This is a genomic window from Mesorhizobium sp. Root157, from assembly GCF_001427385.1.
Taxonomy (GTDB): Bacteria; Pseudomonadota; Alphaproteobacteria; order Rhizobiales; family Rhizobiaceae; genus Mesorhizobium.
In genome coordinates, this window is the sequence record NZ_LMGJ01000010.1 from 1 (window position 1) to 41,757 (window position 41,757).

Annotated in this window: 39 protein-coding genes and 2 pseudogenes; 21 read left to right on the forward strand and 20 right to left on the reverse strand. The window is 59.7% G+C overall.

What is annotated here, in order from left to right; translation table 11 throughout:
* On the reverse strand, nt 1-2,565 hold a 2,565-nt coding region (locus ASD64_RS07655; protein ID WP_056103227.1), incomplete at its 3' end, for a Tn3 family transposase.
* Between the two features lie 163 nt (nt 2,566-2,728).
* Here ASD64_RS07655 and ASD64_RS07660 point away from each other — a divergent pair.
* Nucleotides 2,729-3,310, forward strand: coding sequence for a recombinase family protein (locus ASD64_RS07660; RefSeq protein WP_056103231.1), 582 nt, complete (start codon nt 2,729-2,731; stop codon nt 3,308-3,310).
* A gap of 35 nt (nt 3,311-3,345) precedes the next feature.
* On the opposite strand, the gene ASD64_RS07665 is transcribed toward ASD64_RS07660, so the two are convergent.
* Nucleotides 3,346-5,748, reverse strand: a complete 2,403-nt coding sequence (locus ASD64_RS07665; protein WP_200957813.1) for a Tn3 family transposase — start codon at nt 5,746-5,748, stop codon at nt 3,346-3,348.
* Nucleotides 5,749-5,756: 8 nt separating this feature from the next.
* Nucleotides 5,757-6,365, reverse strand: a complete 609-nt coding sequence (locus ASD64_RS07670) for a recombinase family protein (protein ID WP_056103234.1) — start codon at nt 6,363-6,365, stop codon at nt 5,757-5,759.
* Nucleotides 6,366-6,515: 150 nt separating this feature from the next.
* Between ASD64_RS07670 and ASD64_RS07675 the strand changes: the two genes are divergently transcribed.
* Entirely contained in the window at nt 6,516-6,914 is a 399-nt protein-coding gene (locus ASD64_RS07675; RefSeq protein WP_056103237.1) for a hypothetical protein, read from the forward strand.
* Between the two features lie 55 nt (nt 6,915-6,969).
* On the opposite strand, the pseudogene ASD64_RS20545 reads toward ASD64_RS07675, so the two are convergent.
* The 3 genes and pseudogenes from ASD64_RS20545 to traA form a co-directional block, all read right to left on the reverse strand.
* A pseudogene (locus tag ASD64_RS20545) lies at nt 6,970-7,517 on the reverse strand (AAA family ATPase).
* A 16-nt stretch (nt 7,518-7,533) separates the two neighbouring features.
* Nucleotides 7,534-8,295, reverse strand: coding sequence for a DUF6118 family protein (locus ASD64_RS21255; protein WP_056103246.1), 762 nt, complete (start codon nt 8,293-8,295; stop codon nt 7,534-7,536).
* 11 nt (nt 8,296-8,306) lie between these two features.
* Nucleotides 8,307-11,972 carry a Ti-type conjugative transfer relaxase TraA gene (gene traA / locus ASD64_RS07695; protein WP_056103248.1) on the reverse strand — a complete coding sequence of 1,222 codons (3,666 nt, stop codon included), beginning with the start codon at nt 11,970-11,972 and terminating at the stop codon, nt 8,307-8,309.
* A gap of 270 nt (nt 11,973-12,242) precedes the next feature.
* Here traA and ASD64_RS07700 point away from each other — a divergent pair, with 270 nt between their 5' ends.
* The 3 genes from ASD64_RS07700 to ASD64_RS07710 are packed head-to-tail and all read left to right on the forward strand — an operon-like array spanning nt 12,243 to nt 14,592.
* Nucleotides 12,243-12,545 (forward strand): hypothetical protein, encoded by a 303-nt coding sequence (locus tag ASD64_RS07700; protein ID WP_056103253.1) that lies wholly within the window; start codon nt 12,243-12,245, stop codon nt 12,543-12,545.
* Nucleotides 12,542-14,191 (forward strand): type IV secretory system conjugative DNA transfer family protein, encoded by a 1,650-nt coding sequence (locus ASD64_RS07705; RefSeq protein ID WP_056103256.1) that lies wholly within the window; start codon nt 12,542-12,544, stop codon nt 14,189-14,191. The genes ASD64_RS07700 and ASD64_RS07705 overlap by 4 nt, the downstream gene beginning before the upstream one ends.
* Nucleotides 14,192-14,202: 11 nt before the next feature.
* The gene (locus tag ASD64_RS07710; RefSeq protein ID WP_056103324.1) at nt 14,203-14,592 is read left to right on the forward strand and encodes a hypothetical protein; all 390 of its coding nucleotides are present in this window, start codon (nt 14,203-14,205) and stop codon (nt 14,590-14,592) included.
* Between the two features lie 138 nt (nt 14,593-14,730).
* On the opposite strand, the gene ASD64_RS07715 is transcribed toward ASD64_RS07710, so the two are convergent.
* From ASD64_RS07715 to ASD64_RS07755, 9 genes are all read right to left on the reverse strand, one after another.
* Nucleotides 14,731-14,874, reverse strand: a complete 144-nt coding sequence (locus tag ASD64_RS07715) for a hypothetical protein (protein WP_156460062.1) — start codon at nt 14,872-14,874, stop codon at nt 14,731-14,733.
* Nucleotides 14,875-14,890: 16 nt separating this feature from the next.
* Complete coding sequence (locus ASD64_RS07720; RefSeq protein ID WP_080723359.1) at nt 14,891-15,211, reverse strand: type II toxin-antitoxin system RelE/ParE family toxin; 321 nt, start codon at nt 15,209-15,211, stop codon at nt 14,891-14,893.
* Nucleotides 15,208-15,483 carry a type II toxin-antitoxin system ParD family antitoxin gene (locus tag ASD64_RS07725; protein WP_035228560.1) on the reverse strand — a complete coding sequence of 92 codons (276 nt, stop codon included), beginning with the start codon at nt 15,481-15,483 and terminating at the stop codon, nt 15,208-15,210. The genes ASD64_RS07720 and ASD64_RS07725 overlap by 4 nt, the downstream gene beginning before the upstream one ends.
* Nucleotides 15,484-15,612: 129 nt before the next feature.
* A complete protein-coding gene (locus ASD64_RS07730; RefSeq protein ID WP_179253534.1) occupies nt 15,613-15,933 on the reverse strand; it encodes a chromosome partitioning protein ParB in 321 nt (106 codons plus the stop codon).
* On the reverse strand, nt 15,930-16,589 hold the full coding sequence (locus ASD64_RS07735; protein WP_056103262.1) for a ParA family protein: 660 nt from the start codon (nt 16,587-16,589) through the stop codon (nt 15,930-15,932). The genes ASD64_RS07730 and ASD64_RS07735 overlap by 4 nt, the downstream gene beginning before the upstream one ends.
* Before the next feature lie 78 nt (nt 16,590-16,667).
* Nucleotides 16,668-17,321, reverse strand: a complete 654-nt coding sequence (locus tag ASD64_RS07740; protein WP_056103265.1) for a SprT-like domain-containing protein — start codon at nt 17,319-17,321, stop codon at nt 16,668-16,670.
* 243 nt (nt 17,322-17,564) lie between these two features.
* The gene (locus ASD64_RS07745; RefSeq protein ID WP_035228582.1) at nt 17,565-18,443 is read right to left on the reverse strand and encodes a helix-turn-helix domain-containing protein; all 879 of its coding nucleotides are present in this window, start codon (nt 18,441-18,443) and stop codon (nt 17,565-17,567) included.
* A 195-nt stretch (nt 18,444-18,638) separates the two neighbouring features.
* The gene (locus tag ASD64_RS07750) at nt 18,639-18,806 is read right to left on the reverse strand and encodes a ribbon-helix-helix protein, CopG family (protein WP_171380761.1); all 168 of its coding nucleotides are present in this window, start codon (nt 18,804-18,806) and stop codon (nt 18,639-18,641) included.
* 229 nt (nt 18,807-19,035) lie between these two features.
* Nucleotides 19,036-19,608 carry a recombinase family protein gene (locus ASD64_RS07755; protein ID WP_056103269.1) on the reverse strand — a complete coding sequence of 191 codons (573 nt, stop codon included), beginning with the start codon at nt 19,606-19,608 and terminating at the stop codon, nt 19,036-19,038.
* Between the two features lie 124 nt (nt 19,609-19,732).
* Between ASD64_RS07755 and ASD64_RS07760 the strand changes: the two genes are divergently transcribed.
* Both ASD64_RS07760 and ASD64_RS07765 read left to right on the forward strand, forming a co-directional pair.
* Nucleotides 19,733-22,642: a Tn3 family transposase gene (locus ASD64_RS07760; protein ID WP_056103272.1), complete on the forward strand. Its 2,910-nt coding sequence runs from the start codon at nt 19,733-19,735 to the stop codon at nt 22,640-22,642.
* 142 nt (nt 22,643-22,784) lie between these two features.
* Nucleotides 22,785-23,648: a recombinase family protein gene (locus ASD64_RS07765; RefSeq protein WP_056103274.1), complete on the forward strand. Its 864-nt coding sequence runs from the start codon at nt 22,785-22,787 to the stop codon at nt 23,646-23,648.
* Between the two features lie 10 nt (nt 23,649-23,658).
* Here ASD64_RS07765 and pdxY read toward each other — a convergent pair whose 3' ends face one another.
* Both pdxY and ASD64_RS20550 read right to left on the reverse strand, forming a co-directional pair.
* Entirely contained in the window at nt 23,659-24,300 is a 642-nt protein-coding gene (gene pdxY / locus ASD64_RS22005) for a pyridoxal kinase (RefSeq protein WP_082549900.1), read from the reverse strand.
* Between the two features lie 40 nt (nt 24,301-24,340).
* The gene (locus tag ASD64_RS20550) at nt 24,341-25,030 is read right to left on the reverse strand and encodes an MOSC domain-containing protein (protein ID WP_082549901.1); all 690 of its coding nucleotides are present in this window, start codon (nt 25,028-25,030) and stop codon (nt 24,341-24,343) included.
* A 664-nt stretch (nt 25,031-25,694) separates the two neighbouring features.
* Here ASD64_RS20550 and ASD64_RS07780 point away from each other — a divergent pair.
* From ASD64_RS07780 to bhcC, 5 genes are all read left to right on the forward strand, one after another.
* Nucleotides 25,695-26,042 (forward strand): RidA family protein, encoded by a 348-nt coding sequence (locus tag ASD64_RS07780; protein ID WP_056103283.1) that lies wholly within the window; start codon nt 25,695-25,697, stop codon nt 26,040-26,042.
* A gap of 73 nt (nt 26,043-26,115) precedes the next feature.
* Nucleotides 26,116-27,441 carry an NAD(P)/FAD-dependent oxidoreductase gene (locus ASD64_RS07785; protein WP_082549902.1) on the forward strand — a complete coding sequence of 442 codons (1,326 nt, stop codon included), beginning with the start codon at nt 26,116-26,118 and terminating at the stop codon, nt 27,439-27,441.
* Nucleotides 27,442-27,484: 43 nt separating this feature from the next.
* A complete protein-coding gene (locus tag ASD64_RS07790) occupies nt 27,485-27,892 on the forward strand; it encodes a RidA family protein (protein WP_056103286.1) in 408 nt (135 codons plus the stop codon).
* A gap of 33 nt (nt 27,893-27,925) precedes the next feature.
* Nucleotides 27,926-28,873: a beta-hydroxyaspartate dehydratase BhcB gene (bhcB, locus tag ASD64_RS07795; protein ID WP_056103289.1), complete on the forward strand. Its 948-nt coding sequence runs from the start codon at nt 27,926-27,928 to the stop codon at nt 28,871-28,873.
* 14 nt (nt 28,874-28,887) lie between these two features.
* Nucleotides 28,888-30,051 (forward strand): 3-hydroxy-D-aspartate aldolase BhcC, encoded by a 1,164-nt coding sequence (gene bhcC, locus ASD64_RS07800; protein ID WP_056103292.1) that lies wholly within the window; start codon nt 28,888-28,890, stop codon nt 30,049-30,051.
* A 95-nt stretch (nt 30,052-30,146) separates the two neighbouring features.
* Here the strand turns inward: bhcC and ASD64_RS07805 are convergent, their stop codons facing one another.
* Entirely contained in the window at nt 30,147-31,082 is a 936-nt protein-coding gene (locus ASD64_RS07805) for a LysR substrate-binding domain-containing protein (RefSeq protein WP_056103295.1), read from the reverse strand.
* Nucleotides 31,083-31,243: 161 nt separating this feature from the next.
* Here ASD64_RS07805 and ASD64_RS07810 point away from each other — a divergent pair, with 161 nt between their 5' ends.
* The 9 genes from ASD64_RS07810 to ASD64_RS07845 all read left to right on the forward strand — a co-directional run bounded on the left by ASD64_RS07810 (nt 31,244) and on the right by ASD64_RS07845 (nt 40,252).
* Entirely contained in the window at nt 31,244-32,656 is a 1,413-nt protein-coding gene (locus ASD64_RS07810; RefSeq protein ID WP_056103297.1) for a dihydroorotase, read from the forward strand.
* Entirely contained in the window at nt 32,653-33,414 is a 762-nt protein-coding gene (locus ASD64_RS07815) for an ABC transporter ATP-binding protein (protein WP_056103300.1), read from the forward strand. Before ASD64_RS07810 ends, ASD64_RS07815 begins: the two co-directional genes overlap by 4 nt.
* Nucleotides 33,415-33,451: 37 nt before the next feature.
* The gene (locus tag ASD64_RS07820) at nt 33,452-34,441 is read left to right on the forward strand and encodes an ABC transporter substrate-binding protein (RefSeq protein ID WP_162249062.1); all 990 of its coding nucleotides are present in this window, start codon (nt 33,452-33,454) and stop codon (nt 34,439-34,441) included.
* Nucleotides 34,442-34,489: 48 nt separating this feature from the next.
* Nucleotides 34,490-35,254 carry an ABC transporter permease gene (locus ASD64_RS07825; protein ID WP_082549904.1) on the forward strand — a complete coding sequence of 255 codons (765 nt, stop codon included), beginning with the start codon at nt 34,490-34,492 and terminating at the stop codon, nt 35,252-35,254.
* 39 nt (nt 35,255-35,293) lie between these two features.
* The gene (locus ASD64_RS07830) at nt 35,294-36,163 is read left to right on the forward strand and encodes a carbon-nitrogen hydrolase family protein (protein WP_082549905.1); all 870 of its coding nucleotides are present in this window, start codon (nt 35,294-35,296) and stop codon (nt 36,161-36,163) included.
* Between the two features lie 123 nt (nt 36,164-36,286).
* Nucleotides 36,287-37,255, forward strand: coding sequence for a polysaccharide deacetylase family protein (locus ASD64_RS20555; protein ID WP_162249063.1), 969 nt, complete (start codon nt 36,287-36,289; stop codon nt 37,253-37,255).
* 22 nt (nt 37,256-37,277) lie between these two features.
* On the forward strand, nt 37,278-38,237 hold the full coding sequence (locus ASD64_RS07835) for a tripartite tricarboxylate transporter substrate binding protein (RefSeq protein WP_082549907.1): 960 nt from the start codon (nt 37,278-37,280) through the stop codon (nt 38,235-38,237).
* Nucleotides 38,238-38,287: 50 nt separating this feature from the next.
* On the forward strand, nt 38,288-38,740 hold the full coding sequence (locus tag ASD64_RS22010; protein ID WP_056103315.1) for a tripartite tricarboxylate transporter TctB family protein: 453 nt from the start codon (nt 38,288-38,290) through the stop codon (nt 38,738-38,740).
* A gap of 54 nt (nt 38,741-38,794) precedes the next feature.
* Nucleotides 38,795-40,252 (forward strand): tripartite tricarboxylate transporter permease, encoded by a 1,458-nt coding sequence (locus ASD64_RS07845; protein ID WP_056103318.1) that lies wholly within the window; start codon nt 38,795-38,797, stop codon nt 40,250-40,252.
* Between the two features lie 189 nt (nt 40,253-40,441).
* Here ASD64_RS07845 and ASD64_RS07850 read toward each other — a convergent pair.
* Nucleotides 40,442-41,068, reverse strand: a pseudogene (locus tag ASD64_RS07850) (Tn3 family transposase); the annotation flags it as partial.
* Between the two features lie 53 nt (nt 41,069-41,121).
* A partial coding sequence (locus ASD64_RS07855; protein WP_156460064.1) for a Tn3 family transposase occupies nt 41,122-41,757 on the reverse strand: 636 nt, incomplete at its 5' end.

Consider the following 41,757-nt stretch of genomic DNA (forward strand, 5'->3'; position numbering starts at 1 on the left):
GCGTCCGATATCGCGCAAGGCAAGCGCCAGTCCGTTTTGACGCGGGAATGCGGACAGTTTCGCCAGCAAGGTCGAAGGCCGCACCTGGCCGGAACGGATCGTTGTAACGAGACGCAGGATGTCATTCCAATTTACCCTGATCCGCTCGACGTTGATGGGTTCGCCGAAGAGCGAGGCGAGGTTTTCGGGAGGCGTGTCGCCCGGGAAGAGATAGAGCCGGCGATCCTTGAGGCCGCGCAACCGGGGAACGAGCTGGAAACCGACAAGATGGCAGAGGGCGAAACTCATATCGCTGACGCCGCCGGTATCGACATAATGGGTTTCGATGGTGAGATCGCTGCCATGATAGAGCAGACCGTCGAGAACGTAGATGGCCTCGCTCGCATTGGCGTTCATAGCGATGATGTGGAACGCCCCATACTGGTCGGAGGTGAAGCGATAAAACTTCGCACCGGGGTTCGGGCCGTAGCGGGCGTTGAGGTCGCCGATCGCCTCGGCGTGCCCACCCGCCGGAAAATACTGCCCGTCCGAGGATGAGGTGGTTCCGTCGCCCCACAGTTTCGCGAGAGGCAATTGTCTCTGGGCATTGATAAGGATGGCATGCGCGGCGGTGTAACCCTCCTCCCGGATATGCCAGTCGTGCGCCCAGGCGAGTTGGCGCATCGTCAGTCCGGGAGAAACATCCGCCATCCTGGTAAGGCCGAGATTGATGCCGTCCGCGAGAACGGCGGTAAGCAGTGCAAGCTTGTTGTCGGCCGTGCGCCCGGTGCGCAAATGGGTGAAGGCGTTGGAAAATCCCGTTCGGGCGTCCACCTCAAGCAGCAGGTCGGTGATCCGGATCCCAGGCAGGCGGCCTCCCACCTTCGGTTTTAACGATTTCGCGATGTCCGGAAACATGGCCTTGTGCGGCGTGACGCTGAAACCCGCGCCGGCCAATTCGACATCGTCGAGCTCACCGGCTTCCGCCAGACGGGAAAGCTCGCTCAGCCCATCATTCAAGATCTGGCGCTGTTGCTTCAGATAGATTTCAACATCGGTATCGACGGCGATCGGAAGCGGGCCTTCCTCGCGCATCAACTCGAATGTCGGCGCGGGAATGAGGAAGCTCTCGAAGGACTGAAAGCGCTTTGCGCCCTCCACCCAGACATCGCCGGCATCGAGGCGGCGTTTCAATTCGCTGAACAGGCAGAGTTCATAGGCCCTGCGATCGATCTTGCCATCCTGCAGGATGAGCGGCATCCAGCCTTTCGGCGCAAAGGATATGGGAGCCCGGTCGGGTATCGCTCTTTTGCCTTTGCGGTACAGTTCAGCGACCATGGATAGCGCCCGCAGGAGATTCGCTGCGACGGCGTGGCCGCGAAACACGAACGTCGAGAGGAATTCCGGCGCCATTTTTCGGATCGTTGGATAGCGCTGGAGCATTTCGATTTTCCCGTCGATGCTGTCGGGAGCAATCAGTGTGTCGACCGCCTGAACACTGGTCGCGAAGACCGGCCATTGAATGACCTGTTCGAGCGCCCTGCCGATATCCTCGCCCTTCTGCCTGGCCTCTATGATCGCATGGCAAACTTTCGAAACGTCCTTCAGCGGCTTTTGAACCTCCCGCACGGAACGGGTGATGCGGGCGGTCGCCTGATTGTCGGCTCGCCGCGTCATGGCGCCGATCAGCTTCTTGAACACGTCGATGGCGCAGTCGGTCAAATGGCGAGAGAGGTGTAAAGTCGTCGCAGCCAGCACGGCGTGCCGGCGTTCGGGATTGAGGTCGCGCAAATGCTGCGCGCTCATCCGCATCCCTTCCGCGGCGAGTTCATCAAAAACCTTGGTTGGAATGCGCTCCATCAGTTCCATTGGCAGGTTCAGTGACCGAAGAAACTGGACGCGTTCAGCTATCCTGTCGAGATTGATGGCGGTAGGCGACAATGCCGGTGTTCTCGCCCACGCGAGGATGGTCACGTTCGTCCCCGCACGCGGGTCGAGAAGTTTGTCGAGGTCACGCTTCTGACCTTCCGAAAGCCCGCCAGCCAGGGCCCGGTGAGCGATGCGGATGCCGCGCCGGATTGCAACGTGGATGATGGCTTCGAGTGCTCCGCGCGTCGGCAGGAGAATTCGCCGACGTCGCAATTCCTCCACAACCATGTCCGCCAAAACATCGGCCCGGCGCAGGGTTTGCGCAGCCGGCGTCAACCAGCCGGTCAGTGCCCGCACGTCCGAAGGCGCAAATGGGCGCATCTTCATTTTCTCGAACAGCAGGGCGAGGTGCTCGCGGCGCGTCTGCGGACGTTCGAAATATCGGTCGATCTCACGGTGATCGGCACCGATCTGCCGCGCCAGGAACCGCAAGACGCCGGAAGGCAGGATCTCACCATCGGCGAGCGGTCGGCCTGGAAATCGCAACATCGCCAGAACGCAGGCCAGGCCCAGCCGGTTCGACGCCTTGTTCTGTCGCATGACCAGATCGAGATCCGACTGGTCCAGCGTGTAATGTTTGGCGATCTCTCTTTCGTCGTCGGGGATCGCTGTCGCCCGGCTCCACCATGTTTCGCCCAACAGTGCTCTTCGCGCCATTCATCATCCTCCATCTCCTCGCGGAGGCTGCACCGAAATGGAAAACACCTGTCCGGCAAACGGTCGTTTCGCGGCTTCCACAGGTTTCGTCCATAAACCTTGCCATTCGACGGCAAACCGGACATTGTCCGAATTCAATGGGAAAGCGGACAAATCACACGTCATGACCTCGATCGGCTACGCAAGGGTATCCACCGGCGATCAGGATACGGCGCTGCAACTCGATGCGCTGCGCAAGGCGGGCTGCGAGAAGCTGTTCGAAGACAAGGCATCGGGTGTGAAAACCGATCGGCCGGGGCTCGCCCAAGCCGTGCGCTATGCTCGAGACGGCGACACGCTTACGGTCTGGAAGCTCGACCGTCTCGGCCGATCGATGAAGCACCTGATCGAGATCGTCACCGAGCTGGAATCCAAGGGTGTAGGCTTTCGATCTATCACCGAAAACATCGACACCACGACACCCGGCGGTCGCTTGGTCTTCCATCTGTTCGGGGCGCTGGCCCAGTTCGAACGCGATCTCATTCGGGAAAGAACCCGCGCCGGACTACAGGCAGCAGAGGAAAGGGGTCGGCGCGGAGGCCGGCAAGCTGTCGTCACGCCGGAGAAGCTCGCTAAGGTCCGCCAGCATCTGGCTGCCGGCCTCAATGTTCGCGAAGCCGCCGCGCGCGTGAAAATCGGCAAGACCGCGCTCTACGAAGCTCTCAAAGCCGAAAAATCAGCCGCACCCACCGTCAAACCGGCATGAGTTCTTCATGCGTTCTCAAATGTCGGACAGATTCATCACTTTCGTGTCGTGACGCCCACACGCCAGAACCGGGAGCCGCCGATGTCGGCGATGCGAGGACTGAACTGGTAGCCGAGGAGATGGAAGATTCCGAAGATCGTGTCGGTGTAGCCTGCGGTGTCGGTCATGATCTCGGTCGGAGAAAGCTCGGTTTCCTGCTCCAGGACGAGGGCCAGGAGATAAAGGCTATCGCGCAACGTTCCGGGAATGGTGATTGCGTTGAGGCCGGTGTACTGGTCGGACGTCAGATTGTACCAGGTGACGCCGCGTTCGTGTCCAAAGTAGTGAGGATTGGGGCCGGAATGAATGGTACGCACCGGCACGACAAAGCGTAAGCCGTCGGCCGAGGCAACTTCTCCGCCGCCCCAGGATCGGGCGAGTGGAACCGCGTTCTGTGCCGCCACCAGTGCTGCGTTGGCGGCAGTCAGCGTCTCGGCGCGCAGGAAGTTCTGTTTCACCCAGCTCAGCCGCGATCGGCGAAACGCCGGGTTGTCCCGCCGGACAAGCGGCTCGAAGCCAGTATTGCAGGCTTCGGCCAGGAGAACGGCGCTGACGCTCGTCGCGATGTCGTCGGCGCGTGAACCACCTTCGCTCGCGTGGGTAAAATGCTCGGCAAATCCAGTCCGCGCCTGTATTTCGAGGATAAGTTCAGGCAGATCGACATGTGGAAGTCGAGTCTCGACTGCGGTGCGAAGCGCCACGAGGCTCGGCGGCTCCTCGATCTTGTCGAGCTGCGCTACCGACAGATCGACGCCGTCGGCTGTCGTCTCGATCGACAGCGCCGGGTTGGTAGGCGCGCGATCGGCGGTTTCCCGATAGGCGATATCAAGGCGCGCCGAAAGCCGGGCCAGTTCCTCGTCGGCCGACGCTGAAACTCCGACCGTCCGACAAACGGCGGGGCGGGCGGCTTCCCAGGCCGCGCCGAACAGAAGACCCTTGCGGGGATCGGCGTAACGTAGCGACCGGGATGCAAAGACATCCCGCCGGCGGATCGTGCGCCGGAGCTGGTCGAGTACGCACAGCCGATAGCCGAACAGGTCGATCTTGCCGTCGGCCGCTTTCAGTTGGCCAATCCACTCCTTCGGTGCGAATGCGGCAGGTGCAGGTCCGGAGCGTTTGCCGCCATCTTGAACGACTCGCACGTGTTCAAGGGCATCGAGGAGGGGTTTGCCCGCCGGGGCCGCATCGAGATCGAGCCCCCGCAGCAACGCCGGTGCGAAGCGGAACTGCCCCCGGTGTTTCCTGAGTTCGGCGAAATAGACGTCGTCGGGCGGCTCGGCGAGTGCACCCACCCGGTCATAGGCGGTTTTCAGGAGATCGCGCCCCACGGTCTCGAAGATGACGGCACGAACCTCGGCGTCCGGTGTCGCCTCGTCGAACAAAACGGCGGCGGCATCGCGCAGCTTCAGCGCAGCGGCATCGAGGTCGCGAAGCGAGCGCAGACGCGCCTCCCTTGAGGCCGCCTGCGCATTGGAAAAGATCGTCGTGGTGACGACGTCGAACAGATCGATGACGTCGTCGCTGGCGCTGGCCTCGAGTGTGCGGATGAACGCCAGAAGCGTTGCGGTCCGCCGATCGTCCGGAAGTCGGGCGACCGCCTGTGCCTTGGCAGCGGACGCGAAGCGGGCGAGCGCATTGATGCGACCAGGCGGCAGCCTGTCGATTTCCGGCAACCCTTCCGTGATGACGCGGATTTCGTCGAGACGCGCCAGCGCCCGGCTGATCTCTGGGCCGCTCTGGATATAAGGACCGTCCCGAAGGCGATCGAGGGGGCTCTGGCGGACACCTTCCGGCACCACGACGAGAGCGTCGAGCCGCTCGCGCTGTTCGGGCGTCACCTTGTCGACGAGGCGGCGGAACAGACGGGCATTGGCGCGCGCGCGAACGCGGGAGACCGTCCGCTCGAGCACCGACAGTCCCGGCAGCAAAACCTTGTTGGCGAGCAGAAAGGAAACAGCTCTATCGAACAGCGCCGAGGGCCGGTCGGTGCCGGTCCAGCAAAGGGCGTAGAGAAAGCGGCTCAGCCGGAACGACACGCCGGGATCGGTGACGGAGCGATAGCCATAGCGTGCCCGGATGCGCGGGATATGTCGCCAGCGCGCCCGGTCGTTCGCATAGGCGAAAATCGCGCCCGGATCATTGAGGCCGAGTTGCTCTGCCGCGTACCCCACGGCGGACGCCGGAGCTGTCGCAAGGTCCTCGAGAAACACCCCGAGCAGGCGAACCGATCCGAGCTGGACGGCGACGCCCAGGCGGTTGCGATCGCCGCGATGCTCGGCGACAAACGCGCGATCGGCGTCATCGAGATAGAAGTACCTGACCAACTGATCGGAGGTCGGCTCGTCCGCGAAACGACCGTAGCGCCGGACCTGGTCCTCGGTGAGGAAGCTGACCGGCACGGGCTCTCCTATTTCGCGGCGACCGAACGCTTCTTGAGAAGATCAGCGGCACGCGGGCGCGGTTGGCCCTTGCTGTCGACATAGGCATAGAGCGTCGACAGCGAGACGCCGAGCTGGGTGGCGACATCACGGGCGCTGTTTTCCCGGTCCGCCATCATCGCCATCGCGGTCTTAAGCTTCGGACGGGTCATCATCCGCGGCCGTCCGCCGGCGCGACCCCGGGCTCGCGCGGCGGCCAGACCTGCCATCGTGCGCTCATGGATGAGATCGCGCTCGAACTCGGCGAGCGTGGCGAAAATGCCAAAGACAAGTCGCCCCGTCGCCGTGGTCGTGTCGACGTCACCGGTCAGCACCTTCAGCCCGATCCCCTGCTTCTGAAGCTCGCCGACAAGCCCGACGACATGCGGCAGGGATCGTCCGATCCGGTCGAGTTTCCAGATGACAAGCGTGTCGCCCTCGCGAGCGGTGTCGAGTGCCTGGGCAAGGCCGGGCCGCTCGGTGGCGCGGCCCGAACAGACATCCTCGTAGATCTTCCGACAGCCAGCCTTTTCGAGCGCATCGCGTTGAAGGTCGAGGCTCTGCTCGGCCGTCGACACCCGCATATATCCGATCAGCATGGTGATGTTCGCCCCCTTCGTCTATCAACGTAGCGGGGGCCAGGTTTTCTGGCTATAGGTTTATCCAAGGCTTTATATGAAATCGGCAGATCGTCGCGCCAGATTCGCCGGCGTGTTGTTCCGAGGTGCAGAAAACCGGGGTTTGTTGCGATGCCCGACACAGACCACCGCCCGAATGTTCCGGACCTGCCGCCGGAAGACAAGATGGGCTTTGCCGTGCCGAAGACGCCGGCCCACTCGCTCATGCTCCTGAACCGCTACATGCGGACCGACATGCTGCAGCACATCCATGTGCGTCTTCACAAGATGAGGGATGAAAACGAGCCCGGTTCCCCTTTGCATCATATGGCGAAAAGCCTCGAACAGGTCATCGGCACCTGGGACGGCATCAACCTGGTCGAATGCTTTACCCGCAACCACCTCCATATCGATCCGGATTACGAATTCCGGCCGGAGCAGGATTACCTCCACGACATCAGGCTGATGAAGCATCACCTCAAATGCCACAGGTCAACGATCAAGGAGCTGGATCGCTGGCGCTATCCCTGATGTTGTCTCTAGCAAGTGAGTTTCTGTCGCAAAAATCCCGAAACATACGACACCTTCACAAGGATTGCAGACGTTCCGCCATGAAGTCGGCGCGCTGCTCGATCCCCACCAGCGGCAGCTCTACAATCTGATAGCCAAGCCGGGTGTAGGTTTCGGCCATGACCCGGCCGGTCGCCTCGGCCTCCTGCCGGTCCTGCTTGCGCTCGGCGTCCTGCGCGAAAATGGCATCCCAATACGGGGCGAGGAAAACCCGCTTGTTGTAGGGATGAATTTCGCCGCCGCCTCGACATGAGCCGGGACAGGCAGACCGCAGAGCGTGAGATAGCCAACAACATCAGGAATCCCACGATCCATCAGGACGGGCGCGTCACTCGCAAGAGCCTCATGGTAGGAACGCAGCTCCCAACCCAACATGAGTTCGGCAAAGATGGCCCGATCCGCCCAAGGCAAGGCTGGCCCGCCGATCCTGACTTGATCTTGTATGATCGCCCGGCCGGCCTCGGGCATCGTGCGGAAGCCGCGCCGGGTCATGGCGTCAATCAGGCTGCTTTTGCCGGAACCGGGGCCGCCAGTCACGACGAACATATGTTCAGCGTTAGCCATAGAAACTCCTTCTGCACTACTGCGCCGGCGCTGCTGCCGGCGCTTTCACGGTGATGGTGCAACGCTGATCCTCGCCGGCCGTGCGCGCGGCCTCCCAACAAGCCGCTACCGCCTCCCTGTTCGTTTCAAGGAGCTGGTCGGCCGAGGCCACGCGCTGCCATGCTTCCGGGCTGCCGAACGCCATGAGGCTCATACCGGCCTGCCACGGCCTTTCGCCCATGACGACGCTGGCGACACGCGGCGCGGCCGAGAACGGCAACACGCGCGGAAGGAACAACATCACCAGCGCGCCGGCAAGCAGGCCAACAGCGAAAGCGGCGACAAGCCACCAATCTTGCCGGCTGCGCTCCCGCGCGCCGGCGACGTGCGCCGAAAGATTCCGGCCGGCGCGCTCGAGGTCGGACGCCTGCCGCTCAAGTGTCTGCGCGGCGGTGCGTATCAGGGCCTCGCCGCTGCGCTCGAGGACCGCCGCATAGTGTTGCGCGCCCTGCCGGAGAATGGGCGATTGCTCTACGCCGTGCAGGCGCTCCGCGACAATGCCGAGCTGCTGCACGAGCTGGGCGAGCTGGGGCTTGTAATCGGCCTGCGGCTCGATCCTTTCGAGCTGGTCGAAAGCAGCTTCCAGCCCGCGCCGCATCACGGTCATTTCCGCGCCGATCTGCGCGCCCTGCGCCTCGATCGTGCGCCGTAGCGCATCGAACGCGGCGGCCGGGTCGCCGGCGTCCTCGTCCAGTGCTTCCGGCTCGATTCCTTCCCTGTCGTCGTCCAGCTCCGCCATATTCTCCGTGCCTACCTTTCCATGCCGATGCCCCGACTAAGCCGGTGGCCGCGTGTCATTTCGTCTTGCAGCTCGCGGGCGATGCTCTGGCCCCGGCGAAGCTCCTGCCCGATTCCAAGCTCCCGGCTGCGATTCCGCACGATGGATTCCGCCTGCGGGTCGCGTTCAAGGCTCTTGGCAAGGCCGCTCATCTGGCTTTCGACCTTGGCGCGGGCGTCGTCATGTTGCCAGCCGCGAAGCTCCCGGCGCTGGCCCTGTAGTTCCTGCCAGCGTTCAACGAACCGCTCGGCCCTGACATTCGGGTCTTGCAGCGCCGCGTTCTCGCGCTTCATGCCCTCGATGACATGGGCGACACGCTCCCGGCCGGAAAGCTCGGTCATGGCGCGCGCCGTCGCCGGGTCGTTTTGCAGCGTCGAGCGCATCAAATCTTTCATGCCGTCGCGCACCTGGTCGAGCTGCTGGCCGGCATCGCGCATTTCCTGCCGCTGCATGTCGAGAACCGGCAGACCCTCGCGCCGATGCTGCGCGACCGATTCATAAGCCCGCGAATAGCGGTCAACGGCCTGCTCAAGCGGCGACTGCCCCCGCGCCCGCTCGGCCAGCCGGTCGGGCGCCGGCGCCGGCCGCAAGCTCCCTTCCCTTTCCGGCCGCTCGCCGCGCTCCTGTGAGGGGGCAGGATGCGCATTGAGCTTGAGGCCGGCGAACATACCGCGCCGCTGCTTCTCGGCCTGCTGTGGCCGTTTCTGGTCGATCTGCGGGCCGTTCTCGTCGGCGCGGTCCTGCTGCGGCCCCTCGGCCGCCGCGCCGCGCCCGAGTTTCAGGCCCTCAAACGGCTGTTGGCGCTGCTGTCGATCGTCGGCGAGATCCGCGCGAGGATTTGCACCAAGATCCTGCGCGAGATCCACGCCGACTTTTTGCGAGGATCTCGGCGCGCGGTCCTCGATGCGCTCCCGCTCGGCAGGGTGCCGACCTTCGGCCGTCGACTCCCGCTCCGCACGTAACCCGGCGCGCTCGGCCGGAATCTCGATCTCGCTGCGGACGCCCATTTGCTCCGCGATCCCGCGCCGCTCGGCAAAGTCGCTTGTATAATCGAGCGTCGTTTCCTTGACGCCCGACCGGGACAGGCAGCGTTCTAGCTGGCTATAGGCCAGCTCGCCGGCGTCCTGAACCTTCCATGTGTTCCGGTGCGTCTGCGTCCCATCCGGCAAGGTGACGGGGGCGGAACCCTCATGCTGTAGGCCGATCTTATCCCCGATCTCGGGCGCGGCCTCCTTCATGGCGCGCTCAAGATCGACGCCCCATAGGGTGCGCTGCTGCCCTTGGTCCGTTTCCAGCGTCACGAAATAGCTGCCGGATTTCTGCGGGTCATGCTCGAACGGGGCCGCCCCATACTCGACCAGCCGGCCCGCAGCCAACGTTTGGCCGGCATTGGTGAACTCGTCCTGTGCGGCGTAGAACTGCACACCGTCACGATGCCGGGTCATGGCGACATAGGTTAGATGCCGGTCCATCGTCCCCGACGCCATCACATAGGACCGATCGACGGTCGCCCCCTGATTTTTGTGAATCGTCGTCGCATAGCCGTGGTCGACCGCCTGATAGTCGCCCATCGGGACGCTGACGCTATCGCCGCCCCGGCCGTCGAGCTGCGCGACGATCATGGGGCCGGCACCCGGTCGGCCGGCCTCGACACGCTCGACGGTGCCAAGCATCCCGTTTTTCACGCCAAGGTCGCGGTTGTTCTCCAAGAACACGATGCGGTCGCCGGGCGCGAACTCGCGCTTGCCGTCATTGGTCTGGAAGGTCAGCGCGCCGGCGTCCTCGCCCTGCGCCAGTTCGCCCCGGTCCTGTAGCTCGGTCCTGATCGCGTCATTGATCGCCCGAACATCGGCCCGGCGATGCGCCATCGCAACGCGCGTCCCCTCCGGACGCTGATCGCGATCGGCAAGGTAATCGCGCACGATCTGGCCGCGCGCGTCCTCGCCGGTTTCGGCAAAGCTGATATTGCCGCGATCCCGATAGGTCGCCAGCCCTTCGGCCGTCCGGTGCGTGGCGAAGGCAACGGACGCCTCCCGCTGCCAGTCCACGCGCTGCCGGCGAATCTCGGAAAGCTCGGCATGGCCGATTTCCTCGGTGATCGCCCGGAACGGTGCGCCCGCCCCGATCGCCTGTAGCTGCTCATGGTCCCCGACTAGGACGATCTTCGCCCCGCGCGCCTCGGCCTCGCCAACGAAGCGGGCGAGCTGCCGGCTCCCGACCATGCCCGCCTCGTCGATCACGAACACGTCGCCGCGGCCGATCGTGCCGCGGTCGTTCTCCCAACCGCGGGACCATGACGCCAGTGTGCGGCTCTGGATGCCGGAAGATTCCTCCAAGCCCTCGGCCGCCTTGCCCGACAGCGCCGCGCCGTGGACCTGATAGCCCTCGGCCTCCCATGCCTCGCGCGCCGCCGCGAGCATGGTGGACTTGCCAGCGCCGGCATAACCGACAACGGCCGCAATCCGCTCCGGCCCGGTGATATGCTCAATCGCCCGGCGTTGCTCGTCCGACAGCCGCGCCGACGCCTCGCCGGTACTCCGCTGAATGGCGGCGTCCTGCCGCTCTATGGCGCGCTCGACATGCCGGCGATCGACGCCATGACCATGCGCCGCGTGCATTCGCTGCGCGCTCTCGATCATGCCGGATTCGATCTCGACCATTTCGCGGGTCGAATAGCGCGCAAGCTCGATCTCGCCCGTCGCCGGGTCGATCCGCGCGGCCTGAAGCTCGACCAGGGCGGGCGAGGCCATCACCTTCGCGAACGCATTTCTAAACTCCTGCGGGTCGTCGTTGATGTAGCGATGCAGCGCCCGCGCAACGTCGTGGCGGTCGAACACGCTCTTTTCCCCGGTGATGAGGGTAAGAACCTGCTCGGGCTTCTCCCGGATCAGCTCGGCATTGCGCCGGGCCGCTTCCTCGTCCAGCCGCGCCCGCGACACGTCGAGGCCGCGCCGCTCCATCTGCGTGGCATGGACGCCCATATGTTCGGTCGGCGCGATCTCAAGGCCGCGCTCCATGTGCGAACGATGGTCGATCCGAATATCTAGCCCGGCCATCGCAAGCCGCTCGTTGGCGATCCCCTCCCACCTCTGGCGAAGGTCACGAAGCTGCATGTCGGTCGTCGGCAGGTCGTTCGCCAGCAGCCATTTGTTTTCGCGCTCAAGATAGGTCTTGTCGCCTAGACCGTCCTCCGTCACCTGCCGCGTGGTCATAAGCAAATGGGCATGGTGATTGCGAACGTCGCTCGCATCGTGCGGCGCGTGAATGGCGAAGTCCACGGCCGCGCCGTAGCGGTCGGCCAACTCCTGCGCGAACTCCCGCGTAGCTTCTAACCGCTGCTCGGCCGAAAGCTCATGCGGCAAGGCAACCTCGAACTCCCGCGCAACGCGGGCGTCCTTCCGCTTCTCGGAAAACTCGGCGGCGTTCCACAAGTCCGACCGATCACGCGCCCAATCGGCGTTCACGCCCTCGGGCAAGACGATCTCGGCATGTTCCACGCCCTGCTTGGCCGTGTAGTCATGCGTGATCCCGTCGCGCTCGTTGGTCAGCTTCTTACCGGCACGATAAGCCATAGAGGCGACGGCGCTACGGCCCTTCGCCCGCGAAATTGGCTTCATGCTCAAATGGTAGATCGCCAACCCGTTGCCTCGATCCCATTTCCGCCTTTCCCGCCAACCACCAAGCTGGCGGCGCGCTGAGTTACGCAGTAACTCGTAAGTGCGCCCTTCCCAACTCAATCGCTTCGCTCTTTCGTCGCTCGGTGTGGCGCTTGCGGCTATGCCGATGCTATGAACTGAGGCCGAGATTGTGCTGCAAATCCGTCGAAAATTCAAGCGGAACAGGCAAACACTGGAAAAACCGGTCGGGAATGATAGTCTTGCAGAGCAATCGGAAAAGGAGATTTGAGGATGGCGCGCAAATCCATTGAAGAACGGCTAGCTCAACTGGATGCGCAAAGGGCCACGCTCAAGGCCCGGCTGTCGAAACAGGAACGTGCCAACGATACACGCCGCAAGGTGTTGCTCGGCGCGCTCGTCCTGCATCGGCTCGAAGGTGGCCCCGATCAGTTCTCACGCGACCTGGGCGACTGGCTGCGCCGCGAACTGCCCGGCTTCCTGACGCGCGACGGCGACAAGGAACTGTTTGCCGATCTGCTCGGCAAGGCGGTCAGCGCGCAAACGGCAGGGAGCACCGGGGAGGCCGGTTCATGAATCAGGCGACACTTGCATGGGCCGCGTTCAAGAACATGCTGCGCGCGGCCGCCCGCGATCCGGTATGGGCGTTGATTAGCGTCATTCTCTCGCCGCTCCGGGGCGGGCAGTACCTGCTGCAAGTCGGCGCGTTCATTTTGTTTATGGCGCTCATTCTCGCTGCTATTGCCAATGCTATTCCGCAAGACTGGTGGATTGCCAGAACGATTGCCGGCCTGTTCGTCATTGCCGTCTTTCTCATCCTCGTCTTTCGTGCCCTCACCAACCCCATGATTGAGCATTTCGGGGATATGGAAGGCGAAACCCACGGCTCGGCCCGCTTCGCCACCAACAAGGAAGTGGCTCCCCTCACCCGCGCCGATACCGGCCTGCTGATCGGCCGCGATCCGAAATCAAAACGGCCGCTGCGCTATGACGGCCCGGCCCATCTGCTGACGATGGCCCCGACGCGCACCGGTAAGGGCGTGGGAACCATCATCCCGAATCTGCTCACCGCCGACCGCTCCGTGATCTGCATCGACCCCAAAGGCGAGAATGCGAAAATCGCCGGCCGCGCCCGCCAGCAGTTCGGCCCGGTCCACGTCCTCGACCCCTTCGGCGTTACCAGCCTGCCCTCGGCCGCCTTCAATCCGCTCGACCAACTCGACCTGGCCGGCCTCGATGTGGCCGAAGACGCAAGCACCCTGGCCGACGCTCTCGTGTTCGATGAACCGGGCATGGCCAGCGAGGCCCATTGGAACGAGGAAGCCAAGGCGCTGATTGCCGGCCTCATCCTCCATATCGCCGCCCAGGAGCCACGTGAGCGCCGAAACCTCGCCACCCTGCGCGATTATCTCACGCTCGCCCCGGAAGCCTTCTCCACGCTCCTGAAGGACATGCAGGCATCCCCTGAAGCGGCCGGCCTGGTCGCCCGCGCCGCAAACCGGCACCTCGGCAAATCCGAGCGGGAAGCCGCAGGCGTGCTGTCGGCCGCGCAGCGCCATACCCATTTCCTCGACAGCCCGCGCATGGTCGCAGTCCTCGGCCGCTCCGATTTCCGCTTTGCCGATCTCAAGCGCCGCAACGTCTCGGTGTTCCTCGTCCTGCCGCCCGATCGCCTTTCGACCTATTCGCGCTGGCTGCGCCTGCTCGTCGCCCAAAGCCTCACCGACATGGCCCGCGATCCCGCCAAGCCGGTCGTGCCGGTTCTCTACCTGCTGGATGAATTCGCCGCCCTCGGCCACCTGGCCCCCGTCGAGCGCGCCATGGGCCTCATGGCCGGCTACGGCGTCCAGCTCTGGCCGATCCTGCAAGACGTTCACCAGCTCCGTGCCACCTACGGCCCGCGCGCCGGCACATTCCTGTCGAACGCCGGCGTCCTACAGGTCTTCGGCGTCAACGATCACGATAGCGCCCGCCTCGTCTCCGATCTGCTCGGGCAAGAGACGGTCGTGTTCCAGACCATGAGCCGCGCCCTCGATGCCGAAAAGACCGGCATCACCTACGGCGAGCAACACACCGCCCGGCCGCTGCTGACGCCGGATGAAGTCCGCAACCTGCCGCAAAATCTCGAATTGCTGTTCCTGGCCGGGCAACGGCCGATCGTCGCCGGCAAGCTCGCCTATTACGCCGATTCCGAGTTCCGGGGGCTGTTCGACCAGGCATGAAAGATGAAACCATGACCGACACCGATGCGCCCGAATGGCCCGATCCCGCCGACAAGGCCTATGCCGTCGAGCAAGCCAAGCGGCTCCGCAACCAGGTCGCAGAGGGCGGATTGCGATTTGAAGCCTATTTGCCGCCGTCTCTGGCCCTGTGGCTGCTCGACCTGATCGAACAGGGCAAGTTCCTTGATCCGTCCGAAGCCGTGTTCATGATCCTGGGCGAACATAAGGAGCTGGAACCCCATGCCGATCTGCGCCGGGAACTGCTCAAGCGCAGCATACAGGCGGCGGCCGATGATCCCCGGCCGGGTATTTCGGGCGAGGAAATGAAAGCACGGTTGCGCGAGAAGTTCAAAAACCCCCTGCCCGAGCCGGCCAGATGGGAAAAGCGGTCCCGGCGCTGACGCACCGGGGCTTCTCTCTTGCGGCTTCCGCCGCTCGGCACAACGCTAGCCCCCGGCCGGCCCGCTCTATCAAATCGGGCCGTAGGGACGGCCGGGGGCGGATAATTACATGCTTACAGGAAAGCATGTTGCCCTGCCCTACTTCGGCGCTTCGATCGGTCGGACCTTCTCGCCAAGGTGCCGGGCCATGATCTGCTCATAGGTCGCCGCGTCCATAAGCCCGAGGCGGCGCTGTGTGCCCGCCATTTCCGCGATCTCGCGGGCGAGGCAGCGGCTCCGCATGGTTGTCACGCTCCCGCTAGTGTTCTGGCGCGTCGTCATCTTGAAAATTCGCCTCGTAGTCCTGGCCGCCGTAATAGACGCCGATGATATTCACGGTGTCGTCCGCTACCTCAAACAATATCGTCACACGCCGGCGAAACCCAAGTGTTCGCAAGCCCGGTCGAAGATCGTCGCGCCGCGTGCCTCGGTGCGGAAAGGTTTGCAGATTCTCGCAATAGTCCACGATGGAATCGACATATCGCGCCGCTATTGCGGGCGACGCTGCCCCGGAAATATCGACTTCCAGCTTGTCGAGCTGGTCGAGAGCTTCCGGGGTGAAGTGAACCGTATGGGTCACGCTGAGGCGGGCCGCTTGCGCTTTTCGGCAAGGTGCTGGCGCACCTCGCCGACGCTGAGCGCCCGGCTAGGATCGGCTTTCAGCTTGTCGTAGGCGGCAACGCCTTCCGTGCGCAGCCAGCTTTCAAGGGCCTTGTCGCGCGCCTGCAAGGCCCGCAGGCCGTCGCGAATAACCTCGCTGTCGCTGGCATATTCGCCCGACGAAACCTTGCTCTTGACCATCTGTGCCATTTCGTTCGGCAACGTGACGCTCAACTGTTGTGTGCTGCGCATGGGAATCTCCCGCGTTGGATCGTGCTCAATAGGACTAAACACTATCACATATAAACCCGATCGGGAACGCTGCAACGGTCGGGGACTTGCATGATTACATGATTTCACGCAAACATGATGCCTTGGCAACTACTCCCCATCCTCGCGGACTAACGGATAATTGTATTTGGCGAAAAGCAGATTCAGCGCCTCGGCAACAAGCCGCTCCTTCGAAATCTTCTTCCCCTTCTCATCCCTGCTGCGAAAACTGAGTTCGTCCAGCGTCTCCCAATAGGCGGGTGGCAGGAAATGCGTTCTGCCGAGCTTGTTAGCACGCGAGGGCGCAACATAGCTCCCGGCCGGCTGCGAAGCTGGTGCGCTCCCTTGCGGCTCTGACGGGGCCTCCGGCGCGGATGCGGGTTGCTCTGCGGTCTTGATCGCAGCGGCGAGAAGCGAAGGCTTGCGGCTCATGCTTTCATCCTTTCATGATTTCCTGTAATCATGCTTGCCTGGTCTGAAAGGAACGTGAACAGGCCGGCGACTTCCTGGGCCGCACGGCCATGCGGTTCCAGCTCCTGCGGCGTCTGCCCCAAGGCCGGGGCGTCCTCATAGGTTTTCAGCCGCGACACATGGATGGGGGCAACCTTCACGTTGAAGCTCGCGGCAATCGCGGCGGCATCGTCAATCGCCCTGCCCCCGGCGTTCGGATGCACCAGATTGAGCACAACGAACGTTGGCGGACTGCCGGCCATGTCGAGAAGCCGCTTTAGCGGCTCCAAAGTTTCAATCGAAAATATCTGCGCCTGCGACGGGACCAGCACTATATCGGCGTGCTTGGCCGCCTCGACCGAGGCGCTTTCCATCTTGCCGGGCGTGTCGATGAACACCCAATCCATGCCAAGGCCGCGATAGGCGTCCAGCGAGCGCCGGATAGCGCCGGGCTGAATCGAGGCAACGTCCGGGCCGTCGCCCTTGCGCCGGTCGAACCAGTTGACGGCGTTTGTCTGTGGGTCGAGATCGAGCAGGGCCGATTTCTTCCCGGCCAGGTGAGCCGCGACCGCAAGCGCCGTCGCGATCGTCGTCTTGCCGGTCCCGCCCTTCTGCGTGCAGAACGCCACTGTTATCATGATTGCATCCTTTCATGAAATAAAGGCTACATGCTTTCTCCAATACATGAAAGCATGTTTTCATGTAGGAAGGGTTAACTACTCCGCTTCCTCAGCGGCCGCCATCGGCTCGTCGCACTCGCCACACATCAGGCGGACACCGGGCTTCGCCCAGGCGTTCAACTCACATGACGGGCAGGTGTAACGGGTCTTGCTGGCCGACTTCGCCTTGCACGCCTTCCGGGCGTCGGCGTCGTCCCAAAGCTCGACATAGAGGGCGGTAAAGTCGGGTTGCGCCGCCAGCTCGGCAAAAACGCGGGCATAGCGGCCGCCCTCGACAATATAGTGGCTGCATGACTGCCCGGTTTCCTTGCCGCCTGGCTGGCCGGTATCCGAAGGGTGCAAGCCGATCTCGTGCATTTTCGCCGCCCATTCCTTGTTGTGGTAGCCGGCGCGCGACGGCTTGCCGAAATGGTGCTGCCAAAGATGCGCCATCTCATGGGCGAGGGTCGAAAGGCTCTGCTCGTCGGTGCGGCTTTTGAAATGCGACGGATTCAGCGCGATTTCGTCGGTGATCTCTGCACCGTCCTTCGATCCGAACCGGCCGCCGGCGAAATAGCCATAGGCTTTGTTTTTGCGCTGCAACGTCACGAGGCAGGCCGGCAACTCACCGCCGAACAGGCGATCGTTGAAAAAATCGAACGCCTGATTCAGCGCGGCATAGGTCTTTACGGTCGGATTGGCGGGGGACATGGCGGCCTCTTTTGTTCCGTACGAAACAAAAGTCGCATACTTCAGGCTGACATGCAAGCATGATTACATAATTTCATGTTTCGCACTACCCTTGCCGCCCTCTTTCTCTCGAAAGCCCATGCGGCGTTGGCCGCAGGCGCGAGCGTTGCGGATTTGCTGTGAGGTGTCCGCTTCCCGATCCGCCCTATGAGCGGATCGGAACCGCCGCAGGGCCGCGAGAGCGGCCCGAACAGCGGCGACCGCTTATGTTTTCACATAGAGAATAGAATTAGAGGGGGATTCAGTCTGGTTATCGGACTCACGTTTCATCAAGCCTTTAGCAATGCTAACAAGAGCTTTCCCGAGTGGCCCGTCGCCTGCGTCGAGCTGCGTCCGCTCATCGAGGGGCAGGGCCTTCCTGTAGGCGTCGATTGCCTCGGCCCAGGTCCGTTGATCCTGACCATGATCGGCAGGCGGGGGCGGGGCCTTGCCGAACCGGCCAAGGAACTGCCGGGCCTTTTCCGGCAGGGACAGGCGATAGGCGTTGCTCGCCTGCTGGACCTGTGGGCCGCGCCCCTCGTTCCCGGTCGGCTCGTAGCGCCGCAGCCAGTCGATGAAGCCATGCGCCCGCAGGTTCTTCAGCGCCCGCACGATCGTATCCCGCGACCGGCCCAAACGGTCCATGATCGTGGTGATTGACGGCTCTAGCCGGCCGGTGCGGAAGTCGATCAGGTTGACGAACAGCCGCAGCACGTCGAGCGCCACCGATCCGAGCGGGCCGCTGCGCTCGCCCTTCTCGTGCAAGCCGGCCTCGTTGTAGATTTCGGCCGCCTTCAAGATCGCCTGCACGTCCTTGCGCGTCGTCGCCTGCCAGATACGGCCCTCCGATCGCCCCTTGAAATAGCTGCGCCGGCGAACCGGCGTCGGGCAGCGCTGGGCCGGGGGAGGGAAGACCAGGCTAAGCGCCGTCTGCCGCGATCCCTGCAAGGTGCCTCGGCGCTCATGGGCGAGCGCGGAAAGCTGCCCGGCCTCGTCATCGCTGAGCTGGCCCGATCCGTGCCGCGTCCAAACCTCCCGCATGATTTCATCAAGCGCGTGCCCGCGCGCGCAGCCAATCGCGGCCGCGATTTGCGTCCTCAGCATATGCCCTTCGTCCTTCCATTTGGAGGACATGACGGCGTTGGACGGCGGACACAGCTTCCCCGCTTTCGCAAGAATCAATCTTGCGAATTGGAGGGCTATAGCGTAGATAAGGGGAGAGTTAGCGGACCCCTGACCTACGGTGTGTCTGACGGCCTATAAAACGCTCGACCGCGCCAACGGTCGGGCGTTTTGCCGTTATGCCCCTTGCTGCTTCTCGAAATAAAACCTCAAGGCTTCCTCGATGATCGGCGCGCGGGATTGCGCGCCCTTTTGCTGCTTGGCCCGGTCCAACTGTGCAACCAGTTCGCCCGGCAGGTCGGCCCATACGCGCGCCATGCCAGCAGCTTCACGCCGCGCACGCATGGCGGCGACACGTTCACGGGCTGGAATGGCTGTAGGGCTACGACTCATACAGTAAGTGGTAACGCCGAAATTGCTGATTCTGCAAGCTCTTGAATCCGGGCCGCTAAAATCAGAGGTTGGTCGGCCGCTGACTAACAGCGGGCAAACATGATTTCTCGCAAGCATGTAATCATGGCGTCACGACACGAAAGTGGCGAATCTGTCCGACTTTTAAGAACGTATCCGGAACTCAGGTTGGTTTGACCGTGGTTGTCGTTGCTTTTTCGGCCTTGAGAGCTTCGTAGAGGGCGGTTTTCCCTATTTTCACGCGGGCCGCGGCTTCCCGGACGTTCAAACCGGCCGCCAGATGCTGGCGGGCTTTGGCAAGTTTGTCCGGGGTTACGACGACTTGTCGGCCACCGCGTCGGCCGCGTTCCTCTGCGGCTTGCAGACCGGCACGTGTTCGTTCCCGGATCAGATCGCGCTCGAACTGTGCCAGCGCGCCGAACAGGTGGAAGACCAGGCGACCGCCGGATGTCGTGGTGTCGATGTTTTCGGTGATGGATCGGAAGCCGACGCCTTTGGCCTCCAGTTCGGTGATGATCTCGATGAGGTGCTTCATCGACCGGCCGAGGCGGTCGAGCTTCCAGACTGTGAGCGTGTCGCCGTCGCGAACGTAGCGGATCGCCTCAGCCAATCCGGGGCGGTCAGTCTTCACGCCGGATGCCTTATCCTCGAACAGCCTTTCACAACCTGCTTTGCGCAAAGCGTCGAGTTGCAGGGCGGTGTCCTGCTCGCCGGTGGAGACCCTTGCATAGCCGATAGGCCCGGTCGGCCCGAAGCTGCGATTTTGGCCAAGTTGAAGAACGTTGTGGGAACAAGCGCAAACTGATTGACGGCTGCACTTTGGGAGAATGACGTGCCGCTCCGGCTATAGGAGTGGCGTGATGGGTTTAGGTATATCGAGCGAGGATTTCATCGGCCGCTGGAGCCTGAGCTTTTCCGACACTGATTTTGTGAACGGCAAACCCGGACCGGCGCGGCTGGGACTGGCGCTTCAGCTTAAATTCTTCGCCGCGCACGGCTTCTTCGTGCAGGATCATGCGGCGCTCCCCGCCGATGGTGTTTTGTATCTGGCCGAGCAGCTGGGCCTCGAAGCTGACGCCGTGAATCACTATGATTTCTCCGGTCGCACTGCCCGTCGGCATTGCGCGGAGATTTTGCAGCACCTTGGCTTTCGACGTTTGAAGCGGGCTGATCGGGAACAGCTGACGTTGTGGATGGCGAGCGAGTTGTGCCCGAGTGGGCAGTCGGTCAGCGCCATGCTCGAGCATGTTTTTCTGTGGTGCCGGGATCGGCGTATTTACGGGCCTTCGCGCAAGGAACTGGAGCGCCTGGTTCGGTCGCAACGGCAGCACTATCTGGATAGCTGGTTGGGCGGCGTGCACGACCGACTTTCGGCGAGCACGGTCGCATTGCTGGAGGCTTCAATTACCGATCCGGACGGCCAGACCGGGTTTAACACGATGAAAGGTGACGCTGGCCAGGCTTCGCTCGACAACATGCTCGGCATGACGGCGAAACTCGCCTTCATTCAGAAACTCGATCTGCCTCAGGATCTTCTCGCGACGACCGGCAAGGCTTGGGTAGAGCAGATTGTTCGTCGCGTTGGAGGCGAAAAGGCTTCGGAGATGCGCCGGCACGCGCCTGCGCGGCAGATCGGGCTGTATGCGATTTATCTTCTGTTCCGCGAGGCGCAGTTGACGGATGCGATGGTCGATCTTCTGATCGAGACGGTCCACAAGATCGGCACGCGCTCGAAACGCAAGGTCGTGAGCGATATCGCAAAGGACATTGAGCGGGTCTACGGAAAGGAACGGCTGCTGGTCGAGATCGCCAGCGCCTCGATCGAGGAACCGTCCGGGCGCGTCTGCGATGTGATTTTCCCGATTGTCGGCAAGGACAAGCTGGCGGCGATCGTCAAGGAAAGCCAGGCGAAAGGGGCGCTCGATCGGCGTATATATAAGGTGATGCGCTCATCCTGGGCCAATCATTACCGGCGCATGTTGCCCGACCTGCTTTCCGTTCTGGAATTCCGGTCGAACAACACGATGTGGCGTCCGGTGCTTGCGGCGCTCGACTGGATTCGGAGCAAGATGGATGACGGTTGCCGGTTCGTGCCGATGCAGGACGTTCCGACCGATGAGGTTATTCCCGCCAGGTGGCGCAGCTCCGTCATCGATGGCGATGGGCGTGTGAACCGGATCAGTTACGAGCTTTGCGTTCTCACGTTGTTGCGCGACCGCATTCGCTCCAAGGAAATCTGGGTCGTTGGCGCGGACCGTTACCGGAACCCGGACGACGATCTCCCCAAGGACTTCGAAGTCCGGCGTGCCGCCTACTATTCCGACCTCAACCTGACACCAGACGCGAGGACATTTACGTCTGCCATCCGTTCAGAGCTTGAGCGGGAACTGTTGCTCCTCAATGCCAATATCCCGGACAATGATAAGGTCCGGCTTCTGTGGCGTGGCGAAAACCGCATCTCGATCACACCGTTCAAGCCTGCACCCGAGCCGAAAGGCCTCGATGCGATCAAAGGCGAGATCGGCGGACGCTGGCCGATGACCGGGCTGCTCGACGTGCTGAAGGAGGCTGCACTCGATACCGGCTTTCTGGATGCTTTCGAAACGTCGGCGTCGAGGGTTTCTCTATCGAAAGAGACGCTGGATCGACGGCTTTTGTTGTGCCTCTATGCGCTCGGCACGAATGCCGGGATCAAGCGGGTCGCGGGCGCGACACCCGATGTGAGCTATGAGGAATTGCTGCATGTTCATCGTCGCTTCATCCATGCACCGGCCCTGAGAGAGGCCAGCGCGCGGGTTGCGAACGCGACGCTGGCGATCCGCAATGCAGCCGTTTGGGGTGACGCGGGCACGGCCTGCGCGTCCGATTCCACGAAGTTCGGCGCGTGGGACCGCAATCTCATGACGGAATGGCATGCCCGCTATGGTGGGCGCGGCGTCATGATCTACTGGCACGTCGAGAAACGCGCGACCTGCGTTTATTCGCAGCTCAAGCGGTGCTCGTCCTCGGAGGTCGCTTCCATGATCGAAGGCGTTCTTCGCCATTGCACCGACATGGAAATTCAGCGCCAGTATGTCGACAGCCATGGTCAGAGCGCGGTCGGCTTCGCGTTTTGTCGCCTTCTCGGGTTCGAACTCGCGCCGCGTCTGAAAGCCATCGGTCGCCAGAAGCTGGCGATTCCGGACGCGGCGATGCGCGCGCGGCTCCCGAATCTCCTGCCGATCCTTTCCGGCGCGATCAACTGGGAGGAGATCGAGCAGCAATATGATGAGATGGTCAAATATGCCGCCGCGATGAAGACGAGAACGGCAGACCCGGAGGCGATCCTGCGCCGTTTTGCAAGGGCCGAAGTGATGCACCCGACCTACAAGGCGCTGAGCGAGCTCGGTCGCGCGGTCAAGACGATCTTCCTGTGCCGGTATCTTCGTCAGGAATCGCTCCGCCGCGAAATCCACGAGGGGCTGAATGTCGTGGAGAACTGGAACAGCGCCAACGGGTTCGTGTTCTTCGGCAAGGGCGGCGAGATCGCCACCAACCGGGTCGACGAGCAGGAGGTCTCCGCCCTTGCGCTGCATTTGCTGCAGGCGTCACTCGTCTACGTGAACACTCGTATGCTTCAGACCGTGCTGGTGGAACCGAAATGGGCGGGCCGGATGACGCCGGAGGATTATCGCGGCCTCACGCCGCTGATTTACAGTCACGTCAACCCATATGGTCGTTTCGACCTCGATCTGAATAGCCGGATCGATTTTGGGCGGCTGGCGGCATGACCGAGGCAATCCCGATCATCACATTTGGGTGCACCTTAGCGTGACAATCGAAAGTGACATATGCGACATGTCACAAAAGGGTGGTTTTTCCAGCAATGTGACAGTACAAGGACAAAGCCACCCTAATGTGACGGATTTGCCTATGAGCCGCGTCGGTTATGCCCGCGTCAGCACAACGGACCAGGAACTCGACATCCAGATTGCCCGGTTGAAGGCAGCGGGCTGTGAAATCGTTCGTTCGGAAGCTGGATCGGGCGCATCGCGAACCGGACGCACCGAGCTTGAGACGATCATGCAGTTCCTGCGTGCCGGCGACGAGCTTGTCGTCTTGCGCCTCGATCGGCTTGGCCGCTCCACACGCGATGTTCTGAACCTGGTCCATGAACTCGAAGAAAAGGGTGCCTCGTTGCGGGTGCTGGAGCCGGAAGTCACGACGGCCGGAACCATGGGAAGGATGGTGATCACCATCCTCGGCATGGTTGCCGACATGGAACTGAAGTTCATCAAGGATCGCCAGCGTGCCGGGATCGAAGCCGCCAAGATCGAAGGCGCCTACAAAGGCCGGAAGAAAAACGTCGATGACGATGAGATCCGACGCCGCGTCGCCGCCGGAGCAAGCAAGGCGAGTGTTGCCCGCGAGCTGAAGGTCTCGAGAATGACCGTCTATCGGGCGCTCGACGTTCCGCCAAAGACCGAGCTGCCGGAGAAGCCGCCGTCCGCCGCAATAGCCCTGCATCTGATCATCGAGAACTTCAACAAACATGGCCGGGGCAGAAAGCCCGCTCGGGAGCGCATCGAGGCGATGCTGAAGCGTGATTATCAGATGCAAAAGACCGGTAACTGCGATTACACTCTGACCATCACCTATGACCGCGAGCCCGATGGCATCAGCCTGGATGATGAAATCGAAAATCTCCAGACAGAGATGTTCAACATCGCCGAGAGCTACAGGTGCTCCATCGAGGTCGATATCCACGAAATCGGTGGTGACGAACGGTCCTGGTAGGCACGAACGTTCAACATTCGTTCTTCAACTTGGCCAAAATCGCAGCTTCGGGCCGACCGGGCCTAGACAGTAGATCGGGGCGATTAGCCACCGGCACAGAGGTCGCGACTACTGCAGGGCAGCGGAGCGACTCCCGCGCTCGCGCGACGTCCTCCCTCCCTGCCACTGCCAATCCTGAGAGTGCCGATAACTCGAAGGCATTGGGCAGGATCACGTCAGCCAACGGCACCACGTCCTGAGAAAAGGCGTTATGCAAGGGCTCTTCGGTAAAGAAGCCGAGATCTGCGTCACCCATCACCGGGTCGCAAGCATAAACAAGGCGAGGATTTGCAGATTTGGCGCGCCCCACGAACTCGGCGACTGCCCACGCCGTCTCCACTCGGCCGAGGAACCCCGAAACGATTACACTCGCTCGTTCATGCAAGCCGCGCTCGACAATGCCTGTCAAGAGATCGGCAACAAGTTCGGATTCCAACACGCGGCCGCGTGTGGTTGGATAATGTGGATGATTCGATAGAAGGGTTGTAGGCACCTCAACCACCTCTACCCCACACGCACGCATCGGGTACGCTGCGGCAGAATTGCCGACGTGCCCAAAGGACACCTGGCTCTGGATCGATATAACAAGCGGTAACGACAAAGTAGGAGGCATAGCTTACAATCACTGATGGTAATTTTTGGGTTGAGCGGGACTAGTCCGGCGTCTCGATGCGGCGAGACCAATCCTCGGTCACCCTGTTTGATAAACGCGCCTCAGCGACTCGACGCCAGCTTTCTGGCAGGCCCGGAAGGGATGCAAGTTCGGCAAGATCAGGCATGTTCAGGCGATCATGATAGAGAAGATGCGCCACTCGTGCTATCGTCCAGTTAGGGTGTGGCCGCAGAACGAGTGCCGCGACATCCCCAGGACGAAACCCACCAGCCTCGAGAACTCTGAAGTACCAGCCGGTGCGTCCCGTTATCTGAACCTGACGAGCCATGTCGGGTCTTCCGAAGCGGAGGTTCAGTTTCCAGCAAGGCTGACGGCCCTGGCTAACTTCGAGGAGTGCGGTGCCCAGGCGCCACTGGTCACCGAGGCAGATATCAGCTTCGGATACGCCCTTGACCACGAGATTCTCACCAAAAGCACCAGGGCGAAACATCGTAGCGCTTTCGGGCAGATCGGTTGCCCAAAGCGAATAGTTGCTGACGGCATATGCATGGATGGCCTTGTCTGGCCCGCCATGATGCCGACGGTCCCCCTGCTCATCACCCACGAGCCCGCTTTCGCGTGCAATCACTGATCCCAGCACAGGCCGCTTGTCGATACCGCTCGGCACGCCTTTTATACCAAGAGGGCGTACTTGGCCAATGCGTACTTCAGGAATAGAAAACTCAGTCATTGTTAAAGTACCCTGTCCATCAGGAATGTCACTTCTTACATGACCTAACCAGATCAAGTGGGCATTCATTCACCAAAATAACCCCTCGAGTGGAATTTTGGTGGATTTGGTAGGAATGCCAACCGCTCGGTCACTCTGCACGTTTGAGGGATGTCAATGCCCACAGAGTTGGAGTCCCCGCAACTCGGCGCGACAGAAATCGGGATAGATGCGGTGAGCTGCGCCGGTAACTGTTGGCGGCGGCCACAGTCTGGAGATGGATGGCAATTATCTCTGAGAAAGCGATCCGCGGAGTGATGTTCAGCTTAGAGGGGATTTTATACCTATGTTCATAACGCGCTTCGGCGGCTCCTGAACAGATCCGCTCGAAACGATCGCTCGGTTCGCTGACCAACATATTGTGAGGAGGCTATCCCTAGCTGCCATCAGCCCGGATTCGTGACATGAACCCAAGACCCTCCATTTTGAGGCGGCGGCTCCGCAGCGGCACCCGCAAGATGACGCCTTGCGCCCTACAGGTCAGATGGACCATGTCCCATAAGTGAAGACTTCATAACATATGGTTATTGCCAGGCTCTTAATTGGCATTTGACTGCCCATTCTATGTATAATTATTATAGAGAGGTAAGGTAAGGCCTGTTATTTCGCGTGAGGAAAGAAATTGATGATCACACGTCGGGAAAAGACCCCAATAATGCATCGGATAGTTGAGCACAACGGCGTGGTCTATTTCGGAGGCGTACTGGCCGACAATCTCAATGGCGTTTCAATGGGCAGCCAGACAACCCAGATCTGCGCCAAGCTTGACAAGCTCCTGGCCCACGTTGGTAGTGATAAGAGCAAGCTCATCTCCGCCACGCTTTTTATTACCGATATGAGCCAGAAACAGGAAATGAATGAAGCCTGGACGTCGTGGCTCGAAGCGCAGGATCTACCCACGCGCGCAACAATAGGTGTTTCTGATCTGGGACAGGACGCCCTGATCGAGGTCGTAGTGACTGCGGTCAAATAAAGCACGCATAATTTTGAATCTACCACGAACGGCAGCTGAGCGGCGCAATGCTGCTGGCCCGGTGGAGCATCTTATGAATACAGACCGCAAAACAATCGGCGTCGTCGGGGCGGGGATCGTTGGAGTGTGCACTGCGCTGATGCTCCAGCGACGAGGTTTCAAAGTTACCTTAATCGACCCGAACCCTCCTGGCGAAGGAGCGTCATTTGGCAATGCCGGATGCTTCAACGGATCCTCCGTCGTCCCAATGTCGATGCCGGGGATGATTACAAGCGTACCCAAATGGCTCCTGGATCCTATGGGGCCGTTGTCCATTCGCTTCAGCTATTTGCCAACGATCATGCCTTGGCTCATCCGATTTCTGCTTGCCGGGCAGCGAAGTAAGGTGAAGGAGCAGGCAAAGGCCCTACGCAGCCTTCTCAAAACCACCGTGCCATTGATCAGTTCGCTGGCGGACGAAGCCGGTGCTGGCCATCTGATCCGACATGAAGGTCATCTTTACGCATATCGCACGGAGTCGGGATTCGCAAAGGACCGCAGTGGTTGGGAGCTTCGTCGTCTCAACGGTGTCAGAACACAGGTTCTCGATGCAGCGGCTCTGCGAGATTTTGACCCTAATCTGTCGCACGCGTTCACCAAGGGCATTCTCATTGAAGAGAGCGGTCACACCACTAACCCGCAAGGGCTCGTAACCCTTCTGTTTCGCAAAGTTATCGCGAATGGCGGTGAATTCGTGTCAGCTCGCGTCATCGGCTTCGAGACTGAAGGCCAAACGCTGAAGAGCGTCACGACGAGTAGAGGCAATATTGCTGTCGACGGGGCAGTGGTCGCAGCCGGTGCTCACTCGAAATCTCTCGCGGTTTCGCTCGGTGATCACGTGCCGCTCGATACAGAGCGTGGTTACCACATCATAATCAAGGATCCAGACGTCACGCCGCGCATCCCAACCACTGATGCAGGAGGAAAGTTCATCGCAACGCCGATGGAAACCGGGCTCCGCGTTAGTGGTACTGTCGAGTTCGCCGGACTCGCGGCATCCCCGAACTGGAAGCGCGCACATGTGCTCTATACGCATGCCCGGAACCTTCTTCCTGGGCTCGCGCCGGTGGTATCGGAGGAACACTATACGAAGTGGATGGGATTTCGCCCGAGCGTGCCGGATTCCCTCCCAGTGATCGGGCGCGCACGCTGTACCCCGGATGTAATCTATGCGTTCGGCCACGGCCATCTTGGGATGACCGGCGCGCCAATGACGGCGACGCTTGTCTCCGAGCTCATCGCCGGCGAGAAAACGTCGATAGACATCACACCGTTCGCACCGGCGCGCTTCGGCGATCGCAGTCACCGAGCCAACGGTCCGCCGGCATTAGAACTGCCATCGCGCCAGAACTTAACCTAGAGGGCGGCAAGTCGCGCGCCGCAATCGCTTCTTGAGACAGAATATGACCCAAATAGTCCCCGTTTTTACAGATAACGCGCCGATACCTTTGGGCCACTATAGCCAAGCAGTGCGAGCCGGTGGCTTCATTCACGTTTCCGGCCAGCTTCCGATAAAAACTGAGAGCCCACCCGTATCATCCAACGACGCCTTTGGCGAACAGGCACAACTTGTCCTGCGCAACCTGCTAGCTGTGCTTGATGCGGCTGGAGCGGCACCTTCTCGTGTTGTGAAAGTCACTGCCTACATCGTCGGCGTTGAGTATTGGAGCAGCTTCAATGCGGCGTTTGCCGAAGCCTTCGGTGAAGCGCGACCGGCCAGGTCAGTCGTACCCGTGCCGGAACTTCATCACGGCTTCCTTATCGAACTCGATGCCATTGCGCTCGACTCCGACCCCTCGTCCGCAGACTAAGCAATGATTGCAGCGTAAGGAGCACTTGCCCGTATGCACATCCCCGATCTCCCGGACATGCTTGCCGCCGAAGTCCGGATCCAACCCTACATTCATCGCACTCCGGTCTTGACGTCCAGCTTTATCAACTCGCTTGTCGGCGCTGAACTGTTCTTCAAGTGCGAGAACCTTCAAAAAGCTGGAGCGTTCAAGGCTCGCGGGGCGTCAAACGCCGTGTTCAGCCTGAATGACGAACAGGCCGCGAAAGGGGTAGCAACCCACTCCTCCGGAAACCACGGAACATGCCTGTCTTATGCAGCAGGGCGACGCGGCATCCCCTGCACCGTTGTAATGCCACGTACAGCACCTCAGGCGAAGAAGGATGCGGTGCGAGGCTATGGCGGGAAAGTGGTCGAGTGCGAAGCCTCCACCACTTCCCGTGAGATGGTCTTTGCTGAAGTCGTTACGGAGACTGGTGCAGAATTCGTTCATCCCTACAACGATCCGCGCGTTATCGCAGGACAGGCAACCTGCTCGAAGGAACTGATCGAACAGGTTGATAATCTTGATGCCGTGATTGCACCGATCGGTGGCGGGGGCATGGTTTCAGGGACGTGTCTTACCTTATCCAATCTGATGCCGAAGGTGAAGATCTACGCGGCGGAGCCCGAGCAGGCAGATGATGCATACCGGAGCTTCAAAGCTGGGCACATCATTGCCGATGATGCACCGAACACCGTCGCGGATGGCCTGAAGGTTCCTCTGAAAGAGCTGACCTGGCACTTCGTCCGAAGCCACGTAAGCGACATTCTGACGGCATCCGAAGATGAGATCATCGATGCGATGAAGCTGATCTGGAAACGCCTAAAGATCGTCATGGAACCTTCGAGCGCGGTGCCATTAGCGGCAATCCTAAAGAACAAGGACGTCTTTGCCGGAAGGCGGGTGGGCATCATCATCACTGGCGGAAACGTCGATCTCGATAAACTACCCTGGAATTAGAAGGAACAACGGTCATGGATAATCGAAACGGATACGCCAACCTCGAAGTCGGCTTCGACGTCCCGGCGCTGCCTGGCATGAGCGAAACGGAGATCCAGACACCGTGCCTGATCCTCGATCTGGACGCCCTGGAGCGCAACATCAAGATGATGGGCGACTATGCCAAGGCGCATGGGATGCGACACCGCGCCCATGGCAAGATGCACAAATCGGTCGATGTGCTAAAATTGCAGATGGAACTGGGCGGCGCGATAGGCGTCTGCTGTCAGAAGGTGTCCGAGGCGGAGGTCTTTGCCCGCGCGGGCATCAAGGACATTCTGATTAGTAATCAGGTGCGCGACCCGCTGAAGATCGACCGGCTGGCGCGGCTGCCCAAGCTGGGCGGGCGTGTCATCGTCTGCGTCGATGACGTGGCAAACGTGGCCGATCTCTCTGCAGCGGCACAAAAGCATGGCACGACCGTCGAATGTTTCGTGGAAATTGACTGCGGCGCGGGCCGATGCGGCGTGAAGACCACGCCCGAGGTGGTCGAAATTGCCAAGGCTATCGACACGGCGGAAGGGCTGAAATTCACCGGCATCCAGGCCTATCAGGGAGCGATGCAGCACATAGACAGCTACGAGGACCGCAGGGCCAAGCTGGATGCCGCGATTGCGCAGGTCAAAGACGCCGTGGACGCGCTGGAGGCCGAAGCGTTGAAACCCGAACTGGTTTCGGGCGGCGGCACCGGCAGCTATTATTTCGAAAGCAACTCAGGGGTTTACAACGAATTACAATGCGGCTCCTACGCCTTCATGGATGCCGATTACGGACGCATCCTCGACAAGAACGGCAAGCGGATCGATCAGGGTGAATGGGAGAACGCGCTGTTCATCCTCACCAGTGTCATGAGCCATGCCAAGGCCGACAAGGCGATCTGCGATGCGGGCCTCAAGGCGCAGTCGGTCGATAGCGGTCTGCCCTTCATCTATGGCCGTGACGATGTGAAATACATCAAATGCAGCGATGAGCATGGCGTGATCGAAGATCCGGATGGCGTTCTGAAGGTCAATGACAAGCTGAAGCTGGTCACTGGCCATTGCGACCCGACCTGCAACGTTCATGACTGGTATGTCGGCGTTCGGAATGGCAAGGTCGAGACCCTTTGGCCGGTCTCGGCGCGCGGCAAAGCTTACTGACCAAGTTGCAGGACGATTTTTTCACTGTCATCCAAAGCGCGTTTGCGGTGGTCCGGCCGCAGGCGCGCTTTGGCTTCTTCGAGCCACCCTTGCAATCAGCTGCTCGCTCCATCAGCCATCGTAGCAGGGTCCGGGGTTGACTTTTCCGACAGGAAATCGCGGAAACTGCTTCTGAACTCGGCTATAAATTCATTGGTGATCGAAGACGCTTTGATATGCGACGGAAGCACTATTGCCCAATTGATCGAGATCGGCGGCTCAATCGGCCGCACCACCAGAGCCGAAGAATATCTATCAGCTGTAAATAGGTCGACGATCGAGACTCCAAAACCGGCAGACACCATGCCACACGCTATCATCGACAGCGGCGTTTCCGCTTTGATACGCCTGATTATGCCGCGCTCGCGCATGATTGCGTCGACCATAACGTGCATTATCGAGGGCTGAATAAGCGAAATGAAATCCTCGTTATCGAAGTCCTCCGGAACAATCCGGTCACGTTCTACAAGCCTGTGATGTAGGGGAAGCACGGCCACCATGTCGCTGGATGGGAGATCTTCGATCGTGACGCCCGTAAGTTGAGTGTTTTCGACAATGCCAAGATCGCACTGGCCGCTGTTGATCCATTCGAGAACAAAATGCGAGTTCATGCCATGGAGGGACATCTTCAAGGATGGTCTCGTGGCGAGGAAACCCGCTGCGAAGGCAGGAAGGAAGCCGTTTGCCAGTCCAGGAAGCGCCGCAATCCGAAGCGCACCGCCGCGCCTTTCACGCAGATCACGCGCCAGACCCATGATCCGCTCAAGGCCGACAAACGAACGATCCACTTCCCGGTAAAGCGCCATGGCATCGCCTGTCGCAATAAGGCGGCTACCAGAGCGTTCAAACAGATTCAGGCGAGTCTCGTGCTCAAGGTCTCTTATCAGGCGGCTGATAGCTGGCTGCGTTATTCCCAATATACCCGCCGCGGATGACATCGATCCACTTATAATAACAGCGCGGAACGCTTCGACCTGCCTATGTTTCAGCATATTTTACCTCCACCTTCTATAATATTTTGACATAGATACGCCGCTATAATGCATTTGACAACCAATCAACTATCGAATTTATTATACCCATGGCCTAGGTGCTGACTCTTTCGTGAGTTTGGGTCGTGTGTGATCTCGTGGTATCGGAGGAGGACAGTTCAATGGCCGAAATCGATCTCATCCTAGTGAACGGGCATGTCCTAACTTCCGGACAGCTCGTGGACGCTAATGTTCTGGTCGCGGACGGCAAGATCGCTGGTATTGTGGATCCCTCTTGCTGCCCCGCAGCCAGGCAGACCCTTGATGTTTCGGGTCTCGTCGTCATGCCTGGTATGATCGACTGCCACATGCATCTGGGTCACGGCACCAGCATTGCCGCGCCGCAGGTGCCGGGAGATGCCGATTCGGAGTCGGCGGCTGCTGCCGCCGGCGGCATCACAACGTTCATTCCCTTCATTCTTAGTACGCACGATTACACCGAGGTGTTTTCCGAAATCCGCGACATCATGGAAGCGGGTTCTCGCATCGATTTCGGAATGCACTTCATTCTCGCGAACGAGATGCATCTGAGCCGTGTCGGCCATTACGTCCGCGAACTCGGTATTCCAACCATCAAATTCTTTATGACGGGCCGCGGCGCGGAAGCCCAGCGGCTGGGCATGGACAATCAGGATGATGGGCGGCTGTTCCGGCTCATCGAGGAGCTCGGCAAGGCCGGTGGCATGCTGTGTCCCCATCCGGAGAATGTCGAGATCGTATGGACGCTCCAAGAGCGCGTGAAAGTTCGTGATCCGGAAGGACGAAACGGCCTTGCATCATGGAACGAGGCCCGACCGGCTTTTGTCGAGGCAGAGGCCGTCAATCGTGCCGTCTATCTGGCGCGGCAAGAAGGCGTGCCCGTTTATCTCGTGCACATCTCTTCGAAAGAGGCGCTGGATGCGGCTCTGGCGGCACGCAGGGCGGGTGATCGCGTCTTCATCGAAACCTGCGTTCATTATCTATTGTTCGATACCGACTCCGGATTTGACGGGCTCGGTAAGGTCAATCCGCCGCTGCGTACGGCTGAGGATCGGGAAGCTCTCTGGAATGCGCTGCGCGACGGCCATATCAACACCGTTACGACCGATCATGTCCATCGGCCGAAACAAGCCAAGCTGGGCGGCATATGGACGGCGGCGCCGGGATTCCCTGGCATGGAAACTGCGCTCTGCTCGCTTCTCGAAGAAGCGCAGAAGCGCTCCGTTCCGGTTGAAACGGTTTCACGGCTGGTCAGCGAAAACCCCGCGCGCATCATGGGGCTCCCTCAGAAGGGGACGATCTCGATTGGTGCGGATGCCGATTTTGCCATCGTCGACATGAACCGTCCAACCACCGTCACGTCAGCCGATATCAAGACATCGGCCGGCTACTCTCTGTTCGAAGGGAAGTCGATCGGCTGTTCTGTCGTTCACACCTTCGTCCGCGGCCAGCCTGTGCTGCAGGACGGGAAACTCGTTTCGCAGGCCGTAGGCACGGGGCGTTTTGTCCCTCGGCGGCTCACCCACCTTCACACTAATAGCCGGACGGGAACATGAAGCCTACACTGATCGCAGATAATGTCTCTTTGTGTTATGGGCCGAAGAATTCTGGCGTAACGGCGATCGAAAGTATTTCTCTCGACGTCGAAGAAGGCGAGTTCGTCACTATTGTCGGGCCGTCCGGCTGCGGTAAGTCATCCTTTCTGTCGTTGGTTGCGGGCTTCGTTCCAGTGAGCGGCGGCCAGCTCACGTTGGATGGAAATCCGATTGGCGGCCCAGGCTCGGATCGCGGCGTGGTGTTTCAGGAGCACGCCTTGTTTCCGTGGAGGAGTGTCCGCGAAAACATTGCATTCGGTCCGCGTGTAAATAACGTGCCGCGCAGCGAGACTAACCAGCGCGTCGACGAGCTTCTGGAACTGATCGGCCTGACCCGATTTCAGAACTCGTGGCCGAAAGAGCTCTCAGGTGGGATGAAGCAGCGCGTCGCCATTGCTCGCGCACTCGCCAACCGCCCCAAAATGCTGCTGATGGATGAGCCGTTCGCCGCGCTCGACGCGCAGACCCGGCGCTTCCTGCAGGATGAGCTGCTGCGCATCTGGCAGAGCACGAAAACAACGATCCTGTTCATCACGCACGGCATTGACGAGTCGGTTCTTCTGGCCGATCGCGTTGTCGTCATGACGGCCCGTCCGGGACGGATCAAGACCATCATCCCCATTCCGCTGGCTCGTCCGCGCGACGAGAACACGCCGGAATTCGTCGAGGTCCGCAAGCGAGTGTCGGACGCTCTGCTGAGCGAACTGAAGATGTGCTGACTAACACAACAGGGAGGAAATGAACATGAAAACGAGCATGGCATTCAAAAAGCATATTGGTGCTCTAGCGGTGTACGCCGCCTCGGTATTTGCCATGGGCGCCGCCAACGCCGAAAGCATCGAGATCTGGACGAGCCGTGACGCCCAGCAAGGCGGCGTGGCTGTGGTCGCCGAACAGAAGGGCTTCTTCAAGGACGCTGGTGCCGATGTGAATGTTCGCTTCGTGTCGTCTGGATCAGAAATCCCAGCAGGCATGGCCGGCCGCAGCATTTCGGTCGCGATCGCCGCTTGGACCAATCCGATGAGCATGGTCGCCAACGGGCTGCCGGTGAAGATTCTGGCGCGAACGGCGGATACGTCCGGCGCGTACCAGATCGTCGCTCGCAAGGCCGATCAGATCGAGAGCGTCAAGGATCTCGAAGGCAAGAAAATCGGCCTCGTTCGTCTTCCGCTCGTCATGCCGATGCTGACCAAAGCATGCGCTGCCGCGGATTGCGACTTCAGCAAACTGACGCTCGTCAATATGCAGCCGGAAGACATCGTGCTTGCGTTCCAGCGCGGCAATGTAGACGCCGTTCTGATCTGGGAGCCCTGGGCAACCTATTCGCGTCAACTCGATGGCGATCTCGTCATCTCCGCGTCCGATGAAGTGACGCTCGACGGCCAGAAGAAGAAGCTCGAAGGCCTATACGCCGCAGTCTTCGCCCGCACGGACTTCATCGAGAGCAACCCGAACGAGACCAAGGCCATCCTGAAGGGGCTGAATGAAGCCGCCAAATGGATGAAGGACAACACGGACGAGGCTGCGACTATCATCAGCAAGCAGATCAACATGCCAAAAGATGTCGTTGTCAGCACGCTCGCGCGCGTTGAGACCTCGCTGCAGCTGAATGATGCCTGGGGCGTCGAGTACGACGCAAAAGCCCAGCAGCTTTACGAAGACAAGGAACTGAAGCAGACAACGACAGCTAAGGCCTCGGTCCTGTCCGGCCCGCTGTCCGAAGTTTGCTCCGACTGTGTCAAGTGACCTTCAATTGAGATCAACCACGCCGCCCATAGTGACAGGATACGTGATATGCGAAACATGGTTATACGCACATTGTCATTGCTGACATTTCTGGCGGCATGGTGGTCATTTGCGGCGATAAATGCGTCCGTGGAGTGGGTGCCGGCGGTCATGATCCCGACACCTCCGCAGATGCTCGAGGCCGGATGGGAAATACGCGATCTCGTCCCGGCGGACGTTGCCATCAGCCTGCTGCGGGTCTTCCAGGGCTTTCTGATCGCTGCCGTGCTCGGTGTGCTCCTCGGCTGCCTCTCCGGTTCGAGCCGTTTCGCCGAAAACATCATTGATCCAGTTCTCGAAGTTCTGAGGCCGATTCCCCCACTCGCCTTCCTACCGATCTTCATCATTTGGTTCGGTCTGGGTGAAGCGTCGAAGGTGCTGATGATCGCATTCTCCGCCTTCTTCATCATCTACGTGAATACATATCAAGGGGTCCGCTATGCGGATCCGCTGCTGATGCGGGCAGCGTTGTCGCTCGGCGCCAGTAAGCGTCAGGCGTTTTTTGGCATCGGCCTGCCCTCGGCCATGCCGGAGATTTTCACCGGCTTACGCCTTGGCATTGGCATGGCTTTCTTCGTTCTCGTCGCCGCAGAACTCCTCGCCGCCGACAGCGGTATGGGCTTCCGCATCCAGGAAGCACGCTGGCAGTTCCGCGTTGATCGCATGTTCTTCGGTGCCGCGCTCATCGGAACTATCGGCTTCATTCTGTTCGCATTGCTGAAGTTCGTCGAAGCCAAACTGCTCGCCTGGAAGCCTAGTCGCGAGGCGCACTAACCCAATTTGTCATCCCAAGCATCCGAACAGGAGAAATAAGTGACCAGAATTCTTACCGTAGCTGCTGCGCAAACTGGCCCCGTATTGTCGGACGATATTACCGCAGAAATAAAGAGCGCTGTCGAGCTGGTGGAAGAGGCGGGCAAGAAAGGCGTCGACATCATCGGCTTCTGCGAATTATTCCTCACGCCATTCTTCCCGAACCGTCTCGAATCCGATTTCGCGAAGTGGTTCATTGATCTGTCCGACGCGCGCATACAGCCGTTGCTCGAAGCCGCCAAGAAGCACAACATGGCTCTCGTCCTCCCCTTTGGTGAGAAGAACAATGGCCGATTCTACAATTCCACGGCTGTCATCGACGAAAACGGATCGCTGGTCGGTATCTACCGCAAGGTTCATATCCCGGCGATCTTCCCGAGTCAGCTGAAGGGCGGCACGGGCTCGTATGAGAAGTTCTATTTCACCCCCGGTGACGATCTGAACGTCTTCGAGGTGAAGGGCGCCAAGGTTGGCATCCAGATCTGCTACGACCGCAAATTCCCCGAAGGCTCGCGCACGCTCGCCGCCAAGGGCGCAGAAATCCTCTTTATGCCGATCTGCGCCGCCTCGTATGGCGAGACCATGCTGCGCGACAACACCTGGGATCTGCCGATGCGCGCCCGAGCGTACGAGAACGGCACATATGTGGTTGCGATCAACCGCGCCGGAGACGAGCACGGCCGCAAGCATCTCGGTCAGAGCATGATCATCTCGCCAGTAGGCGCGGAGATCCTGTCGATCGGCGGCACCGAAAAGGCCGAGCTTCTTGTCGAGAAGATTGATCTGGATCAGGTGCGTGTGGCGCGAACGAGCCTCCCTTGGTGGCGCGACCGTCGGCCCGAACTCTATTCAGCATTGACGAAAATCTAATCAGAGTGGGACCAGCGTAAACAAATATGCTGAGGGCATAAGAACAGGCTGAAAACTATTTTAGCAATAAACTAAGTATGCTCTCTGTGTTCGGACTGGCGATAGTGGGTGATGAAACGACCTATGAAGAAGATGTATATAGTTTTGACTATGGATTGCGAACCGTCGAGGGGAACCACCCACCCCCTCGCAACGGGTCCTGAAGACTGGACTGTTGGAGAAAACGCCGTGTGCGGGTATTCAGAGATCGCCTCACGGTACGGATTCCCTGTTACGTTGTTCGTGCATCCGGAAACGGCAATTGCCCAAGCTGCAATGTTTCGGGATTTGGAGCAGCATGGGGCATGTCTGGGATTGCACATGCATCCCTGGAAATACTCACGTTGGCGCTACAACGGTTCAAGATACCACGCTCACTATGGCGGCCTCTCGGAGGCCGAGCAATTGGCGCTTCTGGCTGAATCATCGGCTCTCTGGCAAGATGCCATTGGAAGGCGTCCGTCATACTTCCGCCCCGGTACCTTTTCGGCAAACGATGCCATTTTTCGGGTACTTGATAGTCTTGGTTTCAAGGGTGGTTCTTGCACAGCCCCAGGTAGGGTCATTCCTGAAATGTGCGCGGTATGGTCTGGTGCAGAGCCCGATCCGCACCTCGCAAACGCCGTATTCCGTCAAATTGCTGGAGATCTCAGCTTCGTTAACATGCCTTTGTCGGCAGATCGATCAGTTCTTCTGAGCGGTCCCTCCGGACGGAGCATGTATGCGGATCTTCGTCCCGATGTAGATTGGCTTGGCCAATACCAAACTTCCTACAAAAAGATAGCAACAAACATCGTTTCTCAAGTTCTCAAACGCGATCCAGATGTTCCTGTCCTGAATACAATTAGCCATAATCAATATGCTTATAGAGATTCAGGTGATCCTGTTTATCAGCGACTCCAGAGAATGCTCGATGAGGTTTGTGCGGCCTGTTCCGCGGCAAATCTGGAGCCGGTAGGCGTCACGTTGTCCGACATCACAAATGCGGTACTTTTAGCCCCAAAGAGGGACATTCCTTTTGCGCTCGAAGGCGCAATTTTTGACAAAAAATAGGCTCATTAAGGGAGGAAAACTTATGAGGCATCAACTTAAAACTGCTTTCATGGCAATCGCCGTTTCGCTCGTGATCAGCGTGCCGGCCAAGGCGGATTATCCTGAAAAACCCATTTCTCTCATTGTTCCTTTTGCTGCTGGCGGGGGAACGGATGTGGCGGCTCGTATTACTGCCAAGTATCTGAGCAAGGAGCTGGACACGCCAGTCAATATTGTGAATCAAGGTGGTGGCAATTCGATTCCGGGGACGCTGTCCGTTCTTGGTGCTCGGGCGGATGGCTATACACTTCTGTTCGATTCTCCGGCCACAAGCTCTTTGCACGGCTTGCGTGCCGATTTGCCATACGAGCTGGAGAAGCGCAGCTGGGGACCGATGGTGGTTATTAATCCATATCTCTATGCAGTAAACGGCAAATCGGAATGGAAAACACTAGCTGACATCGCCGCCGCTGGGGTGGCAGATCCATCTGCGATTAAGCTTGGTTGGCTTGGCGGCAGCAGCTTCACCGACACGGTCAATTTAAAACTGCTGGATGTTATGGGAATCGATCCTGGTGCGGTTGCTAAGGTTCCGTTCAACGGCTCGGGACCGTCTATGACGGCGCTTGCCGGCGGCCATATTAATTTATCGGGAGGATCCCTTGGAGCGGCTATCGCTTTTCATCAATCGGGAGATATCCGCATTCTCGCCCTAACGGGCGATGACCGGTTGGACACGATCCCGGAAGTGCCTACTGCTAAGGAGGTCGGGTTCGACGTTCCCATGGTAGGCTGGAATTCTCTTTCTGGCCCTGCTGGTCTTCCAGACGAAGTAGTTGCACGACTCGAGACAGCAGTCCAGGCCATCATCAAGAACCCCGAATTCGTCAAAGAACAAACCATGGCCGGTAATCTGCCGAAGTACATGCCGGCCGAGGAAGTGTGGCCTTATGTTCAGCAGGAGGTTGAAAACATAAGAATCCTGACAACTCCTTCAGAGTGAGGCGATCCTGACGCCTACCTGCCTTGATCCAAGCGCGCGACGGGTGCCTTATGAAAACTCCAGTACGGACTCTCCTTGAAACAGTCCCGGTGGCGGTCCTAGCCTCGATCACGTTGTGGGACGCCAATCGGCTTCGCACCAGTTATCCCGATACAGTCGGCTCCTACGAAGGAGCCGCCTGGATGACCCTTGTAGCAATCCTACTCTTGGTTATGGTAGCGGCTATCAATCTTTGGCCTCCGCCATTGCAAGAACAGACAGAGGAAGAGCCTCTCGGGCTCATACAACCCCTCTCCATCTTGGCCCTCATTTGTATTTACATTGTTGGGCTTAACTATCTTGGATTTCTAATATCGACAGCCGCTTTTCTGATAATTTATATGCTTGTTATAAGCGGCAGAAGACCAATCCCATCGATAACTGTTAGCCTTTTGTTTGCTCTCATTGCGAACTATATTTTTGATATTCTCCTCGTTCCGCTCCCACCGAGCCTACTGTTTTGACTAACCAGGTAGGTATGCTCGCCTTGTAGATCTATCGTTAAAAAGGACACAGTGATGGAGTTTGTCGCAGGGCTAATAAAAGTTCTATCTCCTGAATATCTGCTCTATGCTACGGTCGGCTGCTTGCTTGGCACGCTGGTTGGAGTTTTGCCCGGCGTCGGTGCCGCAACAGCGGTCGCTTTACTGTTTCCGTTTACATCGTATCTTCCTCCCGACGGAATGATCATCGCACTCGCCGCAATCTATTACGGCGCACAGTATGGGGGCTCAACATCAGCCATTCTCATGAATGTGCCGGGCGAAGTCGCTTCGATGGTAACGGCACTCGATGGCCACGTCCTCACGAAGCAGGGTCGCGCCGGGCCAGCCCTTGCAATGGCAGCTATCGCATCGTTCATCGCCGGCATTACCGGTGCGATTCTTATTTCGCTGGTCGGGCCCACCATTGCGCGTTTGGCGCTGAGTTTTGGCCCCGCAGAATACCTGGGACTTGGGATATTTAGTCTCGTCGCGATTGCGTCAATGTCTGGGCAGTCTCTCATTAAAGGTATCATCGTCGCGCTTGTCGGCATGATCCTTGTTATAGTGGGTTTCGATAATGCATCGGGGCTTGAGCGCATGACGTTCGGCCAGGTTTTTCTGCTACAGGGCTTTCATGTCGTGCCCATGATGATTGGCCTGTTTGGCTTGGGAGAGATTTTATCGACGTCCCAAGCTCCTAATGTATTAGCTACCAAACTCGGTCGGATCATGCCTACTCGAGAAGATTTTCGTGTTGGATTACCCGCAACCGCCCGTGCAACTGGCATCTCCCTGGTACTCGGACTCCTGCCAGGTATGATGCCTTCTACGGGATCATTCCTTTGTTATTCGGCGGAACGCCAGCGTTCAAAAACACCTCAGAAATTTGGCAAAGGAGCAATCGAGGGGGTGGCCGCAGCTGAAGCCGCTAATAATGGTACCGCAATGTCCAACATGATACCGCTTCTCGGACTAGGTGTTCCAACCGGCCCGACTATGGCGCTGCTACTGGCCGCTTTCGGAATGTATGGTATTGTTCCAGGCCCGACCCTCTTTACTCAGCAGGCTGATCTCGTCTGGGCGCTGATCGCAAGCTTCTTCGTAGCCAACATTATTCTACTAATACTAAATCTACCGCTGGTAGGACTATGGGTTCGCCTATCGCAGATTCCATACGGTGTATTGGCACCCATCATAATAGTTATTTGCCTTGTTGGTGCCTACAGCACTCGAAACACTATGGTGGATGTGTGGGTATGCGTCGGCGCGGGCCTACTTGGCTGGCAGATGAAGATCAGAAATTGGCCGATAGCTCCCCTCGTACTAGCTTATGTGCTGGGACCGATGATTGAACTTTCGGCACGGCAGGTGTTTTCCGTATCCCCGCTAATCCTCTTTGAGCGATGGATTTTCTGGGCGTTCATGGCGATGCTGGTTGGAGTCATCGTTCTGGCTCGCCGTTCAAAAGTGGCTGCGGATACTGTGGATTAAGCAAGGATGACATTCTAGGGGTGATTCGAGGTGACCCGTCTGGTGAGACAGTTTGGCGGCTCAGCTAAGTGGATCGGGTTTGTTTTTACGCCATCAATTGCTCCGTAACCGGTGTTCTCCTCCACGTTGTCGCGCCAGCCATAATTGGGCTTTGAGTAGCAACGTAACAGAAAACACACATACGCTTGCCTACAGGTCGTCGATTCCTGCGGTTCGGGGATCGCGCAGCGGCCTGAGTTCGCCACGCGCTATGATTTCCGGCAGGGTGAAGGCGTAACGGCCGAGCATGTTGATGTGGCCAAAGCTCAACGGCGAGAGGTGGACGACGTCCTCAGGCTTCACCTCGTATCCTTCAGCGCGCAGTTGATTGAGGGCAGCGTCCATGTAGATCGTGTTCCATAGCACGACGACGTTGACCACCAGGCCGAGTGAGCCGAGTTGGTCCTCCTGACCGTCGCGATAGCGCTGGCGCAGTTCGCCGCGCTTGCCGTGGAAGATCACGCGCGCCAGCCTGTGGCGATTTTCGCCGCGGTTGAGCTGTATGAGGATGCGCCGGCGATAGCTCTCGTCATCGATGAACCGCAGCAGGTAGAGCGTCTTGATCAGGCGCCCCAGTTCCTGGAGCGCACGGGCCAGTTTCGTCGGGCGATCGTTGGTCTGGAGGGTGCGCGTGAGCCCGGCGGCCCGCACGACGCCGAGTTTCAGCGACCCGGCGAGGCGCAGGAGATCGTCCCAGTGGTTGGCGATGAGGCGCACGTTGATCCGGTTCGCCGCAAGTTCGTCGAGCAGGCCGTAATCAGCTTTCCTGTCCACACGGCGTCACGACACGAAAGTGGTGGATCTGTCCGACATTTGAGAACATATAGTGATCAAGCGGCCAGTATGGATGTTTCGCGCCGAAGCGGCCTGAGGTCGAGACTATCAGTCGGAGTCCAGATATAATCGCCGGTGAGGCTGATATGTTGCCATCCGAGCGGCGTGATGTGCTTGATCACGTCGGCCGGCGTGGCAATGCCTTCGCGATTGAGCTCGGCGAAAGTCGGTTCGAGATAGAGCGTATTCCAGTAAACGATCGCGTTGATGAGCAGGTTCAGCCCGGACGCCCTGTAGAACTGGCTCTCGAAGGTTCTGTCCCGCAGCTCTCCGAGGCGATTGAAGAACAGTGCACGGGCCAGGGTGTTCTGGGCCTCGCTCTTGTTGAGGCCGGCGGTGGCGTTCCTGCGCATTTCGGGGTTCTGCCACCATTGCGGGAGGAAGATTGATCGATTGATGCGTCCGATGTCGCGGAGCGCAAGCGCCAGTCCGTTTTGACGCGGGAATGCGGACAGTTTCGCCAGCAAGGTCGAAGGCCGCACCTGGCCGGAACGGATCGTTGTAACGAGACGCAGGATGTCATTCCAATTTACCCTGATCCGCTCGACGTTGATGGGTTCGCCGAAGAGCGAGGCGAGGTTTTCGGGAGGCGTGTCGCCCGGGAAGAGATAGAGCCGGCGATCCTTGAGGCC

What these genes read in the sequence shown, in the direction of transcription:
- ASD64_RS07710 (WP_056103324.1), top strand. Translation starts at nt 14,203, where the DNA reads ATGACCGACACCGATGCGCCCGAATGGCCCGATCCCGCCGACAAGGCC.
- ASD64_RS07785 (WP_082549902.1), top strand. Translation starts at nt 26,116, where the DNA reads ATGAATACAGACCGCAAAACAATCGGCGTCGTCGGGGCGGGGATCGTT.
- ASD64_RS07675 (WP_056103237.1), top strand. Translation starts at nt 6,516, where the DNA reads ATGCCCGACACAGACCACCGCCCGAATGTTCCGGACCTGCCGCCGGAA.
- ASD64_RS07790 (WP_056103286.1), top strand. Translation starts at nt 27,485, where the DNA reads ATGACCCAAATAGTCCCCGTTTTTACAGATAACGCGCCGATACCTTTG.
- ASD64_RS07750 (WP_171380761.1), bottom strand. Translation starts at nt 18,806, where the DNA reads ATGCGTGCGCGGCGTGAAGCTGCTGGCATGGCGCGCGTATGGGCCGAC.
- ASD64_RS07735 (WP_056103262.1), bottom strand. Translation starts at nt 16,589, where the DNA reads ATGATAACAGTGGCGTTCTGCACGCAGAAGGGCGGGACCGGCAAGACG.
- ASD64_RS07845 (WP_056103318.1), top strand. Translation starts at nt 38,795, where the DNA reads ATGGAGTTTGTCGCAGGGCTAATAAAAGTTCTATCTCCTGAATATCTG.
- ASD64_RS07780 (WP_056103283.1), top strand. Translation starts at nt 25,695, where the DNA reads ATGATCACACGTCGGGAAAAGACCCCAATAATGCATCGGATAGTTGAG.
- ASD64_RS07725 (WP_035228560.1), bottom strand. Translation starts at nt 15,483, where the DNA reads ATGCGCAGCACACAACAGTTGAGCGTCACGTTGCCGAACGAAATGGCA.
- ASD64_RS07670 (WP_056103234.1), bottom strand. Translation starts at nt 6,365, where the DNA reads ATGCTGATCGGATATATGCGGGTGTCGACGGCCGAGCAGAGCCTCGAC.
- ASD64_RS07760 (WP_056103272.1), top strand. Translation starts at nt 19,733, where the DNA reads ATGGGTTTAGGTATATCGAGCGAGGATTTCATCGGCCGCTGGAGCCTG.
- ASD64_RS07835 (WP_082549907.1), top strand. Translation starts at nt 37,278, where the DNA reads ATGAGGCATCAACTTAAAACTGCTTTCATGGCAATCGCCGTTTCGCTC.
- ASD64_RS07815 (WP_056103300.1), top strand. Translation starts at nt 32,653, where the DNA reads ATGAAGCCTACACTGATCGCAGATAATGTCTCTTTGTGTTATGGGCCG.
- bhcB (WP_056103289.1), top strand. Translation starts at nt 27,926, where the DNA reads ATGCACATCCCCGATCTCCCGGACATGCTTGCCGCCGAAGTCCGGATC.
- ASD64_RS20555 (WP_162249063.1), top strand. Translation starts at nt 36,287, where the DNA reads ATGAAGAAGATGTATATAGTTTTGACTATGGATTGCGAACCGTCGAGG.
- ASD64_RS07825 (WP_082549904.1), top strand. Translation starts at nt 34,490, where the DNA reads ATGCGAAACATGGTTATACGCACATTGTCATTGCTGACATTTCTGGCG.
- ASD64_RS07660 (WP_056103231.1), top strand. Translation starts at nt 2,729, where the DNA reads ATGACCTCGATCGGCTACGCAAGGGTATCCACCGGCGATCAGGATACG.
- ASD64_RS07715 (WP_156460062.1), bottom strand. Translation starts at nt 14,874, where the DNA reads ATGCGGAGCCGCTGCCTCGCCCGCGAGATCGCGGAAATGGCGGGCACA.
- ASD64_RS07805 (WP_056103295.1), bottom strand. Translation starts at nt 31,082, where the DNA reads ATGCTGAAACATAGGCAGGTCGAAGCGTTCCGCGCTGTTATTATAAGT.
- ASD64_RS07730 (WP_179253534.1), bottom strand. Translation starts at nt 15,933, where the DNA reads ATGAGCCGCAAGCCTTCGCTTCTCGCCGCTGCGATCAAGACCGCAGAG.
- bhcC (WP_056103292.1), top strand. Translation starts at nt 28,888, where the DNA reads ATGGATAATCGAAACGGATACGCCAACCTCGAAGTCGGCTTCGACGTC.
- ASD64_RS07820 (WP_162249062.1), top strand. Translation starts at nt 33,452, where the DNA reads ATGGCATTCAAAAAGCATATTGGTGCTCTAGCGGTGTACGCCGCCTCG.
- ASD64_RS07700 (WP_056103253.1), top strand. Translation starts at nt 12,243, where the DNA reads ATGGCGCGCAAATCCATTGAAGAACGGCTAGCTCAACTGGATGCGCAA.
- ASD64_RS22010 (WP_056103315.1), top strand. Translation starts at nt 38,288, where the DNA reads ATGAAAACTCCAGTACGGACTCTCCTTGAAACAGTCCCGGTGGCGGTC.
- pdxY (WP_082549900.1), bottom strand. Translation starts at nt 24,300, where the DNA reads ATGCCTCCTACTTTGTCGTTACCGCTTGTTATATCGATCCAGAGCCAG.
- ASD64_RS07745 (WP_035228582.1), bottom strand. Translation starts at nt 18,443, where the DNA reads ATGCTGAGGACGCAAATCGCGGCCGCGATTGGCTGCGCGCGCGGGCAC.
- ASD64_RS07740 (WP_056103265.1), bottom strand. Translation starts at nt 17,321, where the DNA reads ATGTCCCCCGCCAATCCGACCGTAAAGACCTATGCCGCGCTGAATCAG.
- ASD64_RS07810 (WP_056103297.1), top strand. Translation starts at nt 31,244, where the DNA reads ATGGCCGAAATCGATCTCATCCTAGTGAACGGGCATGTCCTAACTTCC.
- ASD64_RS07765 (WP_056103274.1), top strand. Translation starts at nt 22,785, where the DNA reads ATGAGCCGCGTCGGTTATGCCCGCGTCAGCACAACGGACCAGGAACTC.
- ASD64_RS20550 (WP_082549901.1), bottom strand. Translation starts at nt 25,030, where the DNA reads ATGACTGAGTTTTCTATTCCTGAAGTACGCATTGGCCAAGTACGCCCT.
- ASD64_RS21255 (WP_056103246.1), bottom strand. Translation starts at nt 8,295, where the DNA reads ATGGCGGAGCTGGACGACGACAGGGAAGGAATCGAGCCGGAAGCACTG.
- ASD64_RS07705 (WP_056103256.1), top strand. Translation starts at nt 12,542, where the DNA reads ATGAATCAGGCGACACTTGCATGGGCCGCGTTCAAGAACATGCTGCGC.